This window comes from Bradyrhizobium sp. Ec3.3 (assembly GCF_000472925.1).
In the GTDB taxonomy this organism is placed as follows: Bacteria; Pseudomonadota; Alphaproteobacteria; order Rhizobiales; family Xanthobacteraceae; genus Bradyrhizobium.
The window spans coordinates 57,672-114,735 of sequence record NZ_AXAS01000025.1; the positions used below are offsets into that span (position 1 = coordinate 57,672).

General features: G+C 64.2%; 52 protein-coding genes (2 of these 52 only partly in view). 15 read left to right on the forward strand and 37 right to left on the reverse strand.

The annotated features are described in order from the left end of the window. From fliD to YUU_RS0124040, 3 genes are all read right to left on the reverse strand, one after another. On the reverse strand, positions 1-1,049 hold the 5' portion of the coding sequence (gene fliD / locus YUU_RS0124025) for a flagellar filament capping protein FliD (protein ID WP_027524693.1). It extends 652 nt beyond the left edge of the window; only the first 1,049 of its 1,701 coding nucleotides appear in the window; the start codon lies at positions 1,047-1,049; its stop codon lies beyond the left edge, outside the window. A 64-nt stretch (positions 1,050-1,113) separates the two neighbouring features. Continuing rightward, the gene (locus YUU_RS0124030; protein ID WP_027524694.1) at positions 1,114-1,938 is read right to left on the reverse strand and encodes a flagellin; all 825 of its coding nucleotides are present in this window, start codon (positions 1,936-1,938) and stop codon (positions 1,114-1,116) included. Between the two features lie 144 nt (positions 1,939-2,082). Next, entirely contained in the window at positions 2,083-2,778 is a 696-nt protein-coding gene (locus tag YUU_RS0124040; RefSeq protein ID WP_027524695.1) for an RNA polymerase sigma factor, read from the reverse strand. 514 nt (positions 2,779-3,292) lie between these two features. Here YUU_RS0124040 and YUU_RS51540 point away from each other — a divergent pair. The 3 genes from YUU_RS51540 to YUU_RS0124055 all read left to right on the forward strand — a co-directional run bounded on the left by YUU_RS51540 (position 3,293) and on the right by YUU_RS0124055 (position 7,646). Next, positions 3,293-5,725: a hypothetical protein gene (locus YUU_RS51540; protein WP_035663180.1), complete on the forward strand. Its 2,433-nt coding sequence runs from the start codon at positions 3,293-3,295 to the stop codon at positions 5,723-5,725. Positions 5,726-5,790: 65 nt separating this feature from the next. Continuing rightward, a complete protein-coding gene (locus tag YUU_RS0124050) occupies positions 5,791-7,101 on the forward strand; it encodes a hypothetical protein (RefSeq protein WP_027524696.1) in 1,311 nt (436 codons plus the stop codon). Between the two features lie 14 nt (positions 7,102-7,115). Next, entirely contained in the window at positions 7,116-7,646 is a 531-nt protein-coding gene (locus YUU_RS0124055) for a hypothetical protein (RefSeq protein ID WP_027524697.1), read from the forward strand. 2 nt (positions 7,647-7,648) lie between these two features. Here YUU_RS0124055 and YUU_RS0124060 read toward each other — a convergent pair whose 3' ends face one another. Genes YUU_RS0124060 through dctP form a run of 5 tightly spaced genes read right to left on the reverse strand, consistent with a single transcriptional unit; the run spans position 7,649 to position 13,007 of the window. Then, a complete protein-coding gene (locus YUU_RS0124060) occupies positions 7,649-8,899 on the reverse strand; it encodes an acetyl-CoA hydrolase/transferase family protein (protein ID WP_027524698.1) in 1,251 nt (416 codons plus the stop codon). Positions 8,900-8,902: 3 nt separating this feature from the next. Beyond that, positions 8,903-10,069, reverse strand: coding sequence for an acyl-CoA dehydrogenase family protein (locus YUU_RS0124065; RefSeq protein ID WP_027524699.1), 1,167 nt, complete (start codon positions 10,067-10,069; stop codon positions 8,903-8,905). A gap of 30 nt (positions 10,070-10,099) precedes the next feature. After that, entirely contained in the window at positions 10,100-11,389 is a 1,290-nt protein-coding gene (locus tag YUU_RS0124070; RefSeq protein ID WP_027524700.1) for a TRAP transporter large permease, read from the reverse strand. A gap of 11 nt (positions 11,390-11,400) precedes the next feature. Next, positions 11,401-11,955, reverse strand: coding sequence for a TRAP transporter small permease (locus YUU_RS0124075; protein WP_027524701.1), 555 nt, complete (start codon positions 11,953-11,955; stop codon positions 11,401-11,403). 29 nt (positions 11,956-11,984) lie between these two features. Then, entirely contained in the window at positions 11,985-13,007 is a 1,023-nt protein-coding gene (dctP, locus tag YUU_RS0124080; RefSeq protein WP_027524702.1) for a TRAP transporter substrate-binding protein DctP, read from the reverse strand. 216 nt (positions 13,008-13,223) lie between these two features. Between dctP and YUU_RS0124085 the strand changes: the two genes are divergently transcribed. From YUU_RS0124085 to YUU_RS0124095, 3 genes are read left to right on the forward strand one after another with little or no spacing between them, the layout of a single operon-like run. Further along, positions 13,224-13,676 (forward strand): MaoC family dehydratase, encoded by a 453-nt coding sequence (locus tag YUU_RS0124085; protein ID WP_027524703.1) that lies wholly within the window; start codon positions 13,224-13,226, stop codon positions 13,674-13,676. Next, positions 13,676-14,527 carry a CoA ester lyase gene (locus YUU_RS0124090; protein WP_027524704.1) on the forward strand — a complete coding sequence of 284 codons (852 nt, stop codon included), beginning with the start codon at positions 13,676-13,678 and terminating at the stop codon, positions 14,525-14,527. The genes YUU_RS0124085 and YUU_RS0124090 overlap by 1 nt, the downstream gene beginning before the upstream one ends. Positions 14,528-14,539: 12 nt before the next feature. Continuing rightward, entirely contained in the window at positions 14,540-15,280 is a 741-nt protein-coding gene (locus tag YUU_RS0124095; protein ID WP_027524705.1) for an IclR family transcriptional regulator, read from the forward strand. 3 nt (positions 15,281-15,283) lie between these two features. Here the strand turns inward: YUU_RS0124095 and YUU_RS61310 are convergent, their stop codons facing one another. Further along, positions 15,284-15,727 (reverse strand): hypothetical protein, encoded by a 444-nt coding sequence (locus tag YUU_RS61310; RefSeq protein WP_084801523.1) that lies wholly within the window; start codon positions 15,725-15,727, stop codon positions 15,284-15,286. 151 nt (positions 15,728-15,878) lie between these two features. Then, positions 15,879-16,679, reverse strand: a complete 801-nt coding sequence (locus YUU_RS0124100; protein WP_027524706.1) for a fumarylacetoacetate hydrolase family protein — start codon at positions 16,677-16,679, stop codon at positions 15,879-15,881. Positions 16,680-16,867: 188 nt separating this feature from the next. On the opposite strand from YUU_RS0124100, the gene YUU_RS0124105 reads away from it, so the two are divergent. Then, positions 16,868-17,767 carry a LysR substrate-binding domain-containing protein gene (locus tag YUU_RS0124105; protein WP_027524707.1) on the forward strand — a complete coding sequence of 300 codons (900 nt, stop codon included), beginning with the start codon at positions 16,868-16,870 and terminating at the stop codon, positions 17,765-17,767. Between the two features lie 9 nt (positions 17,768-17,776). On the opposite strand, the gene YUU_RS0124110 is transcribed toward YUU_RS0124105, so the two are convergent. The 8 genes from YUU_RS0124110 to YUU_RS0124145 all read right to left on the reverse strand — a co-directional run bounded on the left by YUU_RS0124110 (position 17,777) and on the right by YUU_RS0124145 (position 27,308). Continuing rightward, positions 17,777-19,267 carry an amidase gene (locus YUU_RS0124110; protein WP_027524708.1) on the reverse strand — a complete coding sequence of 497 codons (1,491 nt, stop codon included), beginning with the start codon at positions 19,265-19,267 and terminating at the stop codon, positions 17,777-17,779. A gap of 15 nt (positions 19,268-19,282) precedes the next feature. Next, a complete protein-coding gene (locus YUU_RS0124115; RefSeq protein WP_027524709.1) occupies positions 19,283-20,077 on the reverse strand; it encodes a xanthine dehydrogenase family protein subunit M in 795 nt (264 codons plus the stop codon). Between the two features lie 12 nt (positions 20,078-20,089). Further along, the gene (locus YUU_RS0124120) at positions 20,090-22,477 is read right to left on the reverse strand and encodes a xanthine dehydrogenase family protein molybdopterin-binding subunit (protein WP_027524710.1); all 2,388 of its coding nucleotides are present in this window, start codon (positions 22,475-22,477) and stop codon (positions 20,090-20,092) included. A gap of 2 nt (positions 22,478-22,479) precedes the next feature. Next, a complete protein-coding gene (locus tag YUU_RS0124125; RefSeq protein ID WP_035663197.1) occupies positions 22,480-22,968 on the reverse strand; it encodes a (2Fe-2S)-binding protein in 489 nt (162 codons plus the stop codon). A 29-nt stretch (positions 22,969-22,997) separates the two neighbouring features. After that, complete coding sequence (locus tag YUU_RS0124130; protein WP_027524712.1) at positions 22,998-24,104, reverse strand: ABC transporter ATP-binding protein; 1,107 nt, start codon at positions 24,102-24,104, stop codon at positions 22,998-23,000. A gap of 12 nt (positions 24,105-24,116) precedes the next feature. Continuing rightward, positions 24,117-25,007, reverse strand: a complete 891-nt coding sequence (locus YUU_RS0124135) for an ABC transporter permease (protein ID WP_027524713.1) — start codon at positions 25,005-25,007, stop codon at positions 24,117-24,119. After that, positions 25,004-25,882 (reverse strand): ABC transporter permease, encoded by an 879-nt coding sequence (locus YUU_RS0124140; RefSeq protein WP_027524714.1) that lies wholly within the window; start codon positions 25,880-25,882, stop codon positions 25,004-25,006. The genes YUU_RS0124135 and YUU_RS0124140 overlap by 4 nt, the downstream gene beginning before the upstream one ends. A gap of 76 nt (positions 25,883-25,958) precedes the next feature. Next, positions 25,959-27,308, reverse strand: a complete 1,350-nt coding sequence (locus YUU_RS0124145) for a PotD/PotF family extracellular solute-binding protein (protein WP_027524715.1) — start codon at positions 27,306-27,308, stop codon at positions 25,959-25,961. Between the two features lie 224 nt (positions 27,309-27,532). Here YUU_RS0124145 and YUU_RS51545 point away from each other — a divergent pair, with 224 nt between their 5' ends. Next, positions 27,533-29,056, forward strand: coding sequence for a hypothetical protein (locus YUU_RS51545; protein WP_035663184.1), 1,524 nt, complete (start codon positions 27,533-27,535; stop codon positions 29,054-29,056). 212 nt (positions 29,057-29,268) lie between these two features. Here YUU_RS51545 and YUU_RS0124155 read toward each other — a convergent pair whose 3' ends face one another. The 5 genes from YUU_RS0124155 to YUU_RS0124175 form a co-directional block, all read right to left on the reverse strand. Continuing rightward, a complete protein-coding gene (locus tag YUU_RS0124155) occupies positions 29,269-29,985 on the reverse strand; it encodes a GntR family transcriptional regulator (RefSeq protein WP_027524716.1) in 717 nt (238 codons plus the stop codon). Positions 29,986-30,002: 17 nt separating this feature from the next. Then, complete coding sequence (locus tag YUU_RS0124160) at positions 30,003-30,746, reverse strand: aspartate/glutamate racemase family protein (RefSeq protein ID WP_027524717.1); 744 nt, start codon at positions 30,744-30,746, stop codon at positions 30,003-30,005. A gap of 9 nt (positions 30,747-30,755) precedes the next feature. Next, a complete protein-coding gene (locus YUU_RS0124165) occupies positions 30,756-32,021 on the reverse strand; it encodes an FAD-binding oxidoreductase (RefSeq protein WP_027524718.1) in 1,266 nt (421 codons plus the stop codon). Beyond that, a complete protein-coding gene (locus tag YUU_RS0124170) occupies positions 32,021-33,685 on the reverse strand; it encodes a thiamine pyrophosphate-binding protein (protein WP_027524719.1) in 1,665 nt (554 codons plus the stop codon). The genes YUU_RS0124165 and YUU_RS0124170 overlap by 1 nt, the downstream gene beginning before the upstream one ends. Before the next feature lie 148 nt (positions 33,686-33,833). Further along, positions 33,834-34,751 carry an NAD(P)-dependent oxidoreductase gene (locus tag YUU_RS0124175; RefSeq protein WP_027524720.1) on the reverse strand — a complete coding sequence of 306 codons (918 nt, stop codon included), beginning with the start codon at positions 34,749-34,751 and terminating at the stop codon, positions 33,834-33,836. Positions 34,752-34,867: 116 nt separating this feature from the next. Between YUU_RS0124175 and YUU_RS0124180 the strand changes: the two genes are divergently transcribed. The 3 genes from YUU_RS0124180 (at position 34,868) to YUU_RS51550 (ending at position 37,623) form a co-directional block, all read left to right on the forward strand. After that, positions 34,868-35,704 carry a transporter substrate-binding domain-containing protein gene (locus YUU_RS0124180; RefSeq protein WP_027524721.1) on the forward strand — a complete coding sequence of 279 codons (837 nt, stop codon included), beginning with the start codon at positions 34,868-34,870 and terminating at the stop codon, positions 35,702-35,704. Positions 35,705-35,808: 104 nt separating this feature from the next. Next, positions 35,809-36,537: an aspartate/glutamate racemase family protein gene (locus YUU_RS0124185; RefSeq protein WP_027524722.1), complete on the forward strand. Its 729-nt coding sequence runs from the start codon at positions 35,809-35,811 to the stop codon at positions 36,535-36,537. A 135-nt stretch (positions 36,538-36,672) separates the two neighbouring features. Next, positions 36,673-37,623 (forward strand): alpha/beta hydrolase, encoded by a 951-nt coding sequence (locus YUU_RS51550; RefSeq protein WP_051389863.1) that lies wholly within the window; start codon positions 36,673-36,675, stop codon positions 37,621-37,623. An 89-nt stretch (positions 37,624-37,712) separates the two neighbouring features. Here the strand turns inward: YUU_RS51550 and YUU_RS0124195 are convergent, their stop codons facing one another. Both YUU_RS0124195 and YUU_RS0124200 read right to left on the reverse strand, forming a co-directional pair. Then, positions 37,713-38,141, reverse strand: coding sequence for a universal stress protein (locus YUU_RS0124195; RefSeq protein WP_027524723.1), 429 nt, complete (start codon positions 38,139-38,141; stop codon positions 37,713-37,715). Positions 38,142-38,605: 464 nt separating this feature from the next. Beyond that, positions 38,606-40,009, reverse strand: a complete 1,404-nt coding sequence (locus YUU_RS0124200; protein ID WP_245288077.1) for an MFS transporter — start codon at positions 40,007-40,009, stop codon at positions 38,606-38,608. A gap of 50 nt (positions 40,010-40,059) precedes the next feature. Between YUU_RS0124200 and YUU_RS0124205 the strand changes: the two genes are divergently transcribed. Then, positions 40,060-41,010, forward strand: coding sequence for a LysR substrate-binding domain-containing protein (locus YUU_RS0124205; protein ID WP_035663188.1), 951 nt, complete (start codon positions 40,060-40,062; stop codon positions 41,008-41,010). A 146-nt stretch (positions 41,011-41,156) separates the two neighbouring features. Here the strand turns inward: YUU_RS0124205 and YUU_RS51555 are convergent, their stop codons facing one another. After that, the gene (locus YUU_RS51555; RefSeq protein WP_051389865.1) at positions 41,157-42,719 is read right to left on the reverse strand and encodes a carboxylesterase/lipase family protein; all 1,563 of its coding nucleotides are present in this window, start codon (positions 42,717-42,719) and stop codon (positions 41,157-41,159) included. 18 nt (positions 42,720-42,737) lie between these two features. Beyond that, positions 42,738-44,078 carry an MFS transporter gene (locus YUU_RS0124215; protein ID WP_027524726.1) on the reverse strand — a complete coding sequence of 447 codons (1,341 nt, stop codon included), beginning with the start codon at positions 44,076-44,078 and terminating at the stop codon, positions 42,738-42,740. Between the two features lie 217 nt (positions 44,079-44,295). On the opposite strand from YUU_RS0124215, the gene YUU_RS0124220 reads away from it, so the two are divergent. Together YUU_RS0124220 and YUU_RS51560 are read left to right on the forward strand one after the other, a co-directional pair. Further along, positions 44,296-44,952 carry a TetR/AcrR family transcriptional regulator gene (locus YUU_RS0124220; RefSeq protein WP_027524727.1) on the forward strand — a complete coding sequence of 219 codons (657 nt, stop codon included), beginning with the start codon at positions 44,296-44,298 and terminating at the stop codon, positions 44,950-44,952. 334 nt (positions 44,953-45,286) lie between these two features. Then, a complete protein-coding gene (locus YUU_RS51560) occupies positions 45,287-45,874 on the forward strand; it encodes a hypothetical protein (protein WP_051389866.1) in 588 nt (195 codons plus the stop codon). A 382-nt stretch (positions 45,875-46,256) separates the two neighbouring features. Here YUU_RS51560 and YUU_RS0124230 read toward each other — a convergent pair whose 3' ends face one another. The 6 genes from YUU_RS0124230 to YUU_RS0124255 all read right to left on the reverse strand — a co-directional run bounded on the left by YUU_RS0124230 (position 46,257) and on the right by YUU_RS0124255 (position 52,202). Further along, a complete protein-coding gene (locus YUU_RS0124230) occupies positions 46,257-47,042 on the reverse strand; it encodes an ABC transporter permease (protein WP_027524728.1) in 786 nt (261 codons plus the stop codon). Beyond that, positions 47,039-47,851 (reverse strand): ABC transporter permease, encoded by an 813-nt coding sequence (locus YUU_RS0124235; protein WP_051389867.1) that lies wholly within the window; start codon positions 47,849-47,851, stop codon positions 47,039-47,041. The genes YUU_RS0124230 and YUU_RS0124235 overlap by 4 nt, the downstream gene beginning before the upstream one ends. A 109-nt stretch (positions 47,852-47,960) precedes the next feature. Then, on the reverse strand, positions 47,961-49,022 hold the full coding sequence (locus tag YUU_RS0124240) for an ABC transporter substrate-binding protein (protein WP_027524730.1): 1,062 nt from the start codon (positions 49,020-49,022) through the stop codon (positions 47,961-47,963). Between the two features lie 29 nt (positions 49,023-49,051). Beyond that, on the reverse strand, positions 49,052-50,359 hold the full coding sequence (locus YUU_RS0124245) for an FAD-binding oxidoreductase (RefSeq protein ID WP_027524731.1): 1,308 nt from the start codon (positions 50,357-50,359) through the stop codon (positions 49,052-49,054). Positions 50,360-50,373: 14 nt separating this feature from the next. Further along, positions 50,374-51,087 (reverse strand): HAD family hydrolase, encoded by a 714-nt coding sequence (locus tag YUU_RS0124250; protein ID WP_027524732.1) that lies wholly within the window; start codon positions 51,085-51,087, stop codon positions 50,374-50,376. Positions 51,088-51,122: 35 nt separating this feature from the next. Continuing rightward, the gene (locus YUU_RS0124255; protein ID WP_027524733.1) at positions 51,123-52,202 is read right to left on the reverse strand and encodes an ABC transporter ATP-binding protein; all 1,080 of its coding nucleotides are present in this window, start codon (positions 52,200-52,202) and stop codon (positions 51,123-51,125) included. 211 nt (positions 52,203-52,413) lie between these two features. On the opposite strand from YUU_RS0124255, the gene YUU_RS0124260 reads away from it, so the two are divergent. Next, a complete protein-coding gene (locus YUU_RS0124260; protein ID WP_027524734.1) occupies positions 52,414-53,352 on the forward strand; it encodes a LysR family transcriptional regulator in 939 nt (312 codons plus the stop codon). On the opposite strand, the gene uxuA is transcribed toward YUU_RS0124260, so the two are convergent. The 4 genes in view from uxuA to YUU_RS0124280 are tightly spaced (at most 15 nt apart) and all read right to left on the reverse strand, a layout consistent with a single transcriptional unit that may run on beyond the window. Next, positions 53,346-54,536, reverse strand: coding sequence for a mannonate dehydratase (gene uxuA, locus YUU_RS0124265; protein ID WP_084801524.1), 1,191 nt, complete (start codon positions 54,534-54,536; stop codon positions 53,346-53,348). The genes YUU_RS0124260 and uxuA overlap by 7 nt on opposite strands. A 15-nt stretch (positions 54,537-54,551) precedes the next feature. After that, a complete protein-coding gene (locus YUU_RS0124270) occupies positions 54,552-55,601 on the reverse strand; it encodes an L-idonate 5-dehydrogenase (RefSeq protein ID WP_027524736.1) in 1,050 nt (349 codons plus the stop codon). Then, positions 55,598-57,004 carry a TRAP transporter large permease gene (locus YUU_RS0124275; RefSeq protein WP_027524737.1) on the reverse strand — a complete coding sequence of 469 codons (1,407 nt, stop codon included), beginning with the start codon at positions 57,002-57,004 and terminating at the stop codon, positions 55,598-55,600. The genes YUU_RS0124270 and YUU_RS0124275 overlap by 4 nt, the downstream gene beginning before the upstream one ends. 4 nt (positions 57,005-57,008) lie before the next feature. Next, a protein-coding gene (locus YUU_RS0124280) for a TRAP transporter small permease (RefSeq protein WP_027524738.1) crosses the window boundary here: on the reverse strand, positions 57,009-57,064 show its 3' end. 523 nt of this gene lie beyond the right edge of the window; the window shows 56 of its 579 coding nt (coding positions 524-579); its start codon lies off the right edge, out of view — the gene reads right to left on this strand; it ends in the stop codon at positions 57,009-57,011.

Genomic DNA, 57,064 nt, shown 5'->3' on the forward strand with positions numbered 1-57,064 from the left:
CTCGTGATGTCGCGCATGGTGCCGTCGCCGAATAGCACGGCGCTGGACGAGGCAGTGCCGTCCGAGTTCGTCGCCTGCTGCGCGATGACAGCATCGCGATAGGCGTTGTAGTTCGTGACGAAGGTCTCGAGCGCCGATTCGATCTGGCTGGTGTCGGTCTCGATGCTGATGTTCAGCGTCGCCCCGCTCGGCGTGGCCTGTAGCAGGTTGAAGGTGACGCCGGTCAGCACATCGGTGATGTCATTGGTATCCCGGGTCATCGAGATGCCGTCGAGCGTGAACTCGGCCGCCTGCGCGGTCTGAAGCACGTCTGAGAACGATCCCGAGCTGTCGGTCACCCCCAACTCGTTCAGGATGTCGTCACCGGAGCTGCTGGAATAGCTGATATCTTCCGCGTCCTCGGTTCCCGTCAGCACCATCTCGTAGGAGCCGCTGGATACCTGGACGATCGAGGCCTGGACATTGGTCGTCGAGGTCTGGGCGTTGATGGCATCGACGATGTCCTGGAGCGACATCGTGCTGGTGACTGTGACGTCGGCGGTGCTGCCGCTGCCGAGCCCGAGCGAGAACGTTCCGGAATAGCCAAGCGCGTCCGTCTGGCTCGACTGCGCGGTGCCGACCACCTTTTGCGCGGTCGCGATCTGGCTGATCGTCAGCGTATGGTCACCGGTCGCCGCACCGTTGCTGACGCTCATGGAGAGCGCGGATGACGCGCTGACGTCGCCGGTGGAGCTGATGGTCGCCGAGCGCGTTGCAAACACGTTGGTCGCCAGCGAGTTCACGACGGACGTCGCAAGCGAAGCGAGCCCGGAATAGAGCGTCTTCAGATCCGTCTGAAGGGTCTGGTAGGCCGAGACCTTGGCCTCGTTGTTGGTGATCGTGGTCGAGATCGTGGTCGCGGCAGTGAGCTTGGCATTCACCGCAGCCGTGATCAGCGCGCTCCAGTCGAGGCTGGTCGACGTGGTCGTACCGGTCGTTGTCACCGATGAAGCGCTCGACGTCGTCGAGCTCGTCGACGTGCTGCTGGTGCTTGAACTGACACTGGTCACTGATATGCCCGACCTATCGCAGGAAGAGCCGGGCCGGCCTCATGCCGGCCCGGAAAGACGATCGTTAGCCGAGCAGCTTGAGCAGGTACTGCGGCATCTGGTTCGCGGCGGATTCGGCCGAGACCGCGGCCTGGGTCTTCACCTCGGCCGAGGACAGCGTGGCCTGCTCAGCCGCGATATCCACGTCCTTGATCGCCGAGTTCGCGGATTCGAGATTCTGGGTCTGGGTCGAGATCGAATCCGAGGAGAAGTTGAAGCGCGATTCCTGCGCACCGATCGAGGCGCGGGCGGCCGAGACCGTGTCGATCGCGGTGTCGAGCGCCGTCAACGCCGAGGTCGCGCCCGACTGGGTGCTGACGTCGAGCGAGGAGACGGCGAGCGAGGACGCCGTGAGACTCGCCAGCGTGATGGTGATGGTGTCCGATCCGGACGAGCCGACCAGGACCGAGACGCCCGACGAAAACACGCTGGTGCCGTCGAGCAGGCTCTGGCTGGAATAACGGGTGCCGGTCGAGATCGAATCGATTTCGCTCGTGAGCTGCGAGAATTCCGATTGGATGTAGGCGCGGCTGGAGTCGGTCGTGGTGCCCGAGGCCGACTCGGAGGCCAGCGACTTCATGCGGGCGAGAATGTCGGAGATGTTCGAGGCGCCGCCGTCGGCGGTCTGGAGGATCGCGGTCGCCTGCGAGGCGTTGGTCGCAGCCTGCTGCAGCGTGGTGACGTCCGAGGAGATGCGGGTCGAAATCGCAAGACCGGCGGCGTCGTCGGAGGCCGATGTGATGCGCGAGCCGCTAGACAGTTTCGAGAGCGCGCTGGTCTCTTGCGAGGAGTTGATGTTGAGGTAGCGGACTGCGGCGTTCGCAGCGGTATTGGTGGAAATCGCGGGCATTGCAGGCTCCTGTGCTGATGGGCATGACGTGCCGCATCGTGATTAAGCGACTGACGACGACGCGGGCGCAGCCCCGTCCGTTCGCTCAAACGGCGGAGCGCAAGGAGATCAGGCGAAAAAAATTTCGGATGCAGGATTTTATGGTTAGCAATCGGTAAACGCGGTGCGGATGTCGCGCTCGTGCCGCCGCAGCAGCTGACGGAGCTGCTGGCGGCCGCGCTTGAGAAGCGACTCCACCGCGGCGACCGTGGTGTCCATCACCTGGGCGATCTCGCCGTTGCTCATGTTCTCATGATACGACAGGATCACCGCGATGCGCTGCTGCTCGGGCAGCCGCTGCATCGCGACCTCCAGCATGTCGTTCAGCTCGTTGCGCTCGATGATGTCGGCCGCATCCGGCTGACCATCGGCGACTTCCGGCACCGTGTCGACGTTCTCCGTGCGCGGCTTGCGGCGCAGGTCGATGCAACGATTGGAGATGACGCGATAGAGCCAGGTCGAGAACTTGGCGCGGCCATGCTGCCAGCGTCCGCGATGGCTCCAGATCTTGAGCATGGTGTCCTGCACCACGTCCTCGGCATCCGCCGCGTTGCCGACGATGCGCAGCGCGATCGCATAGGCGCGGTCGATGTGACGTTCGACCAGCATGCGGAACGCCGCTTCGTCACCGGTTGCGAGGCGATCGAGCAGCTCGCTGTCTTCATCGAGGACGATCGCTGCGGCCGGCACGGTATCCGGCGCGAGCGGCGCCGACGGCATTACCGGCAAGGTCTCGTCGACCGGTACCGTCGTCGTGACTTCGGCCTCGGCGGGCGCCCAGACATCAAGCGCGTAACTCATCCCGCAATCTCCAACCCGCAATGCCGGCGGCGCATATTCCACACGGCTTCCAGGCGTTGAACGCGGAGACGAACCAATCCAGGCGGAGAATTTTTGTTATTTTTCAAGATCTTATCCGGAATCTTTTGCCGAGTGACCGGCAACAATTGCCGACGTTGCGCGTAACGCGCGCTACTGTCCAGCAATCATCGACATCGTCTCGCGTCATTTGCGGATCATTCATCCCGAACAGATGCAGCTTCAAAAACTCGAGGAGATACACGGCACTAAAACGAACACGCGCTCTGCGCGCGAGGCAGGCGGCGATCGATTGTGTCCAAGTGTGAATGAACGCGAGACAATTTTCTCACTCGGCAATTTTTGCCGAATCACCTTTTTCGAACCTAGCGGATTTTTTGAATCTGTCAGTCGCGACATGCGCGGTTTTGAATCGCGCGCGAACTTTTTTCGTCGCGAGCGCGCCTGACTTGCAACACAGCAGCGTTAATCGGTTCGATTGGCGGGGAATTGCAGCATGAAGATCGCGACGGCCGACGCGAAACGTCGGACGAGAATTGTTTCTGCTTGGTCGTTCGATGTTTTCGATACGTTTCTGATGCGCGCCTGCACGACGCCAGATGGCGTATTTGAAAGGACTTACGAGCTCTCCGGCATTTCAAGAATATGTCCGAACGTTTCCGCCAGTTTCGTTCAGCATCGCATCCAGGCCGAATCGCGCGCACGACGAACCGCGAAGGACAAACGTGGCGCGAGCGAGGTGCACATCGCCGAGGTCTATTCCTATTTTCCGTTCAAGCTGTTCGGGCTCGATCGCCGCAATCGCGATGGTCTTGTCGAGGCTGAGTTCGCCGCCGAGCTCGAGCTTTGTCGCGTCAATCCGGAAATGCTTCAGCAATATATCGACATGAAACGGGCCGGTCATCGCACCGGATTCATCTCGGACACCTATTGGGATTCCGCGCAGCTCGCCCGCCTGCTGCGCGCCTGCAGTCCCGACCTCACCTGGGACTTCCTCTACGCGTCCTGCGATCACGGCAGCAGCAAGAGCGAGTCTTTGTTTGCCAGATACATCACTGATCAGGGCGTCGATCCAGCCGCGTCCTTTCACGTCGGCGACAACGAGAGCGCCGACATAAGGGGCGCGCGGCGCCACGGCATCCGTCCCCGCTACTATCCGCAAGCCTCGGCGCAGCTAGCCTCGAAGCTCCAGCGCGAGACCGCGATGTTCGACTTGCTGTGCCAGGGCAAGCCATCGCGGCTCGACCACGGCGCGCGCACGCTGCGGAGAATGGTGGCAGCGCGGAGCGCAGAGAAATCACCGGCGTTCCAGTTGGGCCTGACCGTGCTCGGTCCGGTGATGACCGCGTTCGATGCTTTCGTCGCGGCGCGCTACGAGGCGCTGGCGCTGCCCGGCCGACGCGTGGCGCTCGGCTTCCTCGGCCGCGACGGATTCTTGTCCCACCGGATCTGGCGGGAACGCCACGGCGCAATGTCGGCCTATATCGAGATCAATCGCCGCGTCAGCCTGATCGGTTCGGCCGATTCAATGGAGCCGCTCTGCGACCTCCTCGGCAAGGTCATGAAGATCGACGCGCCGACACTGCGCGACATGATCAAGATCCTGCCGCCGAAGGTCGCCGCCTTCTTCGCGAAATATCCGGACGGGATCGCGCCCGGCGACGAGCTTGCCGAAGCGCTGCCGGACCTGATGGACGCCGGCGAGATCACTGAGCTTGCCGCCGGCTTGCGCGCCCGCCTGCTCGCTTATCTCCGCCACACCATCCCCGGATTCGACGATTGCACCGACCTCGTGCTCGCCGATCTCGGCTATTCCGGCAGCGTGCAGAAGGCACTGCGCCGCATCTTCGACCAGGAAGGCATCAGTATCCGCCTGCACGGCACCTACCTGATCTCGCTCGATGACGCCTTCGACGAGATCGCCGAGAGCGACACCGCGGAAGGCTTCGTCTCGGATCTCGTGGTGACGCCCCATGTCAAGCGCATGCTGATCCGCAATGTCGCGCTGCTCGAGCAGATCTGCTGCTCGGCCGAAGGCTCGGTACGCGACTATCAAGACGAGGCGGTCCTGCGCGAGATCAATCCGCGTCCGACCGAACAGATCGCGCTGGCCGCCGAGATCCAGTCGGGCGCGCTGGCCTTCGCGGCGAGCGCGGACAGGATCGCCTCCGAATATGACCTGCTGCCTTATGCTGCGCTCGATGTCGCCGCGAGCTGGAGTGCGGCGACGCTGGCGCGCCTGTTGCTACTGCCGGACGACGACGAGATCGCGCTGCTCGGCGGATTGAAGCACGACGTCAATCTGGGCACCCATGCGCTGGCGCCGCTGCTCGATGGCGGGTTCGTCCGTAACCAGCTCACCGCCCGCGGCCTTTCCGCCGCCTGCACCTCGGCAGCGCCGCCAATGTGGCTGGCCGCCAGCTTTGCCGGCCTGTCGCCGTCCTATTCCTATCTCTACACCCTGTTCGGCGCGAATCGCCTGCCGGCCGATGTGTTCGAGGAAGCCTCCTGCAGTGCACTACAGATCGGCCTGTTCCGGACCGACGGCAGTGCCTCGATGGAAACGGTGACCGTCCAGCGCACCGGACTTGGCGAGCTGCGCCTGCGCATCCCGCTATCGCGGGCGATGGCGGTCGCGACGATTGCCGTCCCGCTGGCAAGGCTGGCCCGCGAGGGACTCCTTCACGGCGTGACCGTCCAGAGCGGCGACAGCGTTCGCGATGCGGCCGAAAGCCAGGAGGTGACGGGGATCTCCGCCGACAGCCTGGTACATGCCGGGCTCCAGCGAAACGGCTCCTATTACTGCGCCGAGAACGACGATGGCTGCCTCTTGATCCCGGTCGGGCCGATGGCGGGGGACGTCGCGGTCTATTCGATCGCGCTCACCTCGCTCAGTCACGCCCGCATCCTCGCCACCGCGCTCGAATAATGCGCCTGATCGGGCCCCCTCGCCCGTTGAAGCCCAAGGCCGATACGAAATGAGGGGGCACGGAGTTGACGGACGGAACGCAGACAGATCTTGACGGCGTTTTGCGCGCGGCCGGCATCCGGCTCGGCGACGCACAGCGTCATCGCCTCGGCTGGCTGGTCGGCCGTCACGGCGCCCCGACGGTGCAGATGGCGCATGAAGGCCGCCGCGGCGGCGGGGTGGTCATTCTGACCGAGCCGCCGAGCGGCGCCGCGGCCGAGCTGTTCTACCGCGCCCTGACTCCGGGTTGCGCGGTCGTCATCCCGCTCAGCGAGAATCCGGGCTTCGACTTCCTCAAGTCAAAGCTGACCGAGTTCGGCACCGTCGGCCCGAGCGCCGAGGGTCCGCATGAAATGTGGTGGGGCGGGATCGGCTGGTCGCGGTTTCTCGCGGCCGCGGATGAATGCACGGTGCGGCCGCGCGTCATCTCCTACTACCCTTACGGCACCGACCCCGATGCGATCCGTGCCTTGCAGCGCTCGCTCGAGGCCTTCGAGCTCGACAGCCATATCGAGCCGATCGCAGCCGAGTTCGGCGAAGAGGTGCTTTGTTTCGAGAAGGCCGAGTTCATCGCGCGAATGTGGAGCCGCTACCGCGAACCGCTGCTGTTTATCGAAGCGGGCGCGGTGCTGCGCGAGGCGCCCCTGCTGCCGTCCTCGCTCGGCTGCGACGTCGCTCTCCACAAGTGGAACCGCTGGGAGATGTCGGCTCAAACTCTCTATCTCGGTCGCACGGCCCGAGCGGAGCAATTGCTGCAAGCCTGGCACCACCTTGCCGCCTCCCATCCCACGATCTGGGAAGGCTATCTGCTCGACCAGGCCTGGAGCCACGCCTCCTCGCATGGCCCGCTCGACACGGTTTGGCTCCCCCGCTCCTATCATGCGCTGACGGGTGACCTCGCCGCGAGCCGCGCGACCATCATCCATGCGCAGCCGACGACCACGACCGAGCTCGGGCCTGATCCCAGCTTCGCATCCCTCGTGCGCGCGGCCCGCCGCGCCGGCCGGACCGGCGCGCGCGACGCCTTCATGGTCATGACCTCTCAGGCTGCAGCCGACAACGGCGTGGCCGTGATTCTGCGCGATGTCGAGGCCAATGAGGCGCGCGCGATCGCCGCTACCGTCGAGGCGGTGACCGGCGCCTTTGCCCGCGACTGCGGCGGCTATGGACGGTTCGAGCTGTCGCTCTGCGGCTGGCGGGACGACGTCAACACGGCACGGGAAGCTGCGCGCCTCGCGCGCTATCGCGTCGTCGAGATCGCGCCGGGTCAGAAGATTAGCGGCGACTTCTTCGCCAGCGCCGCGGCGCAAGCCACGCGCTGCCACCTGATCCCCTGACGAGAGCTACTCCGATGCTGAAGACCATCATCCTGCTCACACAAACCGGCCAACAGCAGCTACCGCTTGCCGCGCTGCTCCGCGAGCACAACCCAAGCCTCTCCTTCTGCTCGGCGCTATCGGCGCGCGATCTGCTCGCGATCGCACCCGAAACCTTACGCGATGCGCGGCTCGTATCGTTTGCCAACGACACCGCGATATCGGAGAAATTCCTGCTCCAGCTCGGGTGCGGCGCCAACAAATTCTATGTCGCGCCCGTTCAATATCCGGGTCTGCCGACCGCGCCCGACGACGGCGATGATCCGCGGTGCTTCTCGGCGATCGCGCAATCGATGACGATCTGGCCGGACACCCGCCGCGTGGTCGGACTTGAAACCCTGACCGTTCCGGAAGATGCGTCGTTGATCGAACGCGAGCGGCAGACCTTCACCCGGCTCGCGCACCTTTTCTGGCGGATGGCCGGCATGATCGCGAATGAAGCGACCGAGCTGCCGGGGATCATCGAGAGCACCGAAAGCAAGCCGAGCTTTGCGCAGATGAACTGAGGCTAACGGCCTCGCTTCATCGGCTCCGCGGACAATGCATCGCGATGCTCCGGCGCCGCGATCGCGATCAGGCGGCGCGCGCGTTCGGCAAGATCGCAGCCGCGCAGCTCCGCCACGCCCCACTCGGTCACGATGGCGTCGACGTCGGCGCGCGGCGTCGTCACGGTCTCCACATCGGGCACGATGCGGCTCGTTCCATCCGAGGCGGTTGCGGGTAGCGCAATGATGGCCCTGCCGCCGGGCGAAGCGTTGGCGCCACGCACGAAGTCGAGCTGCCCGCCGATGGCGCCGACAGCCACGCCGTTCAAGCTCTCGGAATTGACCGAGCCGTCGAGACCGACCTGAAGCGCGGAATTGATCGCGACCAGCTGGCTAATCTGCGCCAGCACGCCCTGGTTATGCGTGTAGCAGGCCGGGCGCACCGCAACCGCCCTGTTCTCATGCACGAAGCGATAGAGCCGCGGCGTGCCGATCACCTGATTGGTGACGGTGATGCCCACATCCAGCCCCTTGCGCGCGTTGGTGACGGTGCCGCACTCGATCAGGTCGACGACAGCGTCGTTGATAAGGCCGGAATGAATGCCGAGGTCGCGTGCATGCGAGAGCGAGGACAGGATCGCGTCCGGAATCCTGCCGACCCCGAACTGCAAGGTGCTGCCGTCGGCGATCAGGCCTGCCGCATGCGCGGCGATGCGGCGCGACACATCATCAGGGGGCGCTGACGGCAATTCAACAGGCGAATGGTGGGCAACAATTCTCAGATGGATCGGCACGTCATCCGGCCATTCGGCGCCATGGGTCCAGGGCGCATCCGGATTGATTTCCGCAACGACCAGCCGTGCGCGGCGCGCGGCATCGATCACATAGTCGTTCGAAAGGCTGGCGCTGAGCCTGCCGTCGCTCGCTTGCGCGAGCTGCACCAGCACGACGTCCGCCCGGTGCCGTCCTGCAGCGAAATCAGCGCAGAAGGCGCTGTAGTTGCTCGGGATCACGGCAAGCCGGCCGGCCCTGGCGAGGCGTCGGGCGTTGCCGATCACGCCATAGCTGAGAAAAGAGATGTTCGCCGCGCATTCGGACGAAAACGTCTCGGAGAAGAGCGGGCCAACCAGAAGACGCAACGGCGGAAGATGATCCGCCTGTGCCACGAGCGCTTCGGTGAGCGTGCGCGGCTCGGCCGTCGCCTGCCCGCACACCACGAGATCGCCGTCCTGGATCAGGCCGGTGAAGTCGATCGTTGGCGCATTTCCGGACACGGCTTAGTACGACTTGGCGAGGCCGAGCACTTTCTCCGCGATGAAGCTGAGCGCGAGCTGCGGGCTGACCGGCGCAATCCGCGGGATCAGGATCTCGCGCAAATAGCGCTCGACGTGAAACTCCTTGGCATAGCCGAAGCCGCCATGCGTCATCACGGCCTGCTCGCACGCCGAAAAGCCGGCCTCGCCCGCGAGATATTTTGCGGCATTGGCGGCGGCGCCGCACGGCATGCCCTTGTCATATTGCCAGGCGGCCGACATCACCATCAGCCAGGCGGCTTCGAGCTCGACCCAGTTCACCGCGAGCGGATGCTGGATGCCCTGGTTCTTGCCGATCGGGCGGTTGAACACGACACGCGTCTTGGCATATTCGGTGGCGCGCGACAGCGCGAGCTTTCCGAGGCCCACCGCTTCGGCCGCAATGAGGATACGTTCGGGATTCATGCCTTCGAGAATGTACTCGAAGCCACGGCCCTCCTCGCCGATCCGATCCTCCATCGGGATCTCGAAATCCTCGAAGAAGAGCTCGTTGGAATCGACGATCTTGCGGCCCATCTTCTCGATCTCGTGGACCTTGATCCGCTTGCGGTCGAAATCCGTGTAGAACAGACTGAGGCCATGAGTGGGCGAGCGCACGTCCTCAAGGGGCGTCGTGCGCGCGAGCAGCAGGATCTTGTGCGCGACCTGCGCGGTCGAGATCCAGACCTTCTGGCCGTTGACGATGTAGCGGTCATTCTTGGCGACCGCGCGCGTCTTGAGCTGCGTGGTATTGAGGCCAGTGTTGGGCTCGGTTACCGCGAAACAGGCCTTCTCGCGACCCTCCACCATCGGTGGCAGCATGCGCTTGCGCTGCTCTTCAGTGCCGAACACGACAACGGGATTGAGGCCGAACACGTTGATATGCACGGCGGAGGCGCCGGACATGCCGGCGCCGGATTCCGCGATGGTTCGCATCATGATCGCGGCCTCGGTGATACCGAGCCCGGAGCCGCCATACTCCTCCGGAACGCAGATGCCGAGCCAGCCGGCGTCGGCCAGCGCCTTGTGGAAATCGTGCGGGAAGCCGCCCTCACGGTCCTTGTTCAGCCAGTAGGCGTCGTCAAAGCCTTCGCAGATCTTTGCGATGGCGTCGCGGATGGCTTCCTGCTGATCACTGAGCGCGAAATCCATGATGGTCTCCTTTGCCGGAGGCTCGTAAGCTTAGCGCCCCATCTGCGAGGGCAGCCAGAGGATGATACTCGGGAACGCCACCAGGATCGCGATCGCGACCAGGTGCGCGATGAAATGCGGGAAGGTGCCGTGGAACACCTCCGCCACCGGCCGCTTGGCGTAGCGGGCGACGATGAAGCAATTGAGCCCGACCGGCGGGGTGATCATGCCGACCTCGGCGGTGACGATCTTGATGACGCCGAACCAGATCGGATCGAAGCCGAGCGTTTTGATCAGCGGCAGTACGATCGGCACCGTCAGTACCAAGATCGCGATCTGGTCCATGAAGGAGCCGAGCACGATATAGCCGCAGAGGATCAGCGTGATGATCACCCAACGCGAAGTCGGCAGCGAGCCGATCCAGGCGACGAGGTCCTGCGTCACATGTGTCAACGTGAAGAAGTAGCCGAAGATCGAGGCGCCCACCAGGATCATGATGATCATGCAGGTGCCATGACAGGCCCGCAGCAGCGTCCTGTAGAGCGAGTACGGCGAGATCTTGCCCTTGACGATCGCAAGCAGGAAGGCACCGAATGCACCGAAGGCCGAGGCTTCCGTCGGCGTCGCGACGCCGAGATAGATCGTGCCGGTCACGATCGAGAACAGCACCACCATCGGCGAGACCTGCCAGAGCAGAGCGAACTTGTCGCGCCACGGCACCGATTTTGCGCCCGGCGCGCGCGACGGGTCCTGCCAGACCAGAAAATAGATCGTGGCCATGATGGTGATGGTGACGAGGATCGCCGGAATGATGCCGCTGATCAGCAGCTTGCCGATGTTCACTTCCGCAAGCAGGCCGAAGATCACGAGTGCGACGCTGGTCGGCAGCAGCATGGATAGGGTACCGGAGATCGCGACCACGCCTGCCGCCATCTTCGGCTCATAGCCCTGGCGGATCATCGCCGGCAGGCTGGTCGAGGACAGCGTCGCGGCGGATGCTGTCGACGTGCCGCAGATCGCGCCGAAGCCGGCGCCCGCGAGCGCCGTTGCCATGCCGAGCCCGCCGGGGATGCGGCCGACCCAGGCCGAGGCCGTCTTGAACAGATCGTCCGCGACGCCCGACAGCAGCACGAGATCGGCCATCAGCAGGAACATCGGGATGGTGATCAGCTCGTAGGACGAGACGGTCGAGAGCGGTGCCGTTTGCAGGATGCCCGACAGCGTCGCAAAGCCGCCGACCATCACGAGCCCCACCGAACCGGAAAAGGCCATTGCAAAGCCGACGGGCGTGCCGAGCGCGAGCAGGCAGAACAGAAGTCCGAGAACGATGAGAGGTGTCATGGACGCTGCCGCTACTCGAAGGATCTCGCTTCGCCGATCCCGGTCACCGGTGGCAAAGGATAGAGGTCGCGCCCGCTGATGAGGCTCAGCACATTGCCGATGAGCTGCAGCATCAGTCGCAGCACCAGCACGCCGCAGCCGAACGGCACCAGCGCTGCCGAGATCCAGGTCGGCCAGGGAATAGCGCCCGCGAGCACGTCATGCTGCTCGTAATTCTCAAGGGCCCGCTCGAAGCCGACCTTGCAAATTAGGACGAAGACGAACAAACCCGCCAGCGCGGTGATGATCTCCGACAGCCGCCGTCCCGCCGGCGAGAAACGCGACAACAAAATATCGACGCCGACATGGGCATGCTCGCGCAAGCCGTCCGACAGCGTGAGGAAGAACACACCGGCGAGGAGATAGAGCCCGATCAGGTCGTAGGTGAAGGAGAACGGCCGGTTCATGACGTAGCGCATGAACACGTCGGTCACGACAAGCACCATGATCACGAACAGGAATACCACCGCGATCACCGTCAGCGCGCGCTCCAGCGCGGAAAGCGCATTGCCGAGCTTCTCGATCACGTCCGGCGTCCCCTTTGTCCCTGCCTGCGCTACTTCGTGCTGCCTGCGGCGAGTAAAGCCTCGAATTCCTTCAGCGCGGCCGAGGCCTGCTTGCCGCGGCTGTCGAGACCGGACGCCCATTCCTGGCCGACGCCCTTGAGCTTGTCCTTGATCTCGGCGCGGGTTGCCTCCGGCAGCGGCTCAAAGCTGACGCCGCTCTCGGTAAGGTGCTGCTTCGTCGTGTCCTGCTCCTTGTCGACGTCGGCGCAGGCCTTCGGCTCGATCGCCTCGGAGGCCTGGTCCATCGCCTTCTTCACGTCCTCGGGCAGCTTGTCCCAGACTGACTGGTTGATGGAATAGGCGACGATGAAGCTGCCGAAGCTGACGCCTTCGGTGGCGTGCTTGACGAGCTTGTCGAGACCGTAGGCGACGACGCTTTCCATCGGGAACAAAAGGCCGTCCATCGTGCCGCGCGACAGCGATTCATAGGCATCGGGCGCGGCCATGCGCACCGGCACGGCGCCAAGCGCGCGCAGCGTCAGATCCTGCGCGCCGCCGGTGGTGCGCAGCTTCAGGCCCTGCATGTCCTTCGGCGTCTCGACCTTCGCCTTGGCGGTCCACACCTGATAGGGCGGCAACACCACCTCGAACAGCAGCTTGATCTTGTTGGGTGCATATTCCTGCTTGGCGAGCAGGCCTTCGCGCGCGGTCTTCCAGTAGGCGAGCGTGCCCTGGCAGCTCGTCTGGAACGCGCCCGGCAATTGCGCGACCTCCGACAGCGGCATCTTATCCGAGACGTAGGACGGCCCGATGTAGCCGATGTCGACGACGCCGGATTGCGTCAGGCGTAGCATGTCGGCAGCTTTGCCGATCTGCTGGTTCGGATAATAGGTGAAGGTGACCGCGCCGTTGGTCCGCTTGGTGACGTCGTCCATCCACGGCTTCAGCATCAGGCGGACGAGGTAATGGCCGGCGGGAAAGGAGTCGGCGACCTTCAGCTCCAGCGCCCGAGCCGGGCCGGTCACGATCGGCAGCCCCAGAGCCGCGAGAGCCCACACCAGCTTCCTGTTCATTCGTTTCTCCCTGACGCGAGGTAACGCCGGCGCCGCAGCTCAAGCGGCTGGCCCCTCGCACCGATTTCTTGCTTGAGCCAAACGTACATATATGTGAATTTATCTGTCAAGGTTATGAACAATGCATGGGGCTATGCGTGGTTGGGGCCGGAAAGGCTGGGATTTCGCCCCCGGCGTTCCCGCATCTGAACCATCGGCTTGGAACGGAGAGACAGGATGGCCGGGCTTTACTTCGAGGATTTTTCGGTAGGCCAGGAGTTCAGGCACCCGCTGACGCGCACGGTCACCGAGATGGACAACACGTTGTTCAGCCTGCTGACGCTCAACCCGCAGCCCCTGCACATCGATGCGCACTTTTCCGCGCAGACCGAGTTCGGCCAGCGCATCTTCAACAGCCTCTACACGCTCGGCATCATGATCGGCATGACGGTCTATGACACGACACTCGGCACCACCGTCGCCAATCTCGGCATGACCGACGTGACCTTCCCGAAACCGGTGTTCCATGGCGACACGCTGCGGGCGACGACGAAGGTGCTGTCGGTGCGCGAATCCAAATCGCGCCCGAAGGCAGGCATCGTCGAATTCGAGCACCATGCCTACAACCAGAACGACGAGATTGTCGGCAAATGCCGCCGCATGGCGATGATGCACAAGAGGCCGGTCTGATGCGCTCCATGCTGTTCGTGCCGGGCGACTCCCCGCGCAAATTCGAGAAGGCGAGCGAAGGCAAGGCCGACGCCCTGATCATTGATCTCGAAGACTCCGTCGTCACCGAGAAGAAGGACGAGGCGCGCAAGCTCACGCTTGCGATGCTGAAGGGCCGTCGCGGCCCACACCAGCTCTATGTCCGCGTCAACGCGCTCGACACCGGCATGACGCTCGCCGATCTCGCCGCAGTCATGCCGGGCGCGCCCGACGGCATCGTGCTGCCGAAATCGCGCGGCGGCGACGACGTCCGGCAGGTCGCACTCTGGCTCGACGCGTTCGAGGCAGCTGCCGGCATCGCGGTGGGCGCGACCCGCATCGTCTGCGTCGCTACCGAAACCGCCGGATCGATCTTCGGCCTCGGCACCTACAAGGATTGTTCCCCTCGCCTCGCCGGCTTGATGTGGGGCGCCGAAGATCTCTCCGCTTCGCTTGGCGCCACGGAGAAAGCGAGCGGCGGCGTGTTCCACAGCCCCTATCGCCTGGCACGCGATCTCTGCCTGATGGCCGCGGCCGCAGCTGAGGTCGCGCCGATCGATACTGTCTATACCGATATCGACAACCTCGCCGGCCTCGAGCAGGAGACGCGCGCCGCCCGGCGCGATGGATTTTCCGCAAAGGCGCTGATCCACCCAAAACATGTCGATATCGTCAACGCCGCCTTCGCGCCGACCGACGCGGAGCGTACCTGGGCGGAAAAGGTGATCGCAGCCTTCGCCGACAATCCCAATTCCGGCACGCTGCGCCTCGACGGCATGATGATCGACAAGCCGCATCTTCGCGCCGCGAAGAAGATCCTCGGCCTGCCTTAGGACCTGATCCCAATGATCGTTCGCCAAGCCGCCAACGTCCTGGAGATCATGGAATTCTTCGCGCAGGCGAGGAAGCCGGCAACGCTCGCGGAGATCGCCGATCATTTCGGCTGGCCACGCTCGTCGACCTTCAACCTGCTCGCAACGCTGTCGGAGAAGGGTTATCTCTACGAGCCGCGGCGCCGTGGCGGCTACTACCCGACGCCGCGCTGGCTGACGCTGGCGCGGATGGTGTCGGAGGTCGAGCCGCTGCCGCCATGGGTGCATGCGCTGATCTCGGAGCTTTCGGCGGAGACGGGTGAGACCGCGTCCATCGTTGCGCCATCGGGGGTCATGGCCGTTTTCATCGACGTCGTGGAATCGCAGGCGCCGATCCGCTACTTCGCGACAGTCGGCCATCGCATTCCCATTCATGCCAGCGCAAGCGGCCGCGCGCTGCTGCTGCAATATTCCAAGGAAGAGCGCGACCAGCTCTATCGCAAGATCGAGTTCAGGCAGTATGGCATGTCGACGCCGATCAGCATCGAGGCAGTCGAGGCGGAGCTCCGCAATTCGATTGCCCGCGGCTACTGCCAGAGCTTTGGCGACTACAGCCGCGACCTCGCAGGCGCCGCAATCCCGCTGCCGATCGGCGATCGGCGGCTCTCCGTCGTCGTCGCCGGACCAGAATTTCGCATCGGCCCCAAGGTGTCCGATGTTGCGTCGCTGATCGCAAGGACGGTCGATCGGCTGCGGCCGAAGACGGCGGCCTGAACTTTACTCGAATGCTTGAACGGGCGGCGCCGTGGTCGGCGCCGGCGCAGCCGGAGCTGCCTGAGCCGGCGGACTGTTAGCCGGCCCCATTTGAGCGACACGGCCGTTGGCTTCCATCGCCCTACTGCTGGTGGGACCCGGGGCGGCTGAGGCGGGCGTCGGCGCCACTGGAGCGGGCCCTGGAGGCGCCGAGTTCGGGACGCGATTCGCTTCTCTGCGTGGCCTCTGACGGCTCGTCGCCGACCGAGAACCGCGCAAGCCCCATGAGCGCGCGATGGAAGGGCCGGCGGCGTAGCCAACAAAGGCACCGGCTACAGCACCGACCGGCCCCAGCACGATAGCGCCGGAGACGGCTCCAAGAGCAGCATCACCGGCGCGCTCCTGCGCAACGGCACCTGCCGGAACCAATACCAGCATCACGACTGCGGCCATCAAAGATCTATTCATCGAAGCGCCTCCCTCACAGGAAGTTCACTCTTACGAAAATATGGCAGCAGGACGTTTGTTTATCGCCCAACACAGGGCAATCGGCCGATGGAACTCCGGCAGTCAGGAAACTACCGCCGGGATAGTTGTCCCGACGGAAGCAGCTCAACTCTTAGACGATCTTGATCGACATATCCGGCAAGCCTTCGAGCTTGCACAGGAGCACGTCGCCCTTCACGACCGGTCCGACATTCTCAGGCGTACCGGAATAGATGATGTCGCCGGCCTTGAGCTCGAAGGCTTCCGAGAGCTTCGCGATCTGCTCGGCTACGCTCCAGATCATCTTGCTCAGATCCGAGTTCTGCCGCACGGTCCCGTTCACCGCCAGCGAAATTGCGCCCTTCTCGAAATGGCCGGTCTTGCTCGCCGCATGGATCGGGCCGATCACCGCGGCATGGTCGAAGCTCTTGCCGATCTCCCACGGCTTCTTCTCCGCGGCCATGCCGTTCTGAAGATCGCGCCGCGTCATGTCGAGGCCGAGCGCGTAGCCATAGACGTGATCGAGCGCCTTCTCCGGCGGGATGTTGCTGCCGCCGGATTTCAGCGCGGCAACGAGTTCGACCTCGTGATGATAGTTCTTTGTCAGCGACGGATAGGGATGCTCGGCGATCTCGCCGACCGCGACGTTCTGGATCGCGTCCGTCGGCTTCTGGAAGAAGAACGGAGGCTCGCGGTTCGGGTCGGAGCCGCGCTCGATTGCATGCGCGGCATAGTTGCGGCCGATGCAGTAGATGCGGCGGACCTGGAACACGCTGGTCTCGCCGACGATCGGAATGGCGGTCATCGGCACCGGGAAGATCGGCTTCGGTCCAGCCTGCGCGGAGGCCGGCGCCGCTTCGGCCATGGTGGCCGCCGTTGCCGCGGCAGCGGTCGCAAGCAGGTCGCGTCGGGAGGGGGAGGAGGTCTTTTTCATGTTTTATGCTCCTGTGGGGCAGCTCTGCTGCCCGTCCGGCTGATAATGGATGTGGCCGGTCGCGGCAATGTCCGTCGGTGTCGTCCTATTTGCCGAGTGCGAAGGGGTGCTGCGGCGCATCTCCCGCCCCGATTTGCCTTCCCCTCTAGCATGGAACTTGCATAAATTCTGGGCGATATGGACATCGCATGAACCTCATCAGTCTCGATATCCGCATGCTCCGGTCGCTGATCTCGGTCGTCGAGACCGGTAGCATCACCGAGACCGCGCGCCGGCTCGGCCGCACCCAGCCGGCGATCACCCTGCAATTGCAGCGGCTGGAGGAGCTGACCGGCAAGCAGCTGTTCGAGCATGGCGGCCGAAGGCTGACGCTGACCGAGGACGGCACGACGGTGCTGACCTACGCAAAATCCATCCTGCGATTGCATGACGAGCTGATCTCGCAGCTGGCGTCGCAGGAGATCGAAGGCCAGGTCGTGCTCGGCACGCCCGATCTCTACGCCGCCTTCATGCTGCCCTCGATCCTCAGCGTGTTCCGAAAGTCCTTTCCGCGCATCCAGGTCGAGCTCAATTGCGCGCTGTCGACGCCGCTCGTCGGTCTCGTCAAGCGCGGCGACGTCGACATCGCGCTCGTCACCCGCATGAACGATTTCACCGGCGGCCAGGTGGTGCGGCGCGAGCAGCTCGTCTGGATGACCGGCGAGCAATCTGCCGCGCATCAGGAGCGGCCCATCCCGCTGGCGTTGCTGCCGCCCGGCAACATCTATCGCGACTATGCGATCGACACGCTCGAGCGCGCGAACCTGCGCTGGCGCATCGCCTGCGTCAGCGAAAGCGTCGGCGGCTTGCAGGCGGCCGCTTTCGCCGGCATGGCGGTGACGGTGCTCGGCCGCAGCGCGCTGGTGCCGGCGATGCGGGAGATCGGCCCGAACGAGGGATTGCCGCCGCTGCCGAAGGTCGAGCTGCTGCTCTACAAGTCGAGCGGCGCCACCTCGAAGGCGGCCACCGCGCTGCACGACTATCTCGCGCACTACCTGCGCCTCGACGAAGAGCTCAGCGGCCGCGGCGTTCCGATCGAGCTGTCCTGATCTTCTCGCTCACGCCTTCGCTCGCGCACGACCTTGCTCGCGCAGCGCCAGCGGCGGCCAGAACTTTGACCATGGCTGCGCCTGTTCGAACGCGGCGGCGATGCGGAAGATCGTCGGTTCGTCGAGCCAGTGCGCCACGATCTGCAGACCGATCGGCATGCCGTCGCGATCGAAGCCGCAGGGCAGCGTCGCCGCCGGAAGCCCTGCAAGATTGATCGGCCAGGTGAACGGCGACCAGCCGAGATGCGGATCAACCGCAACGCCGTCGATCCGATCGACACCGAGCTGGCCGGCCTCGAACGCCGTCACCGCGACCGTCGGCGTCACCAGCGCGTCGACCCGTTCGAACAGTTTCAGGAACGCGGTGCGCGCCTGGCCGCGGCGATAGCCGGCCTCGATGTAGTCGGTGCCGCTATAGTGGCGGCCGGCGCTGACGACGTCGCGGTAGTCGGTTTCGGAGCCTGCAAGATCGGCCGATGTTTTGCTTGCAACCGCTGCCGCCTGCTCGGTGAAGGCGATCGGCTTCAGCGTGTGCTCCAGGATGCCCGGGTCCAGGCCGGGACCGTCCATGCTGATCCGTCCGCCGCAGGATTCCAGGATGGCGAGTGCCTTGTTGAAGGCGGTGCGGACGTCCGGGCTGACTGCGGCGTAGCCGAGATCGACGCTGGCGCCGATGCGCACGCCGTTCAACGGAACGGCTCTGGTATCGAAGCGGCGTGGCGACACCGGAAGGCTCGCCGGGTCGCGCAAATCGTAACCGGCGATGATCTCCAGCACGAGCGCGCCATCCGCGACCGTGCGCGTGATCGGTCCGGTATGCGCGAGCGAGGCCCAGGACGGCGGCGAGAATCCGGGCGAGCGCGGCACCAGGCCAAAGGTCGGCTTGAGCCCGAACACGCCACAGAACGACGAGGGCACCCGGATCGAGCCGACGCCGTCGGTGCCGATCGCGATCGGACCACAGCCGGCGGCAATCGCTGCCGCGGCGCCGCCGCTCGATCCACCGCTGGTACGATCGAGATTCCAGGGATTTCGCGTGGTGCCGGTGACGGGACTGTCGGCGGTGAGCTTGTAGCCCGACTCGCATGTCGTCGTCTTGCAGGTGATGATCGCGCCGGATGCTTTCAGCGCCGACACCACGGCGGCATCGACGTCGGGCACGAACGCCTTGTTCAGCGGCGAGCCGCCATAGGCGGGAACGCCGGCGACGAACACCAGATCCTTGATGGTGACCGGGATGCCGGCGAACGGGCCCTTGGCTTCACCGTTGCGCATCTCCTTCGTGAGGCGATTGGCGTCCGCTCTCGCCTGCTCGTACATCGGTGTCACCACCGCGTTGCAGGAGGCATTCGTTGCCTCCAGCGCCGCGATGGTCTCATCGACGACGTCGCGCGGGGTGAATGCCTTGCGCTTGTAGCCGGCGAGGATCTCGGTTGCGGAGAGCGCGCCGAGGCCAGTCGGCGCCGGCAAGGAGGCCGTTGGGCCGGAACCATCAGTCATCATCAAACCCAAAACTTATCCGAGCGCCGCGTCGACGGCGCGCTTGGCCATCACCGTGACGAGATGCGCACGGTAGTCAGCCTCGGCGTGAATGTCGGAGGTGAGACCATCGGTATCGATCTTGATCGCCGCGATCGCGGACGGATCGAAATTTTGCGACAGCGCTTGCTCCATCGGCGGAACGCGGAACACGCCGGGTCCGGCGCCGGTCACGGCGACGCGCACCCCATCGGCGAATTTTGCGACGAACACGCCGACCAGCGCATAGCGCGAGGCCGGCGCCTTGAATTTAGCGTAACCGGCCTTGAGCGGCAGGGGAAAGCGAATCGCGGTGATGATCTCGCCGGACTGAAGCGCGGTCTCGAACAGGCCGAGGAAGAACTTGTCGGCCAAAATCTCGCGCGCGCTGGTGACGATGGTCGCGCCGAGCCCGAGCACGCCCGCCGGATAGTCCGCCGCCGGGTCGTTGTTCGCGACCGAGCCGCCGATGGTGCCGCGGCTGCGCACCGCGGGATCACCGATCATCGAGGCCAGCGCCGCAAGCGCGGGGATCTTGGCTTGCACCAGCTTCGATGCCGCGACCTCCGCATGCGGCGTCATCGCACCGATCGTGATCGCGGCGCCGTCGCTGATGCCCTTGAGGCCCGGCAGCTTGGAAAGATCGATCAGCGCCGCAGGATTGGCCAGCCGCTGCTTCAGCGTCGGGATCAGCGTCATGCCGCCGGCGACGAGCTTGCTGTCCTCGATCGAGGTCAAAAGCTTCGCGGCGTCGGGAATCTGGTCCGGCTGGTGATACGCAAACGGTTTCATTGCTTGTCCTCCCTATTCCGCAGCGACCGGCAGCGACGCGTTTTGCAGCAGGCGCCAGATCCGGTTCGGCGTTGCTGGCATGTCGACATGGGTGACGCCGAGATGGGACAACGCATCGACCACGGCATTGATGACGGCCGCCGGCGAGCCGATGGTGCCGACCTCGCCGCAGCCCTTCACGCCCATCGGCGTGTGCGTGCACAGCGTCGAATGGGTCGCAACCTTCATCATCGGCAGATGATCGGCGCGCGGCATGCAGTAGTCCATCAGCGAGCCCGACAGGAGCTGGCCGGAGCCGTCGTCATAGACGGCGTTCTCGTAGAGCGCCTGCCCCACGCCCTGCACGATGCCGCCGTGCAACTGCCCCTCGACGATCATCGGATTGATGACGGTGCCGACGTCGTCGACCGCGGTGTAGTTGACGAGCGTGACGGTCCCCGTCTCCGGATCGACCTCGACTTCCGCGATGTGACAGCCGCCGGGATAGGTGAAGTTCACGGGATCGTAATAGGCCTGCTCCTCCAACCCCGGCTCCAGCACCTCGAGCGGATAGTCATGCGGCACGTAAGCGGCGCCCGCGATCTCCTCGAACGTCTTGGTGCGGTCCGTGCCGGCCACCGAGAACTTGCCGGCCTCGAACTGGATATCGACTTCGGCAGCCTCGAGCAGATGGGCCGCGATCTTCTTGCCCTTCACGATCACCTTGTCTGCGGCCTTCGACAGCGCGGCGCCGCCGACGACGAGGGAGCGCGAGCCATAGGTGCCCATGCCGAACTGCACGCGATCGGTATCGCCGAACACGATGTCGACATTCTCGAACGGCACCCCCAACTTGTCCGAGACGATCTGCGCGAACGTCGTCTCGTGGCCCTGGCCGTGATTGTGGGTGCCGATCATGACCGTCACCTGGCCGGTCGGATGCACGCGCACCGTCGCGCTCTCATAGAGGCCGCCGCGCGCGCCCAGCCGGCCGGCGAAGCGCGACGGCGCGAGGCCGCAGGCCTCGACATAGGTCGAGTAGCCGAGCCCGCGGAACTTGCCTTTACGCTGCGAGGCCGCCTTGCGCGCGCCAAAATTCTTGACGTCGGCCGCGACCAGCGCGCCGTCGAGACATCCCATCGGATCGCCGGAATCGTACTGCACCAGCACGGGCGTCTGATAGGGATAGGCCTCCTTCGGGATCATGTTGCGGCGGCGGATCTCGACGCGGTCGATCCCCATCTCGGCGGCCGCGACGTCGACGATGCGCTCAAGCACGAAGGTTGCCTCGGGGCGGCCTGCGCCGCGATAGGCATCGACCGGCACGGTGTTGGTGAACACCACCTTCACGTTGCAGTAGATCGCGGGCATGGTGTAGACGCCGCTCAGCAACGGACCATAGAGATTGGTCGGGATATTCGGCCCGAAGGTCGAGAGATAGCCGCCCATATTGGCGAGCGTCTTGACGCGGAAGGCCAGAAACTTGCCGGTCTCGTCCAGCGCCAGCTCGGCCTCGGTGACATGGTCGCGGCCGTGGCGGTCCGAGACGTAGCCTTCCGAGCGGCTCGCAACCCATTTGATCGGCCGCATCACGCGTCTGGCGGCCCAGGTGATCACGGCCTCCTCGCCATAGTGGAACTGTTTGACGCCAAAGCCGCCACCGACGTCGGGCGCCACCACGCGCAGCTTGTGCTGCGGGATCTTCAGCACCAGCGCGCCCATCAGGAAGCGCACGACGTGCGGAAACTGGCTGGTGCTCCACAGCGTGTAACGGTCGGTGCCGGGCTCGTATTCGGCGATCGCCGCGCGCGGCTCCATCGGATTGCCGATCAGGCGGTTGTTGACCAGGCTGAGCTTTGCGACATGCGCAGCTTTGCGGAACGCGGTCTCGACCGCGCCCTTGTCGCCAAGCTCCCAATCGCAGCAGACGTTGTTCGGCACGTCGTCGAACAATTGCGGCGCGCCCGGGTGAACCGCATCGAGCACGCCGACGACCGAGGGCAGCACCTCGTAGTCGATCGCTAGCAGCTCCGCCGCCGAATTGGCCTGCTCCACCGTTTCCGCGACGACGAACGCCACCATGTCGCCGACGAAGCGCACCTTGCCTTGCGCCAGCATCGGAAACGGCGGCTCCTTCATCGGCACGCCCTTGGCATCCGTGATGCCCCAGCCGCAGGGCAGTGAGCCCAAACCGTCGGCCGCGACGTCGTCGCCGGTCAGCACCGCGACGATGCCTGGCGCGCCGAGTGCCGCGCTCTTGTCGATGTCGCGCAGGATCGCATGTCCATGCGGCGAGCGGACGAACACGCCGGCCGCCATGCCGGGGCGCTTGATGTCGGAGACATAGTTGCCGCGGCCGGTGAGGAAGCGCTGGTCCTCTTTCCGCTTCGGTGCCGCGCCGATGCCGATCACATTGCCCATGATCACTCTCCCTTGGCCGCAGCATGCATGGCGGCTGCACCGGATATCACCGACAGGACGATGTTCTGGTAACCGGTGCAGCGGCAGATATTGCCTTCGAGACCGTGACGGACCTCCGCCTCGGTCAGCGACGGCTTGTCCTTGGCGAGAGCAACCGCCGTCATCACCATGCCCGGCGTGCAGAAGCCGCATTGCAGGCCGTGGTTCTCGCGAAAGGCCTCCTGCATCGGATGCAGCCGGTTCGAACCCGGCGCACCCTGCAAGCCTTCGATGGTGAGAAGCGTCGCGCCGTCGAGCGCGGGTGCGAGCAACGTGCAGCTCTTCACCGGCAGGCCGTTGAGATGCACGACGCAGGCGCCGCACTGGCTGGTGTCGCAGCCGATATGGGTGCCCGTCAGGTTGAGCTGCTCGCGCAGCAGTTCGGCGACGAGCGTTGCCGGTTCGACCTCGACCGTTGTCGGCCGGCCATTGAGTGTGAAGGATATCTGCACGATCAAAACTCCCTGTGCGCGACGGGCTTTCAAGCGAGTGGACGGGCGCGGTCGGTGGCCCAGGTGGCCAACACGACATCGCCGACATTGAGGGGATCTGCGAAGAACGTCTTTTCCGGCACGTAGGCCACGAACTCGTCGTCGGGGACAGTGTCGAGCATAACCTTGACGAAGTAACCCTGGTATTCGATCGCGAGCACGCGGCTCGGCAGCGAGGTCGAGCAGCCTGCGGGGAGTGTTTGTCCGGGCCGAACGAGAGTGACATCGTCACGGCGCACCGCGATATCGACCGTGTCGCCGACGCTGATCTTGGCCCGCGCCTGCAGCGGCACCTCGATGCCATCGGGCGCGGCCTGCGCCAGCACGAAGCTCGCACCGTTCACCTTCTCGACCCGGCCCGACAGCACGTTCTGCCCGCCCATGAACTCCGCGACGTAGCGGTCGTGCGGATGGGCGTAGGCGTCGCGCGCCGGCCCCGCCTGCTTGATCCGGCCCTGCTCCATCACCACCACGAGATCGGCGAGCGCGATCGCCTCGAGCTGGGTGTGGGTGACGTGGATAAAGGTGATGCCGAGTTCCTGCTGCATCCGCCGCAGCTCCTGACGCATCTGCACGCGGAGCTGCTCGTCCAGCGCGGACAGCGGCTCGTCGAGCAGCAGCACCCGCGGCTCGGTGATCGCAGCGCGCGCCAGCGCGACGCGTTGCTGCTGGCCGCCGGAGAGCTGGGCCGGCAGGCGATCGGCAAAGCTCGTCAGCCGCACCTTCTCGATCATCGCATCCGCTGCGCGCAGGCGATCTATCTTGGACATGCCGCGGACACGCAGCGCGAAGGCGATATTCTCGCGCACGGTCAGATGCGGAAACAGCGCGTAGGACTGGAACATCATCGCCGTGCGCCGCTGCACCGGCGCGAGGCCAACGACGTTCTGGCCGCCGATCACGATCTCGCCCGCCGTGGGGTCCTCATGGCCCGCGATCATGCGCAAAATCGTGGTCTTTCCGCAGCCCGACGGGCCGATGAAGCAGCAATAGGCGCCGTCGGCGATCTTCAAGTTGACGCCGTCGACCACATTGGTCAGGCCGTCGAAACTCTTGCAGACGCCCGCCAGTTCGATATCGCCGCGTTCGATCGCCATTCCAAAAAACCTCTAGTCTTTCGCCCCTCGGCCGCGCTTCTTCTGGATCAGCACGATGGTACCGAGGCTCGCACCGATCACGATGAAGGAGATGATGGTTGTCACCGTGCCGAGCGCATAGAGCGAGGGCGAGGTGACGTTCAGCGTCATGCTCCAGATCTCCAGCGGCAACGTATTGAGCGAGCCGGCGGTCTGGAGGCTGCGGGCGAATTCGTCGTAGGACAGCGTGAAGCCGAACAGCGCCACTGCGACGATGCCCGGCGCCAGGACAGGCACGATCACCAGCCAAATGGTCTGCCAGCGGCTTGCGCCGAGATCGTAGGCCGCTTCGTCCCATGCACGGTCGTAGCGCGACATCACCGCGAACATCACCAGCACGCCAAACGGTAGCGTCCACGAAAGCTGCGCGCCGAGCGCGGAGGTGTACCAGCTCGCGTTGAGGCCGAACGCCTGGAACAGAAGCCCTGTGCCAAGCCCGAGCACGAGACCTGGCGCGACCAGGCTGCCGATCATCATGTAGAAGACGACGGCGTCGCCTGCAAAGCGCCGGCGAAAGCCGAGCCCCGCGAGGAAGGAGATCACCACCGTGATGATGGTGACAATGACGGCGAGCCTGATCGAGCGGTCGAACGAGCCCTTGACGTCCCCGGTCCGCACCTGGGTGAAGAGATCGACGAACCAGTGCAGCGAATGGCCCTTCATGGGGAAGACAAGTCCGCCGCGGATGTCTTGGAACGACAGGATGTAGATGCAGATCATCGGGCCGTAGAGCGCGAGAACGTAAAGGGCAAACAGGCTCGCCAGCACATAGAAGGTCCAGGGACGCTCACCCCGGCTCGGCGCAATCGCCTTGGTCGTCGCGGGCGCGACTGCGCCTTGCATGTTGGCAAGCACCGCGCTCATCGCGTGATCTCCTGGCGGATGTCCACGGTGCGCAGGATCAGCGACACGATCGCGACCAGCACAAGCGTCAGCAGCACGGCGCTCGCCGCCGCGGTCGGATATTGCAGAACGCCGACGTCCTCGTAGAACGCGCTCACCACCGAGGCCGAGCCGCCGCCGGACATCACCTTCACCACGAAGAAGTCGCCCATCACGATCGAGACCACGAAGATGGTACCGAGCGCGATGCCGCTCTTGGACATCGGCACCACGATCAGGCGCATGATGTCGAAACGGCTGGCGCCCGCGTCGATCGCCGCTTCAATCAGCTTCTTGTCGATCCGCGCCATGGAGTTGAAGATCGGCACGATCATGAAGATCGTAAGCTGGTGGACATAGGCAATGACCACCGCGAGGTCGGAGAACAGCAGCACTTCGAGCGGCTGATGGACCGCGCCGGTTGCGAGCAGCGCCTGGTTGATCAGCCCCTCCTTGCCGAGCAGCGGAATCCAGGAAATCATACGGATGATGTTGGAGGTCCAGAACGGCACGGTGCAGAGCAGGAACAGGCCGATCGCCAGAAGCTGGTTACGGACGTGGAAAACCAGGAAATAGGCGACGAAGAAGCCGATGATCAGGGTGAAGATCCAGGTCAGCACCGTGAACTTGATGGTCGCCAGATACAGCTTCAGCGTCAGCGCCGAGTGCAGCACCTCGACGTAGTTCGAGAACGTGAAGCCCGGGGTCAGCCCGCCAAAGCCGTCGGTGGCAAAGAAGCTCGCCGCCAGCACCACCAGGATCGGCGCCACGAAGAACGGAACGAGCACCAGCACCAGCGGCGACACGTAGAGCCAGCCGGCAAGATTGGCGCGTGATGGGGTCTGACTGGACTGCATGTCGGCGAATGCCTTCGGTCCTTGCTACCGGCGCGTCGCCGCGCCGGCTCTCGCTCACCTCAGGGAAAAGCAGGATTTACGCCACCTTGAAGTCGTTCCAGCGCTTGTTCATGTATGCGGCTTCGTCCATCAGCGTGTTCCAGCAGGAGATGTTCTTGACGCGGTCGAGGAACGAGCCGCCGTCGCGCTTGGTACCGGACTTTTCCATCGGCACGCCGTAGGGATCGTTGATCACCTCGGGCGCGGGCTGGCCCTCGTACCAGAATGCCCATTCCGCCGGCGTCAAACACTTCTTCGCGGTCGACGGCACCGGGCTGTAGTAGCCGTAACGCGCGACGAAGCCGCCCTGCCAGCCCGAGAGATACCAGTTGAGGTATTCGTAGGCCGCTTCAAGCTTCTTGCCTGAGAGGTGCTTCATCAGCCCCATGCCGTTGCACCAGCCGCGATAGCCTTCCTTGCCGTTCTTGACGTTGACCGGCGCGTAGACGCAAGGGATCTCCTTCACGCGTACCGCGGCGACCGCCGGCGACCACATCGACTGGATGATCACCTCGCCCGCCGCCATCAGCTGCACCGACTGGTCGAAGGTGGTCCAGGTCGCGCGGAACTGGCCGTCCTTCTTCAGCTCGATCAGCTTGTTGCAGGTGAAGTCGATTTCCTCCTTGGTCATATTGCCCTTGTTGCCGTATTTGATCAGGCCCGCGCTCTCGAAGCAGAGCGCGGCGTCCATGATGCCGATCGCGGGCACGTCGAGAATCGCGGCCTTGCCCTTGAATTTCGGATCGATCAGGTCCTTCCACTCGGTGACCTCGTGGCCGACGAGGTCGGGCCGGTAGCCGATGGAGTCGGCGTTGTAGACCTGCGGCAGGAACGTTGCCCACTCGGTCACGCCGTCGTTCAGATCGGTGGCGTCTGGCTTGGCGATGTACATGGCCTCATAGGGCGAAATTCCCTGGCGTGGGATCTTGTGACCGTCGATCTCGCCCTTGGTGAAGATCGGCAGGATATTGTCGAACTCCTTGATCTTCTTCACCTCGATGCCCTGGATGACGCCACGCTTGGCGGCGAGCTTGGCCTGCCAGCCCTCGAGATCGGCGATATCGACCGTATTTGGCTGGCTTATGAAGCGGTTGATGGCGGCCGAGGTATCGAGGTTCTGCATCGTCACCTTGAAGCCGAGATCCTTGGCCGCCTGGTCGCCGATCGCCTTCACCACCGAATAGGAGACGCCGACGTGGCGGAGCTCGATGTCCTTGATCTCCTGCGCCCAGATGGTCGGGAAACCGCGGATCGCGTCCGAACCTGCGGCCGCGCCCGCGACCGCTGCGGCACCCTTCAACAGCGTGCGCCGGCTCAGCTTTTTCGATTCCCCGCTCCTGGTTCCGGCCTGGTCGGCGCCGGAATTCCCCTTGTTCCTGTCAAGCATGGCAACCCTCGTTGGTTACGATGAACTCTCTCACCGATCGTCCGTGATCGGCGCGGATGTGATCAGTTGCGCGTGAAGCTATTGACCGGATTTCGCGAAGTAAAATTGGAAGTAAAAATTCGCGATATAAACGGGACTAATGTTTTGCGCCGATGCATGTGGATTTGGCAGCGCGCATAAGAAGGCGCCAGAGCGTGTATACAAAGCGGCGGACCCGACGGAGCATGCGGCCTCGCACGACGCGCGCGATCTGTGTTGCGCTGTTGGTCGCGATCGCATGTCGTCCGGTTTGCGCGAGCGAGTTGTCATTCTCGCCTGCGAACATGAAGGCGATCGGCACGATCGACGTGCGATTTCAATCGTACAATGTCGAGATGGTGGAGGTAACGGGCGGGCGCTTCTGGAAGCCGTATCCACGCAGCTTGCGAGCGAACGTGCAGATCTCGCGAGATCGCTACAGCTACAGGCCCCCGATCGACCTCGCCAACATGCGACTGCGCATGCTTGCGGTAGCTCTGGGCCCGGCCTATATGCGCGTCAGCGGCACCTGGGCGAATGCGACGTTCTTTGCCGACACCGACAACGCGCCGGCCGCACCTGCGGGTTTCAACTCCGTGCTGAGCCGCGCGCAGTGGCGCGGTGTCGTCGACTTTGCACGCGCGGTAGATGCGCAGATCGTGACGTCGTTTGCCATCAGTGCGGGCAGCCGCAATGCGGATGGCCGTTGGACGTCCGGTCAGGCGCAACAGCTTCTCTCTTTCACGCAGTCACTCGGCAGCCGCATAGCAGCCGCCGAGTTCATGAACGAGCCGACGCTCGCGGCGACGAACGGCGCACCGCCGGGCTATGACGCAAAGGCCTATGGCCGCGACTTCGCGATATTCCATTCGTGGATGCGCCAGCATGCCCCTGACACGCTGATCGTTGGCCCCGGCTCCGTCGGCGACTCGTCCTCGCCATCGGCCGATGGCATCCGGACGCGCGATCTGCTCGAGGCTTCCGGACGAGGTCTCGATCGCCTCTCCTATCATCACTACAACACGCTCTCGCCGCGCTGTGGCGTCCACGATGATCCGGCGCAGGCGCTATCGGCGGATTGGCTCGCGCGCACCGATCGCGCGCTTTCGGTCTATCGCGGCTTGCGCGACGAATTCGCACCTGGCACGCCGATCTGGCTGACGGAGACGGCCGATGCCGCCTGCGGCGGCAATCGCTGGGACGCGACCTTCCTCGACACGTTCCGCTATCTCGACCAGCTCGGGCGACTCGCGATGGCAGGCGTTCAGGTGGTAATGCACAACACGCTGGCCGCGAGCGACTACGGCCTGCTCGACGAGACGACGTTTCGCCCACGGCCGAACTACTGGGGCGCGTTGCTGTGGCATCGGCTGATGGGAACGACCGTGCTCGACGCCGGTGCTGGCAGCGCGCCCGACCTTCACTTGTATGCGCATTGCCATCCCAGGACGAAGGGCGCCGTGTCCATCCTTGCGATCAACACGTCGCGAAGCGAGTCGCGAAGTCTGAAGATGCCGATCGCGTCGGAGCGCTACACGCTGGATGCGAGACCGCTGCAAAGCCCGACCGTGTGGTTGAACGGAAGGACACTCGAACTCGACGCCAACCACAGGCTTCCACTGCTCGAAGCGCGCTCGATGCCGGCCGGGACGATTACCCTGGCACCGAAAACCATCACCTTCCTGGTGATCCCGGACGCCGCCAACCCAGCCTGCCGGTTACACGCGTGAAGTGCGAGTTGATCGGACGTAAGGTCGCCTGTCGCTCCGTCATCGCGAGGAGCGAAGCGACGAAGCAATCCAGAATCGTCCCGCGGAAAGATTCTGGATTGCTTCGCTGCGCTCGCAATGACGAGTTTGTGGAGAGAGCGCGCACAATACCCCCTGAGGTCATCCCGGCCTAGTGCGCAATTGCGCACCGTGGCCGGGACCCCATAACCCGGTCAGCGTTGTCCAAGCATGTTCGCCGCCGGCATGTAGATCTGCGCGTAGCCTTCCTTGATCGCCGAGGTGATGCGATCAAGGCGCCGGTCGATGTGCTTTTCCAGCACGGAAACGCATGTCGCTTCGTCGCGCGCCTTGAGGCCCTCGACGACGGCGCGGTGTTCGGCCTGCGTGTTGGAGCGGTTGACGCGGTCCATGTCGATCCAGCGCACGAAGCGAATGCGGGCGTTGACGTTGCGCAGTACGCGCAGCATCTCGGCGTTATCAGACATCGCCATCAGCCGCTCGTGAAAGGTCTCATCCAGCTCGACCAGCTCGACCGACGAACGCTCGCCGGGATCGGGTCCCGTGGCTTCGAGGAATATGAGCAACGCGTCGATGTCCTCATCCCTGGCGCGCTTGATGGCGAGGCGGACCGAGGCGACCTCGATCGACTTGCGCAGTTCGTAGAGATCGAAGATCTCGTGCGCATCGAGCTCGCGGCAGAAGAAGCCCTTGCCGGGCGTGAAGCGCAGAAACCCCTCGGTGTTCAGGCGATTGAGCGCTTCACGCAGCGGCGTGCGGCTGACGCCGAGGCGCTTGGCCAGCTCACCCTCGTTGAGCCGCTCGCCCGGCTTGAACTCGTAGCTGATGGCCATCGCCTTGAGCTGTTCATAGACGCGATCGACGATGCTGTCCGAGGCGAGTTCCAGGTGCTTGTTCATGGGCTTGTTCATGGGCAGCTTCTCGAGCTCTAACCAAACCGGCGCGGCCGCAGTCCGGCATGAAACCAATTGATCATGGAATAAATATCATAAACAGGCAGGCCCACCTCCGCCTGCAATGCGGCAGCGTAAGGCGGCATATTGGTGCATTCAAGCACGATGGCACCGACATCCGGATGCTTTGCGACGAGCGCCTTGCCGGCCTCGACCACGTCACGCTCGGCCTCAGCGATATCCATGTCGTCCTTCTCGGCCTTGATCAGGACGCGGAAGAACTCCTTGCCGTTCTCGGTGCCGACCAGCGGCGTGTCGAGCGGCACGCCGGCACCTTCCAGATGAGCCGGCGACAGGGTCGAACCCGACACCGTGACGAGGCCGACGCGCTTGCCGGGCGGCAAGGTTGCCTGCACCCACGGCACCTGCATCAACGATGATGTCGCCACCGGCACGCCGACGGCGGCGGCAAGCTCCTTCTGAAACAGCGCGAGGAAGCCGCAATTGGTGGTGATGGCTTCGGCGCCAAGCCGCACCAGCTCCTTCGCCGCGTCGATGAAGTCCGGCAGCAGCCCGGCCGCGCCCTTCAGCACGACCTTCTCCGGGCTCGCTCCGCTCACCACGCGATAGAGCACCGGGAACGGCCAGGTGGTGCCGTTGCCCATGTCGCCGGGGATGCGGGGAAAGCGCGCTTCCAGCATCAAAATGCCGAGCGGCGCGCCATAGAGCGCCTTGCCGCCACGGGCGATACGGGAGGAGGAATTTTGCGGATAGGTCATGATGCGATCTCAGAGGAAGCGGCTGGGTGCGAACGGTTCAAGCGGAATCTCCGGCGTCTTGCCGCTGACAAGCTGCGCGACGAGGCGGCCGGTGCGCGCGGAGCCGACGAGGCCGATATGGCCATGGCCGAACGCGTAGACGATATCGCGCGAGGCGCGGGCATAGCCGATGCACGGGCGGCCGTCCGGCATGCTCGGGCGGTGGCCGAACCACATCTTGATGCGCGAGGCCGGAATGTCCTTCGGCAGCTTGGGAAACATGCTGAAGAGATTGTCGCGCAAAATCTCGGCGCGCTTCCAGTTCGGCTCGGCGTCGAGCCCCGCAATCTCGACCGTGCCGGCGGCGCGAAGACCTTTGTTGGTCCAGTTCACGACCATCTTGGCGTCGGAGGCCATCATCGAGCTGCGTGGCCCCGTCTCCGGATGCTCGATCATGACGTGATAGCCGCGCTCGGTCTCGAGCGGCAGCGGATCACCAACGGACTGCGTCAGCAGCTTCGAGCGCGCGCCTGCGGCAACCACGGCGGCATCGCAAGGAATTTCGCCGGTCTCGGTGAAGACGGCAACGAGCTTGCCACCGTCGAGCTTGAGGCCTGTCGCCTTGGCGCGCACAAGCTTCGCACCGCTGGCGAGCGCATGATTGGCAAGCGCCGCGACGTAAGCGCCGGGATCGCGACAGCGTCCGGCCTCCTCGACCACGACACCGAAGGTGTAGCGCGGATCAAGCTCAGGCTCACGCTGGCGCATCTCGTCCGCGGAGAGCTCCAGCCATTCGACGCCGACGCGCTTGCGGATGCGCCAGCCGAGGTCGCCGTCGAAATTGCCGCGCGCGGGGAAGACGTGCATCACTCCGTTGCGCTCGATCAGCTCGGAAACGCCGGCTTCTTCCGCGAGCTTCTTGTGCAGGAGCGGCGCGTCCTTCAGGAGATCGCGCAGCGCGACAGCCGTTTTCTCGACGCGCGCCTCTGTCCGGCCGGACAGCAGGTATTTGATCAGCCAGGGCAAGGCCTTCGGCAAGTACGACCAGCGTATCGCGAGCGGACCGAGCGGGTCCAGCAGATAGCCCGGCACCTTCCTCCAGACGCCGGGCTCGGCCGGCGGGATCACCGAATGCGACGACAGCCAGCCGGCATTACCATAGCTTGCCGCCTGCTCGCCACCGGGCTCGCCTGGATCGATCAGCGTCACGCGATGGCCCTCGCGCAGCGCCTCGATGGCACTGATCACGCCGACCGCGCCGGCGCCGATGATGGCAATTTGGCGGCCTTCCGGCATCAGCGCGACTTCTCCTGCGGCACAAAGTCCTTGCCCACCGTCATCGCGCGCGGATCGATCAGGCAATGCAGGATCGACGGCTTGCCCGACGCCAACGCGCGCTCGAAGGCCGGCGCAAACTCTTCCGTGCGCTCGACCCGCTCGCCATGGCCGCCGAACGCCTTTGCGTACATCGCAAAGTCCGGGTTCTTGAGCTGCGTGCCGACCACGCGGCCGGGATAGTCGCGCTCCTGGTGCATGCGGATGGTGCCGTATTGCGCATTGTCGATCACGACGACGATCAGGGCCGCGTCATACTGCACGGCGGTCGCGAACTCCTGGCCGTTCATCAGGAAGCAGCCGTCACCGGCAAACGCGACGACGACGCGGCCCGGATATTGCCGCTTGGCAAGCACGCCCGCCGGCACGCCGTAGCCCATCGAGCCCGACGTCGGTGCGAGCTGCGCGGCGAAGGCGTGGAAGCGGTGATGGCGATGCAGCCAACCGGCATAGTTGCCGGCGCCGTTGCAGACGATCGCATCCTTCGGCAGCCGATCGCGCAGCCAGGTCATGACTTGTCCATACTGGAACGAGCCCGGCAGCTCGCGCGCGGTCTCGGTCCAGGCAAGATAATCCGCATGCGCCTTGGCTGCTTCGCCTTTCCAGGCCGGCGCCGCCGCAGGCTTCAGCGTCTCGACGGCGGCTGCGAACGCAGCAGGCGTGGCCTGGATCGCGAGCGTCGGCTGATAGACGCGCCCGAGCTCTTCCGAGCCCGGATGGACGTGGATCAGCTTCTGGCTCGGTACAGGGATGTCGAACAGCGTGTAGGATGATGATGGCATTTCCGACATGCGGCCACCGATCAACAGAATGACATCCGCGCCGGTGATGCGTGCCTTCAGGCCAGGGCTCGGCCCGATGCCGAGATCGCCGGCATAGTGCGAATGATCGGCGTCGATCAGCGATGCCCGGCGGAACGAGGTCGCGACTGGCAGATCGAACCGCTCCGCGAAGCGCGCGATGCCCTTGGCTGCTTCTGCGGTCCAGCCGGAGCCACCGAGAACGACGAGCGGGGATTTTGCGCCGGCAAGCATCGCAGTCAGACGTTCGAGATCGGCCGGCGCCGGCCAGCTCACGGCCGGCTCGACGCGCGGCGCATCGGCAACCGCCGCCGTCTCGGTCAGCATGTTCTCGGGCAGCGCGATCACGACGGGACCGGGGCGGCCCTGCATCGCGACGCGGAACGCGCGCGCGACGAGCTCGGGAATCCGATCGGGACGATCGATCTCGACCGCCCACTTCGCCATGGTGCCGAACACCGCCTTGTAGTCGAGCTCCTGGAACGCCTCGCGCTCGCGCATGCCGGTGTCAACCTGGCCGACGAACAGGATCATCGGAGTGGAATCCTGCATCGCGATGTGGACGCCGTGGCTGGCATTGGTCGCGCCCGGACCACGGGTGACGAAGCAGACGCCTGGCCGTCCCGTGAGCTTGCCGTAGGCTTCCGCCATCATCGCGGCGCCGCCTTCGGCGCGACAGATCATCACGTCGATCGGGCTGTCATGCAGCGCATCCAGCGCGGCGAGATAGCTCTCGCCCGGCACGCAGGTGACGCGCTCGACGCCTTGCGCGACCAGCTGGTCGATCAGGATCTGGCCCCCGGTGCGGGCGTTACGAATGGTCATGACAGCTCCCTAAAAGGCTTTGGCGATGCGCTTGAGCGCGTCGCGCAAGTTTGTTCCGAGGTGGCGTAGGACAGGCGGACAGAGCACGCAAGATCGAAGGGCTTCCCGTATCCTGCGCGGGCATCATGCCCGTCCCCGAAGTTTGCAACTACCGGCCGCTCGCGATGATGCGGCGGCAATGATCCAGCGCCGCACCGATCAGATTGTCGCTCGCCTCCGGCGTGCGGAATGCCGAATGCGCCGACAGCGTCACGTTCGCAAGCTTGGTCAGCGGATGGCCTGCCGGCAGCGGCTCGACGGTGAAGACGTCGAGGCCGGCATGCCCGATGTGGCCTGAGCGCAGCGCCTCGATCATGGCGTCTTCATCGACGACGGCGCCGCGCGCCGTGTTGATGAGGATGCTGCCTGGACGCATCATCGCGATGCGCTCGCGGGAGAGGAAGTTTTTGGTCTCGTCATTGAGCAGCAGATGCAGCGAGATGACGTGGCTCTCCGCCAGCAGCTTTTCCAGCGGAACGAAGCCGACGCCCGGATGCGTCTTCGGCGTCCGGTTCCAGGCGATCACCTTCATGCCGCAGCCGAGCGCCATGCGCGCGGCTTCCGCCGCGATGCCGCCAAAACCGATCAGGCCGAGCGTCTTGCCGGTGAGTTGGAGGGCGTCGCGGCGCAGCCAGTTGCCCTCGCGCATGCCGCGATCCATCTCGCCAAAACCTTTTGCGGAGGCCCACATCAGCGCGATCGCACATTCGGCGACCGCGGTGTCGCCATAGCCCTTGATGGTGTGGACAGCGATGCCGTGCTGGCCAAGCTCGTCCGGATTCATGTAGCTGCGCGCGCCGGTGCCGAGGAAGACGACGTGCTTCAGAGCCGCGCACTTCGCGGCAACTGCCGTCGGCACCGCAGTGTGGTCGACGATCATGATCTCCACGCCGTCCAGGAGGCGTGGCAGGTCGTCGGGCGAGATTGCCGGGTTGCGGTTGATGCCGACCGGGAGGCTGTCCGCACGCAGCAGCTTTTCGGTGACGGCGGCAAGCGTGTCGTTGGCATCGACGAACAGGGCACGCATGGGACTGATCTTTCCTCTTCCGGACTAAAAATACCGTATTGCATTTTAATCTGAATACAGAAATAGTCCAGAAGCCGGGTTGGATGTTCAAGGGGTAACTGCCCAGGAGAACTGCCATGAATCGCAGGGACGCACTCACCACCGTCGCCCTCGCCGGCGCTGCGATGGCCGCAGCCACCTCGGCCAAGGCTGACACCGCACCAGGCTCCACTCTCGACCGGATCAAGAAGAGTGGCGTGTTGCGGATCGCGGTCATCGCCGGCCAGGATCCCTATTTCCACAAGGACCTCACCACCAATCAATGGTCGGGCGCCTGCATCGACATGGCGAATGACATCGCCGGCAAGCTCGGTGCCAAAGTCGAGACGCTGGAGTCCACCTGGGGCAACCAGATCCTCGACCTCCAGGCCGAGAAGATCGACCTCGCCTTTGCCGTGAACCCGACGCCCGAGCGCGCGCTGGTCATCGACTTCTCTTCGCCCATCCTGGTGCACTCCTTCACCGTCATCACCAAGAAGGGTTTTGCCAAGCCGCAGACCTGGGCCGAGATCAACAAGCCAGAGGTCAAGATCGCCGTCGACATCGGCTCGACGCATGAGACGATCGCGCGGCGCTATTGCCCGAAGGCGACGATCCTCGGCTTCAAGGAACGCAACGAGGCGATCCTCGCCGTGTCCACCGGACGGGCGGACTGCAACATATCGCTCGCCGTGCTTTCGGTCGCGACCTTGAAGAAGAATCCGACGCTCGGCGAGCTCGCGGTGCCGCGGCCGCTGCTCACGCTGCCAACCAATCTCGGCATCCGCGCCGAAGGCGATCGGCGCTACAAGGATTTCCTCAGCGCCTGGGCCGACTACAACCGCGCACTCGGCCAGACCCGCGAGTGGCTGCTCAAGGCTTTTGAAACCGTCGGCCTCAGCGCCGAGGACATCCCCGGCGAAATTCAATTCTGATCGCCACCTATGCGTGTCCGGGAGTTCGCGGCGCTCGAGCCGCAGTCGCTCCATGCCGGCTCGACCTCTCGTCATGAGGTCCGGTTTTTCGGAGGAGAAGAACCATGAAGCTGCGTGGCGGCTACACGAACTACGGCGAGACGATCGGCATTCTGATGCTCGACACCCGCTTCCCGCGTCCACGCGGCGACATCGGCAACGCGCTCTCCTATGATTTTCCGGTGCGCTACAAGATCGTGCGCGGCGCCCATGCCACCAGGATCATGCGCGACCATCCCGACCCGACGCTGATCGAGCCGTTCATCGCAGCCGCTCGCGAGCTGGAGGCAGAAGGCGTGAAGGCGATCACGACGAGTTGCGGCTTTCTTGCGCCATTCCAGAAACAAATCACCGCCGCGGTGAACATTCCGGTCTTCACGTCGAGCCTGATCCAGGCGCCTCTGATCCACGCCATGCTGCCACCCGGCAAGGTCATCGGCCTCTTCACCGAGCGCGGTCATCACATGAACGAGGGGCATTTCCGCGGCGTCGGCTGGTCGCAGGACGAGATTTCCGTTCAAGTCCAGGGCATGAAGGCTGACGCGCAGTTCCCCGCAACCTACATTCTGGGCCGGGAGGAATTGGACACCGATGTGCTGCGGGCCGAGATGATCGAGATGACGGAAGCCTTCATGGCGTCCTGCAAGAATCCCGGCGCAATTCTGTTCGAATGCACCAACATGTGTCCGTTCTCGAAGGACGTCGCCGAGGTGTCGGGCCTTCCGGTGTTCGACATCAACACGCTGATCCATTTCTTCTACCGTGCCGCCAATCCGGTCGCTTTCCTGCGCTAGGCCTCGACCGCTCCCGAACTCATCACCTGTCAGCGCGCTGAACATCATGTTCAGCCTGCGGAATCTCTTGGTCATTGACAGCAAAAGCCGGCATCGCCGACGTTCGCTGCACAAATATTCCCAAGGGAGGATCTCATGATCACGCGGCATCCGCGCGTCATCGTCGGCGCAGCCGTAGCGGCAGCGCTCGCTCATTTTGCTATCGTCAGCCCGGCCGGGGCCGAGGAGAAGACGATCAAGGGCGGCGTGCCGATCAACCTCGCTACCTTGCAGCCAGGCGTCACCTATACCGACATCCCGAACGGCTTTGCGCGGCCCCATCTGATGATGGACATCATCAAGCCGGTCAGCGACAAGCCGGTGCCGGCGATCGTCTTCGTCTCCGGCAATGGCTGGCGCAGCATCGACCGCGCGGCGCTGGTCCCGCAACTCTCCCCGATCGCCAAGGCCGGGTACCTCGTCGCCGCGATCGACTACCGCATCATCGGCGAAGCGAACTTCCCGAAGCCGCTCGAAGACGTGAAGACCGCGATCCGCTTCCTGCGCGCCAATGCCAAGACCTACAACATCGATCCCGATCATATCGCCGTCTGGGGCAATTCCGCCGGCGGCCATCTGTCGGCGATGGCGGCGACCACCGGCGAGATGAAGGAGTATGACAGCGACCGCTGGGCCGGCCAGTCCAGCGCCGTGCAGGCGGCGGTGATCTTCTACGGCCCGATGGACCTCTCCCATCGCATGGACGCCAGCGCCGTCAACGGCAGCCCGGGTATGTCGGTGGAGAGCGCCTTCCTCGGCTTCGACGCCAAGGATCCCGCCAACGCCGAAAAGGTGAAGAAGGCCAATCCGATCGCGCAGATCTCCGACATGACGCCGCCGATGCTGATCGTGCACGGCACCAAGGACATCGTCGTTCCCATCAGCGAGAGCGAGGACCTTTACGCGGCGCTGACGGCGACCAAACGTCCCGTCACCTTCGTCCGGGTCGAAGGCTCCGGCCACAGCTTTGGCCAGATCAGCAGCAATCCGGAGGTGATGGCCGAAGTGCTCGCCTTCTTCGACCGCACGCTGAAGGGCAAGCCCTGAGCTCACTCGGGGAAAGCCGTCGATGTCAGCTTCCGGCGACCAAGCGAAAATCGGGCGGGCTTATTTGACTGACCGAGCCGTCTGCACACTCACTGACAAACGAGTACGGGGATTCTCGCCTGCGTCAGCACCTTGTTTGTCACGCTGCCGATGAGAAGCATGGAAAGCCCGCTGCGCCCATGCGATGACATGACGATGAGATCGCAGCCCTTGTCCTCGGCTGCTGCGATGATGGCTTGATGGGGGTGTCCGCTCTCCACCTGAATCGTCTCGCAGGAAACACCAGCCGCCTTGGCCGCATTTGCCGCGCGATCCAACACGCTCCTGGCCTGTTCCTTGCGCAGCTCGGCATATGTTGCGACGGCTTCAAGGAACCGCCCCGTCAATTCGGAAAACGGTTCCACGACGAAGATCACGGATACCTTGGCTCCAAGGGATTTCGCCAGCGCCAGCCCATGCGCCACCCCATGTTCCGCTAGCTCCGACCCATCCGTCGGAATGAGAATATGCCGGTACATGCATCACCTCCCGATTGTCCGGACTTATCCCTGCCCTCCGAAGGTTGAGCCCGCGTTCCAGATACCGTCTTGAGATAAATCAATCTTTTTGCGCGACGCCGACGGCTGAACGGCCGGCCACCTTCCTCGGAGTGCAACGAATTGCGGTCAGCCAAGTTGATGATGGTTGGAAGTTGCGGATTGGAGCAACGTCATGTCTATGGCCAGAATTCCTGCAGCGGTTCTCGTGATTGGTGCGATATCACTCGGCGCACCTGCGATGGCTGCCCCGATCACTCCTTTGTCTTCGAGCGCCAAGCCGGTGGTGCAGGAGAGTGACGTCGTCCAAGTGCGCTGGCACTGGGGCCATTGGCACGGCGGAAGCTATCGGTGCACGCCCTACTGTCGTTGGGGCGGCTAGTGTGAACCAGGTGGATACGGCCGCGAACCGCTAGGCCACATACGACATTGCTCCCGTCATTGCCCTACAGTGGCAGCGGCTTCGAAGGAAGCAGCGTGACGGCCGAGAGGGTTCCCAATCCACAGACCATGGCCGCGCCCGCGAAGAGCAACATGTAGGCGTCGGCCCGATCCGCAGTACTGAGCAAGGCACCCAGTGCGGCAATGCCGATGGCAAAGCTCGCTTGTCGCACGACGACGGTGGCAGCCGACGCCATGCCCGCCTGCTCGATTGGTGCCAACGCGACCACGGCGCCGGATAGCTGAGGATGGGCCAGGGCGGCTCCAGTGCCGCTCAGGAACATTGCTGCCACGACCAACCATGATGGCGGCGGATCGTTTGAAATCAGCGCTGCAATGAAGGTCGCGCTCCCCGTGGTCATGAGGGAAAGGGCCAATACGAAATGCCGTCGCCATCCAAGCGCGGTGACGCTCCGGCCGCCGACCGGTGGCAACAACAACATTGGAAGGGTTGCCGCGAGCATGACTATTCCGCCTGCATCGTCACTTAGGCCGAAAGCGGTGGCGAGAAACGGCGGCAGGTAGACGAGCAAAGCCCAATACCCAATCGAGACCGATGTGAGGAGCAGTGCTATCCCCGCCATCGCCCTGTTCAAGAACACAGCCGGATCGAAGATGGGTTGGGCGCGCCTACGTTGCTGGAGGACGAAGGCACCGAGCAGCAAAATGGCAAAGCCAGACCCCGACCAAAACGCCATCGGCGAAGATCGACCATGCAGCAGAGACTCGATCAGCATGAAGAGGGCGCCGGTGAGGATGGCCATTCCGGAAACGTCGACGGGGCGCGGCAAAGCTTCACGCGCGTCGTTCACGACACGCGGGACACTCCATGCGACAAGGGCGCACGCAGGAATGTTTGCCAGGAATATCCATCGCCATCCGAACCAGGACGCGACGATGCCGCCGAGCGTTGGCCCCAATGCCATCGCTATTCCGGACATGACGCCAAGCCAGGAAAAGGCACGTGTCCGCGACACCGCCTGCGGATATGTCGTGGCGATCAGAGCGATGCCACCAGTGATCACGAAGGCGGCCCCAACACCCTGGGCCGCGCGTGCAAGCGACAGCGACAGGCCATCCCATGCCAGGGCGCACATCAGAGATGCCGCAGCGAATACGAGGTTGCCGCGCAGCATCGCCTTGCGACGGCCGTATCGGTCGGACAGCGCTCCGGCGACCAAGAGCGAGCCTGTGAACGCAAGGCTGTAGGCATCCATGAGCCACGCATAGCCGGCGATTCCGAGCTCCAGTTCGCGCGAAATTGCCGGTAAGGCGACGACGACCGCTGTGACGTCGAAATTGCTCAAGAAACCGGCCAAGCCCAAAGCAAGCGCCGGCCACATGGAAATCGGCTGCGCAGTTTCCATCGATCTGGCTTGTGGTTGGCTCGGCGACATCTCGACATTCATCTCGATCAAGAGTGATGGCCGAGAAAGCATGATCACCCGTTCACATCATCATGAATCTGGTTCATAGTTACAGGATGCGAACTCTTCCTCCCTTTGACGGCCTCGTCGCCTTTGAAGCGGCCGCGCGCCATCGCAGCATGACGCTCGCAGCCGGCGAGCTCCGTCTCACACAGAGTGCGATCAGTCATCGCCTGAAAAAGCTCGAAGCTTTTGTCGGCGCGCCGTTGTTCAATCGCACTGGCACCGGGCTGGCGCCGACGCCAGCCGGCATCTCGTTGCTGGAGAATATTGTTAGACTGCTGGATGACATGGCGAGTCTCCGGGCTCGATTCAGAGCTGCGGCTCGGCCGGCGAACCTGAAAATCGGTGTCGGAGCAGCGCTGTCGCACTATTGGCTGGCGCGTCGATTGCCAGGATTCGCGGCGTCGAACCCGGACATTGGGCTCGAACTCGTCGTCCTTGAAAGCGAAGCGCAGATGCGTGCCGCAGATGTTGACGTTCTCATCCTGTGGCTGCCCAAATCCACAGCGCGATCCAACTCCACGCAGCGCTTGCTCTTCAATGAGCGGGTCTTTCCGGTTGCAGCGCCGCGCCTTGTTCGACGAGCTCGACCGCTGTCGAACCCGCTCAAGTTTGCCGGCCTGCCGATCATCCACAAGGGACCATTTGGCCGGAACGACGGTGCCGAGTGGTCATGGCCGGTGTGGTTTGAGAGGCTCGGGATAAAAACGCAGGTGCCAGAGGGCATGCGCTTCAGCTCTCTGAGTTTGGCGCTCGCTGCGGCGATCGAGGGCGCGGGCGTTGTCCTTGCGCGCTCCTTGCTCGTTCAGGACGCAATGGCTGAGCGCAGGCTGTGCCGTTTGCTGCCGCCGAAGTGGGACATGCCGTCCAGCAAGACACATATTATCCGCTGGCAGGCCGTCTTGACCGGCGACAAGCGCGTGAATCGGTTTGCCAACTGGATTGCCAACGAGGCGGATCGCACGTCAACGGACACCTAGAGCATGATCCGGACCCGAAGGGCCGCGTTAGCGCAAAAGGTGGAGCGGTTTTCCCTCGCGACAAACGCGGAACGCGGTTTGCGCGGAGATCATGTTCAACCAACAACCTATAGCGCGATGGCGATTCATCCCATACTCATCGCGCTTTAGGACATTGTCGTGTGGCCCGCTTGGCCGCACGAATGGTCACGCTCTGGCTGGCCGTGAACTTTCCGCTTGGCTGTCTGCGGTACTACAAATTGCGCCAGCAGCTCCGCCCACAGGCGGAAGCGCTTGCCTTCGTTGAGGCTACCAATATGGAAGGGACGGTCGAAGATGGCGAGAGGTTCCTTGCCGAGCTCGAAGCGCGGCCAGGCGTCGGCCGTATCAGGTGAACCGGTCGCGACGAAGCGCAGCATGCTGGCCTGGAGGCGCATGGCAACTTCAATATCGCCAGGTGTCATCGGGCCGCCCTTGCGCCGAAGGATGGGGCGATGGATGAAGTAAGGCAGGTGCGCCCAGACGCAGGCATTGTCCGCGCCGTGCGTCGGCCCTTGCGACAGGAAAGGCTCCAGCGCCGGACGATGATCGAACCGGTTCAGCCAAACGGCACCGCCGGCCGCACTCTGATGGCGTGCAATCGCGGCTAGCGGCCGATGCCAGAAGGCATCCGACAGCAGCGCCTCGTAGGGATCCTCATCCGCACGCGCGGTCGCACTATAGCAGGCGAGCAGGCGCTCGAAGCCGGCGTCGCCGAAGGACGCGCGGATGTGCCGCTCGGTGACGCGGATCATCGCGGCAGGCGGCGTGCTCTTCAGGAACATCACCATCTCGTCGCGGCAGGAGCCGAGCCAAAGCGGTACGTCGCGGAGTGCGCCGCCGGCAATGGCGTCGATCGGATCGCGGGGGATCACCACACCGTCCAGCACCGGGCCGAACACGGTGCCGGATTCCGTTTCATCCGCCAGCCTGCGACCGACGCTTTCCACCGCCGCGAAGAGCTGCGGCAGCGGCACGGCCGCGATGGCGCTCGCATCGTTTTCCAGCCTGAGCTCCGCAATCACGCGCCGCGCCACCTCATCGGCATGCGCGGGGTTCATGATGCCGCGGCCCGGCGCGCTGAAGGCGATGGCGCGCGCGAACTTGTGCTTCGCCTGAGGCAGGGTTGCCAGCGCGATCACCATGGACGCGCCCGCCGATTGGCCGAACAGCGTCAGCGCATCGGGATCGCCGCCGAAACCCGCGATGTTGGCGCGCACCCAGTCGAGCGCGGTGAGCGCATCCGACATCGCAAGATTGTTGGCCTCCGCCAGCCTACCGCCGAGGCGATGCAGTTGCAGGAAGCCGAGCGGCCCGAGCCGGTAGTTGATGGTGACGATGACGGCCGGCCCCTGCGCGGCGAGGAAGCTGCCGTCATAGTCGGCGCCGCCGCCGGTGACGAAGGCGCCGCCATGAACGAAGAACAGCACCGGCAATGGCCGATCGACCGCGGCCGGTGCAAAGATGTTCAGGGTGAGGCAGGCGGGCTCATTCGCCTGATCGAGATGGCCGGGCTGCGGCGCGTAGGCGCCGTGGGCCGTGCAGGCGATCGGCTCGGACCACGCGCGCGGCGGCACCGCTCTCGCAAAGCGCCGTGCGGTCGCATAGGGCACGCCCTTGAAGGCGCGCACGCCCTTCTGCTCGAGGCCGCGGACCGGCCCGTTCGTGGTCGAAACTGTCTGCGTCAACATGCGAACGTCGCCTCTGCTCTAACCGCGCCGCCGACCGAGATCGGCGATGTCGACCGTATGCGTCTCGCGCGCCGTCGCGGCGGCCGCGGCCGAGATCACGCAACAGGCGGCGACGAAGATCGCGACCGGAATCCAGCCGTTCGGCCCCTCGCCGACCAGGCTCGCGCTCACCAGCGGCGTGAAACCGGCGGCGAGGAAGCCGAGTTGCGTCCCGATCGCGGTGCCGGAATAACGCACGCGCGCCTCGAACATTTCTGCATAGAAGGACGGCCAGATCGCGTTCGGCGCGGCATAGACGACGCCCGAGAGGATCGTCGCGGCGGCGAAGATCGCGATCGCGTTGCCCGAGGTAATCAACATGAAGTACGGGAACAGCAGCACCGCGCAGCCGAGCACGCCGCCGATGAACACCGGCTTGCGGCCGATCCTGTCGGCGAGCAGCGCCCAGAGCGGCTGGGTGATCAGCGCCGTGACGTTGCCGAGCACGCCGGCCCACAGCATGGTCGGGCGCGCCACGCCGAACTTGCTGGTGGCGTAGCCGAGCGCGAACACGGCGGTCATGGTGCTGACGGTTGCGATCAGCGCGCAGACGATGACGCGCAGTACGTCCGGCCAGTAGTCGCGCAGCAGCGCGACCACGGGGAAGCGCGCGACCTGCGCCCTGTCCTTGATCTCTTCGAAGACCGGCGTCTCCGGCATCGTCCGCCGCACGAGATAAGCGACCAGCAGCACCAGTGCCGAGAGCAGGAACGGAATGCGCCAGCCCCAGCTCAGAAGCTGATCCTCCGGCAGGCTCGAAACCGGGATGAACACCAGCGTCGCCAGGATCGCGCCCGCCTGCGTACCGCTCAACGTCCAGCTCGTGAAGAAGGCGCGGTTGGAGTTGGCGGAATGCTCGAGCGTCAGCGAGTTCGCCCCGCTCTGCTCGCCGGCGGCCGACAGGCCCTGCAGCAGCCGCAGCAGCGTCAGAATGATCGGTGCGGCATTGCCGATCGCCTTCGCATCCGGCAACAAGCCGATCGCGAGCGTCGAGCCGCCCATCAGCACGAGCGTGAACAAGAGCACCGTCTTCCGCCCGATACGGTCGCCGAAATGGCCAAGGATGACGGCGCCTACGGGGCGCGCGATATAGCCGATGCCGAAGGAGAGCAGCGCGAGCAGCGTCGCGGTCGCGGGATCGACATTGGCGAAGAACACTTTTGGAAAGATCAGCGCGGCCGCAGTACCGTAGATGAAGAAGTCGTAGTATTCGAGCATGCTGCCGACGAAGCTGACGAGCGCCGCGCGCTTCGGCAGCTTGTTCTGCGCGGCTTCCGTTGTGACGGGCGCGTGCAGCGATGCGGTTGACGTCAACGTCATGAAAATTCCTCCCCGTGTGATGCGCGGCAGATCCCGCGTCCGTTGGCGGCGACCTTCTTGGCTGCCCCGTGCTTTGCGGTGACTTGCCGTCACTCGCTTTCGCTCATAATGTACGAACTAGTACGTTTAGGCAAGGTTGCATCGAAGCCGTGCCTGGGGTTACGAAATTTGCCTTCACCTTCAAGGTGATCCATAGAAAATGGCGGGAGAAACCGTGATGCTGAAGCGCATGCCCCCTGCCCACAAGCGCACCAACGACCCCGAGCGCACCAAGCGTGACATCATCGAAGTGGCGACGCAGGAATTCGCCTCAGAGGGCTACTCCGGCGCGCGGGTCGACGCGATCGCAGCGCGCACCCGCACCTCCAAGCGGATGATCTACTACTATTTCGGCGGCAAGGAGCAGCTCTATCTCGCGGTGCTGGCGGAGGCCTATCGCAACATCCGCGCGCTGGAGGACCAGCTCGACATCGAGCGCTGCGACGCGCGCGAGGGCCTGCGGCGGCTGATCGAGGCGACGTTCGACCACGACGAGCGCAATCCGAATTTCATCCGCCTCGTCAGCATCGAAAACATCCACCACGGCAAGCACCTGAAGCAGAATCCGCAACTGCGCCAGCTCAACGCCAGCGTGATCACGACGCTCGACCGGATCCTCGCGCGCGGCCGCAAGGAAGGCGTCTTCCGCAACGACGTCGACGCCGTCGACCTGCATCTTGCCATCAGCTCCTACTGCTTCTTCCGCGTCGCCAACCGCCACACCTTCGGCGCCCTGTTCGACCGCGATCTGAGCGAGCCCAAGGTGCTGGCGAAGAGCCGGACGCAGATCGTGGAGATGATTTTGGCCTGGTTGGGGGCAAAGAGCACCGGGTAGCGGCCGGGCCGTCCGTTTGGACGGCTTGCGTCGGGGCCGGAAGAGCTTCCACATCCCAGCTGTCATTCCCGCGAAAGCGGGGAATCCAGGGCGCGTCAAAACCGACAGCAGCTCAGCTCTTGATATTAGCCCACCTGCTTAGCCAGTGACGATGCGATTCCATCCGCCGACATAGGGCAGAGTTGTTGTCACTTGCGAAGTCTGAACCAAGATCAAGTCGATGAAGACAAACCTTGATCGAGATTGCATTGAGGTTCGCTCCTCTCGTCTCTCGATGCATCCCGCTGGACATTTTACATCACTATGGAGGCAACCCCATTGAAGGAGGTAAGCCATGAACAAGCTCTATGCTCTCGCCTCGGTTGGGTTCTGCGTAGCTTCGGCAGCCCTGATTACGTCGGCATCGTCTCTTCCGACGGAGGAAGTACCGAAGACCGAACCAGAGTATATCGCCAAGGCGAAGACCGCGGCCCCGCCGTCGGTGGTGAATAACGCCACGATCACCATGCCGCAGCCGGATGGGTCTTCTAAGACCGTCCAGACCGGATCGAACGGTTTCACGTGCTTTATCGACAAGTACGGAACGCCCGAATGCGATGACCAGAACGCCATGGAATGGCGGAAAGCTCTGCAAGCCAATCAGGCTCCGCCGAATAAGATTGGCCTAATTTTCATGCTTGCCGGTGACACCGGCACGAGCAATCACGATTTCACCGAACGGCACACGCACCAGCATTGGGTCCAGACCGGGCCGCACGTGATGATCGTCGGCGGCGCAGCACACGAGATGCTCAGTCCTTATCCACGCGATCTGGATGTCAAAGACGCGACGCAGCCCTTCGTCATGTTCCCTGGCAAGCCCAACGAACACCTCATGATCCCGGTGCACCCGCAAGAGCTTACCACGGGCAGCGCGCGGTGACGTGAGTGAACGCCGCCGTGCCTTGAGACCAGCGGCACGGCGGCGAGCGTCGACTAAAACCGCTTGCATCTCGCGGGGCGTCCACAGATGAGTACACGCCCTGTACGCCGCGGCCTCCCCGTAGGAATACTGGATCGCCGCTCCAGTGTGTAATTGCGCACCAGGAGGGCGATGACACCGAGAATATGGTGAGCGCCCTTCACAAGTTCATCATTGCAAGCGCAGCGGAGCAATCGAGTCCGCGCTGATGCGCCTGTTTCGCTGATTTACTCGACGTGCCAATGCCTTACGCGGCGCAAGGCATCCCCGCCGGCGAATCGCCGTTCTACTTTGCATGGGGTTGTTTTCGATAGTTTGGTGGGAAGGGTCCCGATGAGCGGCCTCATCCGCTCTTCCGCTGCCGGGCGCTCGCCAGTAGGACCAGCATGAAGGACGCCGCCGTCATCAGCGTCGAGATCGCGGCAATGGTCGGATCGATCTCGTCGCGGAGCGCGGTGAACATGCGCTTGGTCAGCGGCTGGTACTGGCCGCCCGAGATGAACAGCGCGATGATGGTCTCGTCCATCGCCGAGATGAAGGCGAAGATCGCGCCCGCCACCACGCTCGACTTGATCTGCGGTAGCGTCACCGCGAAGAAGCTGCGCAACCGATTCATGCCGAGGCTGCGCGCGACCATCTCCTGCGCGGGATCGAAGCTTTGCAGGCCCGCCAGCACGGAGATGACGACGTAAGGCAGGCCCAGCATCACGTTGGCGAGCACGAGGCCCGGCAGGGTCGCGACCAGGCCGACGCGGGCATAGATGAAGAAGATGCCGACCGCAGTGATGATGATCGGCACCACGAGCGGCAAGAGCAGCGCCATGTGGATCACGCGCATAACGCGCAGTTTCGATTGGCTGATCGCGTAGGCCGCGGCGACGCCGAGCGGCGTCGCGATCACGACCGTGAAGGCCGCGACGATCAGCGTCACCTGCGTCGCCTGCATCCAGGCCGGATTTGAGAAATATTGCTGATACCAGCGCAACGACAGCGAAGGCGGCGGGAAAGTCAGGAAGCGCGCGCTGGAGAACGAGATCGGCACGATGATCAACACCGGCAGGATCAGATAGATCAGCACCAGCGCGGTAGCCGCGATCAAGACGATCCGGGCGGGCGAAATTGTTCTCATTTCTGCCCCAACACGCGATCGAGCGAGATGAAGCGGCTGACGACGAAGAAGATCAGGAGGACGCTGAGGAGGAGGACCACGGCGACCGCGCTCGCCGCCCCGAACTGGTTGTAGAGCTCGACATTGCGGCTCACCAGCATCGACACCATCACCGTGCGCCCGCCGCCGAGCAGCTCCGGCGTGATATAGAAACCGAGGCACAGCACGAAGACCATGGTCGAGCCGGCGAGCACGCCGGGCAGCGACAGCGGCAGGAAGACGCGAAAGAAGGTGAACGCCGGACTGCCACCAAGGCTCGCACCGGCCTGCATCAAATCGTTGGGGATCTTCTGCATGGTGGCGTAGAGCGGCAGCACCATGAAAGGCAAGAGGATGTGCACGGTCGCGACCACCGTGCCAAAAGTGTTGTGGACGAGCGCGAGCGGCTCGCCGATCACGTCGAGGTAGCGCAGGAACTGGTTGATCACGCCGGTGCGCTGGAGAAGCGCGAGCCACGCATAGGCACGCACCAGCACGCTGGTCCAGAACGGCAGCACGACTAGCGCCAGGATGACGACACTCCACGCCTTGGACACCGCGTTCGCGGCATAGGCCACGGGATAGCCGAGGACGAGCGCAAGCACCGTCACCAGAAGGCTGATCTCGAAGGTCAGCGCGAAGCTGCGCCAGTAGATGTCCTCGCTCAGAATGCGGCGATAGTGCTCGAGCGTGAAGCCGTCGTGATAGATCGACTGCCACGCGAGCCAGCCGACCGGCAGTACGATCAGAAGGAGGATGACAAGCAGCGCCGGCGACACCAATGCCAGCATCAGGCCGTCCTCACGGCGCTGATGCCTGAGCGAAGGATCTGGTTTTGATGTCGTCAACGCTGCCTCGCTGGTTGATCGGTCCGGTTCGGCAGCCGCCGAACCGGTTGGCTCACTTCTGCATGAACGCGGCCCAGCGCTTCTCGGCCGCCTCGCCTGCCGGCGACGACCACCAGGCATAGGACATCAGCGCTTGCTTCGCCGCGTTCGCGGGCTCGCTCGGCAATTGCGCGGCGCGCTCCGGCTTGATCACGCCGGTATCGAACGCCTTCGGGTTGCCCGGGCCGTAGTCGATGTTCAGCGGCAAATTGGCCTGATGCACGGGATCGACAGCCTCATTGAGGAACTTTACCGCCGTCTCGAGATTCGGCGCGCCCTTGAGGATGCAGAGCGAGGTGCTCTGCAAAATGCCCTGGTTGTAGGTGAAGGCGACCTTGGCGCCTTCCTTGGCGACCGCGCTGACTCGGCCGTTCCAGGCCATCTCCATGTCGACCTCGCCGTCGTTGAGGAGCTGCGCCGACTGCGCCCCCGAGGTCCACCACACCGTGATGCTGGGCTTGATCTCCTCCAGCTTCTTGAAGGCGCGGTCGACATCGAGCGGATAGAGCTTGTCGGGCGCCACGCCGTCGGCCATCAGCGCAGCCTCAAGCGTTGCAATGGGATGGTTGCGCAGCGCTCGGCGGCCAGGAAATTTCTTGACGTCCCAGAAATCGGCCCAGCTATTGGGCGCATCCTTCGGGAACGTCTTCTGGCTGAAGGCGAGCACGCTGGAGTAGAACTCGTAGGATACCGAATAGGGGTTGCGATAGGCCTCAGGCATCGCAGCGGCGTTCGGGATCTTCGAGAAATCGAGCTTCTCGATCAGCCCCTGCTCGCCGCCGCGCAGGCAATAGCCGGTCGGCGTGTCGACCACGTCCCAGATCGGCTTGCCGCTGCCGACCTGCGTCTTGATCGCGGGCCAGGCATCGGGAATGGAATCCTGGTTGATGGTGATGCCGAGCTTCTTGGCGGAGGGATCGAGGATCGCCACCGTCTGCGCCTGCTGATAGGCGCCGCCCTGCGAGACGAAGGTGATCTGCTCGGCGGCATCAGCCGTCGTGCACGTAAGTCCAAACGCGCCGAGCGACGCGCCCAACAGCGCATGTCCAAACATGAAGCCCAGTTTCGTCGTCATCCTCGCCTCCTCTGTCGTCAACAAGAAACTCACTGTCCGATCGCGTCCAGGAACTGGTACCAACCGGCAACCATGCGCACGGCGGGTTCTCGGAACGAATAGAACGGAATGATCTTGAGGCGGCTCGCATCGAGCAGCCCGACATCAGGCTTTTCGCCGCGGACGAAGGCCGCGAGATAGCGGCCCATCAGGCTCGACATCGCGACGCCAGCCCCGTTGTAGCCCATGGCGAACAGCCTGCGCTCGTCGAGCCGGCCGATATGCGGCACCGAGTCCAGCGTCATGCCGACGAGGCCCGACCATTTGAACGCGAGCCGCACGTCCGCAAGATCAGGGAAGATGCCGACCATCGCCTTGCGCAGCGCGTCGAAGGCGGATTCCGAATCCTGCTTGCCGAAGGCTCCGCGGCCGCCGAAGATCACGCGATTGTCGACCATGCGGAACCAGCGCATCATGCGCTTGGTCTCGGTGTAGGTGCGGCCCGTCGGCATCAGGCGTCCCGCGAGATTGCGCGGCAGCTGGTCGGTTGCGATGATCGCGCTGCGGAACGGGATCAGCGTGTGCTGCAAGTGCCGCGTCGCATCCGTCAGATCGGAATAGCTGTTGGTGGCGATGATCGCCTGCTTTGCGCGCACCACGCCTTGCGGCGTCTCGGCGACGACGCCGCCTTGCTCACGTCGCAGCTTGAGGACCGGCGTGTCCTGGAAGACGGCGACGCCGCGGCGCGCCACACCGTCGGCGAGGCCGCGCACATAGTTGAGCGGATGGATGCCGCCGGAGCCGGGATTGAGCACGCCGCCGACGAAGATGTCCGAGCCGGTCTCATCGCGCACGCCCCTGGCGTCGAGGATGCGGACCTCCGCATCGCCCATCTCGCGCTTCATCCAGTCGGCCTCATTGATCGCGGCCTTCAACGTCGTCTCGTTGTGCGCGGCCTTGACCTGGCCGGTCCGCGTCAACGCCGCGCTGGTGATGCCGAATTCAGCAACCAGCTCCTCGACGATGTCGGCTGATTCATGCGCGATCTCGTACATTCGCTTGGCCATGGCGCGGCCATGCGCGGCGTCGATCTCGCGGAACGACAGGCGAAACTTTGCGGTGATCACCCCGCCATTGCGCCCGCTCGCGCCCCAGCCGGGGCGGTTCGCCTCCAGCACGACCGGCGACAGACCGCTCTTGGCAATGTGGTGCGCCGCGGACAGGCCGGTGTAGCCCGCGCCGATGATCACCACATCCGCCTGATGCTCGCCTGACAGGACCGGAAACTCGCGAGCAGGCTCCGCCGTGCTCGCCCAGAGCGAGTTGACGGATGGCTGCGCGGTCCAATACCCTGTCATGCGTCCGCTCATGCTCACACTGCGCCGATGGCGGCGTCGGCAAAGGCCTTCATGGTTGGGAAATGGAAGTCGGGCTTGGTCAGCGTCGGCACCTCCGGCGTTCCGCCGAAGCCGGCGAGCCCCTGGCGCCGCTCGATCCAGCACACCTTGTAGCCAAGTTTCCGCGCGATCCCGATGTCGTGGTATTGGCTCTGCGCGACGTGCAGGATGTCCGACTGCTTGTAGCCGAACGCCGACTGACGGCCTTTATTGTAGGCGAAGAATTCCGGATTTGGCTTTGCAACACCAGTCTCGTCGGCGCAGACGGTGTCGTCGAAGGGATTGCCGAGCGCATGCGCGTAGCAGGACAGCGCGACGCGATCGGCATTGGTCATCGCGACCAGGCGGAATTTCGTGCGCAGGCGCTTCAAGGCCTCGACTGAATCCGCGAACGGAGCCCAGCGCAGCACCGCGAGCTGGAACACGTCGCAGGATGCATCGTCGGCCGGCAGGCCCAGTTCCTTGGCGAGGTAGCGATAGACGTGGAACATCACCTCGCTCGAGCGTTCGGGATGCGCATCGCGGCCGCGCTTGTAGGAGGCGAAGATCTTGTCGTCGCTGAGCTCGGCCGGCGTCTTGCCCGAGATCCTGCGCACCGCCGATAGCACGCCGGCCTCGAAATCGATCAAGGTGCCGACGACGTCGAAGGTGAGGACCTTGAAATTGTTGAACGGGGCTTGGGATGACATTGGGCTTCTTCTCTTTGGTTGGAACGAGGTGGGATCTAGTCCACCCTCGGCACGACGATGGTGTCCTCGGGGTGGAGGGTGACGATGAGATTGCCGCCGACCGGCGGAATGCGGCGATAGGCCTCGTGATAGGTCGGCTGGCGCAGGCTGAGCGCAGAGCCGTCGGCAAGGCTGAGGAAGATACGCAGGCTCTCACCCTGGTAGACGATGTCGGTGACGGTACCGGTCAGCCGGTTGCAGGCCCCATCGCCCGCGCCATCGTCGATCAGAAGCTTCTCGCTGTGCACGGCGAGCATCAGCGCATCGCCCGGTGGGATAGCTCGGGCACTGCGCAGCACGGAATTGCCGAGCGCGACGCTGCATGAATCAATGCGGCGGACGGGCAAGAGCGTGGCTTCGCCGATAAAGCTCGCGACGAAGGAATCCGCTGGATGGTCGTGCAGGCGCGCGGGCTCGTCGATCTGTATCAGCTTGCCGTCCTTCATCACGGCGACGCGGTCGCTCATGGTCAGCGCCTCGCGCTGGTCATGGGTGACGTAGATGATGGTGGCGCCGATGCGCTTATGCAGCGTCCGCAGCTCGATCTGCATGGATTCGCGGAGCTGCTTGTCGAGCGCTGAGAGCGGCTCGTCCATCAGGATCAGTTGCGGCTCGAAAATCATGGCGCGCGCCAGCGCCACGCGCTGGCGCTGGCCGCCAGAGAGCTGCGCAATGCCGCGATGCTCATAGCCGGACAGCCCCACCATGGCGAGTGCGGCGCGCACCCTGTCGGGCCAGGTCGATTTCGGCAGGCGGCGGGCGCGCAAGGGAAAGGCGACGTTCTCGCCGACACTCATATGCGGGAACAGCGCGTAGTTCTGGAAGACGACGCCGATCTCGCGCTTGTGCGGCGGCATGTAGGTGACGTCGCGGCCGCCGAAATGGATCGAGCCGGAGGAAGGCAGGATGAAGCCGCCGAGGATGCCGAGCAGCGTGGTCTTGCCGGAACCGGACGGGCCGAGCAGCGAGACGAACTCCCCGGCGCCGACATTGAGTGACACGTCATCGAGGGCGCGAACCGCGCCGTAAGCCTTGCTTGCGGACCTGATCTCGACGCTTTCCGCTCGTTTGTCCAACGATCGATCCTCGTCACACCCTAGGCGGCGCGCCTCACTGCACGCCATAAGCTTGTTTTATAGACTGGCCGTAGGATCAGCTTGCGATTGCAGCTTCATGAGCACGCAATCTTCTCTCCCAAGCCTTGTCTTTAGCCTGTCATGCCAATGACACCAGAGTTGGCAAAACTCGGCAATTGCCAAATTCTTACCGGCCGCATAACATCAAGTTATGCCCGAGCTCCGCCGAATGCTGCCCTCCTCAAACGCCCTGTTCGTCTTCGACGCAGCGGCGCGCAACGGCAGCTTCACTGCTGCGGCGGCGGAGTTGAACGTCACGCAGCCTGCGGTGAGCCGGATGCTCGGCCAGTTCGAGGAGCATCTCGGCGTTCGCCTGTTCGACCGCAAGGCGGGGCGCGCGGTGCTCACCGAGGAAGGCGAACTGCTGTATCGCCGCGTGCTCGAGGGCTTTCGCAGCATCGAGACCGGGCTGATCGAGATCGAGCGACGGCGCAAGGGTACCGAGACGGTCACCCTCTCCGTCTCTTCCGCCTTCACCACGCATTGGCTGATGCCGCGCATCGACAAGCTGCAGCGGCATTTTCCTCAAGTCGACCTTCGCTTCCAGCTCATCTCGGGGGCGCTGCGCGGGCCCGTCGAGAATGTCGATCTCGGCATGCGCTTTCGCGACAGCGAGGAGCCTTACTCCGGCGGCACGCTGGTCATGAAAGAAGTCATGTTGCCGGTGTGCAGCCCCACTTACATCAGCGAGGTGGAGCCTGCGGAAGGCAATACCGTCATTCGTCTCGCCGAGACGCCGGGCGATTGGGCGGCGGATTATCCAAAGTTTCTCACGAAGCGCCGTGGTCCATCCAAGGCGCTGAGCTTCACCGATTATGCCGTCGTGGTGCAGGCCGCGCTGCTCGGCCAGGGCATCGCGCTCGGCTGGCTGACCGTCACCTCGCACTGGCTGCTCACCGGCGCCCTGGTCCCCGCGTCCGACGCGCTCACCACCACGCGCCGCATTTGCGAATTCCTGCCGCCGCGCAACCGACCGATGCGGCCCCTTGCCGCCGAAATCCGCGACTGGATCATCGGCCAGATGCGCAGCGAGATCGCGGCGATCGATCAGCTGTATCCCAAGCTCGATCTGATGACCGCCTGCTATTGATGCGTGATCGCGCGGATCGCTCCGCGCAGCTCGGCGAGGCCGCGCAGGCGGCCGATCGCAGTGTAGCCGGGATTGGTGCGCTTGGTCGCGGCGAGATCATCGAGCATGCGATGGCCGTGGTCGGGGCGAAAGACGATCTGCTTGTCCGGCGCGCGCCGCGCGTTCTCCTTCAGGAGTGCCTTGAGCACGGCGACCATGTCGACGTCGCCATCGAGATGATCGGACTCGTAGAAGGACAGGCCGTCGGCCTCGCGTTTGGTCGCACGCAGATGCGCGAATGCGATGCGCGGGCCGAAGCGCTCCGCCATCGCCGGCAGGTCGTTGTCGGCGCGCACGCCGAGCGAGCCCGTGCACAGGCAGATGCCGTTGGCCTTTGACGGCACGGCATCGAACAGCGCCTGATAATCGTCAGCCGTGGAGGCGACGCGCGGCAGGCCGAACAACGGACGCGGCGGATCGTCGGGGTGCAGCGTCAGCGACACGCCGAGCTGTTCCGCCACCGGCGCAACGCGGGCGAGGAATTCGGCGAGATGCTGGCGCAGGATCTCGGGCGTGATGTCGCGGTACTGCTCGAGCCGGTCGCGGAATTGCGGGATGGTCATCGGCTCGGTGGTCGAACCGGGCAGCGCGCTGGCGATGGCCGTGATGAGATAATCGATGTCCGCCTGGCTCATCTTTTCGAAGAGCTTTTTCGCACGCGCCTGCGCTTCGGGCGAATATTCCTGAGGTGCCGCTGGCCGCTTCAGGATGTGCAGCTCGAATGCTGCAAAGCGATCCTGATCGAAGCGCATGGCGCGGGCGCCGTTCGGCATTTCCCATTCGAGATCGGTGCGGCACCAGTCGACCACCGGCATGAAGTTGTAGCAGATGATCTTGATGCCGGAGGCGGCGACCGCTTCCAGGCTCGCGATCCACGCCTCGATGGAGCGGGTTGCCTTAGCCCCAAGCCGCTTGACGTCGTCGGGGATCGGGATGGATTCCACGACCGACCAGGTCAGTTGCGTGCGGCCGGGCTGGCCCTTTTCGATGAAATTCTTGCGCTCCTCGACGCCTTTGCGCGTCCATGCCTCGCCGATCGGCACCTGATGCAGTGCGGAGACGATGTCCGTCGCGCCGGCCTGCCTGACATCATCGAGCGACACGGGATCATCGGGCCCGTACCAGCGCCATCCCTGCAGCATCATGACATTCCTCCCGGCTCAGTTCGCGGTCAGCACGACCTTGACGCTCTGCGAGCGGTCGAGCGCCAGCCTGAGCGCATCGGGCGCCGTCGACAAGGGGCGCTCGGCCGTGACCAGCGACAGCACATCGACGCTGCCATTGGAAATCAGTTCCACCGCGGTTGCGAATTCGAAACCGAAGCGGAACGAGCCGCGCAGGTCAATCTCCTTGGCCATCACGGCATTTGCCGGCGTCGGAATCTGGCCGCCCGGCAGGTTGCCGATCTGCACCACCGTGCCACCACGACGCACGATGCCAATGGCGCTGGCAAGGCCCGCAGCCGTGCCCGAAACCTCGAACGCGACGTCATAGGGACGCACAGCGGCCTGCGCCCTCAGGCCTTCCTCGCCGCCCGAGACGTTCTCGACGTGGGATGCGCCGAGCCGGGTTGCGAAGGCAAGCGGCGCGGGCGCGATGTCGGCGACCGTGACGTCCGCCATGCCGGCGCGGCGCGCCGCGAGCATGGTGAGCAGTCCGATCGGCCCGGCACCGAAGATGATACCGCGTTTGCCCTTGACGTCACCGGCGCGCGCGACGGCGTGGAGGCAGACCGCGAGCGGCTCGGCGAGCGCCGCGGCCTGATAGGAGACGTGATCCGGGATCCTCACGCACTGTGCCGGGATCGCATCGAAGTAATTGGCAAAGCCGCCCTGCATGTGCGGAGTTTTCGACGCCGAGCCCATGAAGAAGATATTTTCGCAGAGGTTCGGCCGGCCCTCGCGGCAGGCGACGCAATGGCCGCACCAGCGCGACGGATTGACGGCGACACGGTCGCCGACCTTCAGGTTCGGCGCGGCTCCGGCGATCTCCACGACCTCGCCGGAGATCTCATGTCCCAGCACCAGCGGCGACTTCACGACGAAATCGCCGGTGCGGGCGTGGCGGAAGTAGTGCATGTCCGAACCGCAGATGCCACCGGCACCGAAGCGGATGCGCACCATGCCTTCGCCAAGCTTCTCGAGCGGGTGCTCGATCATGCGCAGGTCTTCGGGTCCGAACAGGGTTGCAGCGAGAGCGACTGAGGTCATTTGGAGAGTCCCATATATTTAGGCAGCCAGAGCGTCAGCTCCGGAATGTAGGTGATGGCGATGAGCGCCAGGATCAGCGGCACCAGCCAGGGCAGGATCGCCATGGTGGTGCGTTCCACGGAGAGTTTTGCCACCCGCGCAAGCACGAACAGCACCATGCCGAGCGGCGGATGCAACAGGCCGATCATCAAGTTCAGCGTCATGATCAGGCCGAAATGGATCGGATCGATGCCGAGCTTGAGCACAATCGGCAGCAGGATCGGCACCAGGATGGTGATCGCCGCGATGGTATCGATGAAGCAGCCGACGAACAGGATCAGGATGTTGGCCAGCAGCAGAAACACCCATTTGTTGTGGGTGACGCTGAGCATCCAGTCGGAGAGCGTCTGCGCCGCCTGCGACACCGTCAACAACCAGGCAAATATCGAGGCTGCTGTGACGATGAACAGCACCGAGGCCGTTGTCTCGATGGTGTCGAAGGTCGCCTTCGCCACCGTCTTGAACGTCATGGTGCGATAGCGCACCATGCCAAGGAACAGCGACCAGATCACCGCCGCGACGGCTGCTTCCGTGGGCGTGAACCAGCCGAGCGTCATGCCGCCGATCAGGATCACTGGCGCCATCAGCGCCATCACCGCCGAGAAGTCGAAGTACCAGTCGATCGCGAGCAGCGCACCGAGGCCGATGACGACGGCCATGTTGGTCGAGACGCCGGCGAGCGTCATCAGCCAGATCGCGAGCGGGAAGCTGAAGACGATGATGACTTCGAGACCGGCCGAGCCAAGCTGCGGCCAGGAAAATGGCGTGTCGCTGCCCCAGCGATTCCTGTGGGCGAAATAGGCGACCGTCGCCATCATGAACAGCGTCATGACGACACCCGGGATCACGCCTCCGAGAAACAGCGCGCCGATCGAGACGTTGGCCATCATGCCGTAGATCACGAAAGGCAGCGACGGCGGAATGATCGGACCAAGCGTGGCGGACGCGGCCGTGACACCGACTGAGAATTCGGTGGTATAGCCGTGGTCCTTCATCGCCTTGATCTCGATGGTACCGAGACCGGCGGCGTCCGCGATCGCGGTGCCGGACATGCCGGAGAAGATCACCGAGCCGATGATGTTGACGTGTCCGAGGCCGCCGCGCATCCAGCCGACCAGCGCGACCGCGAATTTGTAGATGCGTCCCGTTACGCCGGCGATGTTCATGAGATTGCCGGCAAGGATGAAGAAGGGCACGGCGAGCAGCGGAAAGCTCTCGACGCCCGCGATCATGCGCTGCGCCAGCGTGACGTCGGGCGTCACGCCGCTGACCAGGATATAGAGTAGCGAGGACACCGCCATGGCGAGCGCCACGGGCAGTCCAAGCAGCATCAGGATGAGAAAGCCCCCAAGCAGTAGCAGCATGGCATCACCCTTCCGTTCCGTCGTAGGCGCCGGGGCGTTCGAGGATCGAATAGCCCTGCC

Coding starts and splice junctions, on each gene's coding strand:
- YUU_RS0124065 (WP_027524699.1), bottom strand. CDS start 10,069: ATGGATTTCGCGCTCAGTGATCAGCAGGAAGCCATCCGCGACGCCATC.
- uxuA (WP_084801524.1), bottom strand. CDS start 54,536: ATGATGCTGCAGGGATGGCGCTGGTACGGGCCCGATGATCCCGTGTCG.
- YUU_RS0124245 (WP_027524731.1), bottom strand. CDS start 50,359: ATGACAGGGTATTGGACCGCGCAGCCATCCGTCAACTCGCTCTGGGCG.
- YUU_RS0124105 (WP_027524707.1), top strand. CDS start 16,868: ATGAACCTCATCAGTCTCGATATCCGCATGCTCCGGTCGCTGATCTCG.
- YUU_RS51540 (WP_035663180.1), top strand. CDS start 3,293: ATGAAGATCGCGACGGCCGACGCGAAACGTCGGACGAGAATTGTTTCT.
- YUU_RS0124250 (WP_027524732.1), bottom strand. CDS start 51,087: ATGTCATCCCAAGCCCCGTTCAACAATTTCAAGGTCCTCACCTTCGAC.
- YUU_RS0124240 (WP_027524730.1), bottom strand. CDS start 49,022: ATGACGACGAAACTGGGCTTCATGTTTGGACATGCGCTGTTGGGCGCG.
- YUU_RS0124130 (WP_027524712.1), bottom strand. CDS start 24,104: ATGGCGATCGAACGCGGCGATATCGAACTGGCGGGCGTCTGCAAGAGT.
- YUU_RS0124270 (WP_027524736.1), bottom strand. CDS start 55,601: ATGACCTCAGTCGCTCTCGCTGCAACCCTGTTCGGACCCGAAGACCTG.
- YUU_RS51550 (WP_051389863.1), top strand. CDS start 36,673: ATGATCACGCGGCATCCGCGCGTCATCGTCGGCGCAGCCGTAGCGGCA.
- YUU_RS51545 (WP_035663184.1), top strand. CDS start 27,533: ATGCGGCCTCGCACGACGCGCGCGATCTGTGTTGCGCTGTTGGTCGCG.
- YUU_RS0124135 (WP_027524713.1), bottom strand. CDS start 25,007: ATGAGCGCGGTGCTTGCCAACATGCAAGGCGCAGTCGCGCCCGCGACG.
- YUU_RS61310 (WP_084801523.1), bottom strand. CDS start 15,727: ATGAATAGATCTTTGATGGCCGCAGTCGTGATGCTGGTATTGGTTCCG.
- YUU_RS0124040 (WP_027524695.1), bottom strand. CDS start 2,778: ATGAGTTACGCGCTTGATGTCTGGGCGCCCGCCGAGGCCGAAGTCACG.
- YUU_RS0124200 (WP_245288077.1), bottom strand. CDS start 40,009: ATGAATGTCGAGATGTCGCCGAGCCAACCACAAGCCAGATCGATGGAA.
- YUU_RS0124230 (WP_027524728.1), bottom strand. CDS start 47,042: ATGAGAACAATTTCGCCCGCCCGGATCGTCTTGATCGCGGCTACCGCG.
- YUU_RS0124220 (WP_027524727.1), top strand. CDS start 44,296: ATGCTGAAGCGCATGCCCCCTGCCCACAAGCGCACCAACGACCCCGAG.
- YUU_RS0124180 (WP_027524721.1), top strand. CDS start 34,868: ATGAATCGCAGGGACGCACTCACCACCGTCGCCCTCGCCGGCGCTGCG.
- YUU_RS0124140 (WP_027524714.1), bottom strand. CDS start 25,882: ATGCAGTCCAGTCAGACCCCATCACGCGCCAATCTTGCCGGCTGGCTC.
- YUU_RS0124145 (WP_027524715.1), bottom strand. CDS start 27,308: ATGCTTGACAGGAACAAGGGGAATTCCGGCGCCGACCAGGCCGGAACC.
- YUU_RS0124155 (WP_027524716.1), bottom strand. CDS start 29,985: ATGAACAAGCCCATGAACAAGCACCTGGAACTCGCCTCGGACAGCATC.
- YUU_RS0124195 (WP_027524723.1), bottom strand. CDS start 38,141: ATGTACCGGCATATTCTCATTCCGACGGATGGGTCGGAGCTAGCGGAA.
- YUU_RS0124160 (WP_027524717.1), bottom strand. CDS start 30,746: ATGACCTATCCGCAAAATTCCTCCTCCCGTATCGCCCGTGGCGGCAAG.
- YUU_RS0124120 (WP_027524710.1), bottom strand. CDS start 22,477: ATGGGCAATGTGATCGGCATCGGCGCGGCACCGAAGCGGAAAGAGGAC.
- YUU_RS0124260 (WP_027524734.1), top strand. CDS start 52,414: ATGCCCGAGCTCCGCCGAATGCTGCCCTCCTCAAACGCCCTGTTCGTC.
- YUU_RS0124055 (WP_027524697.1), top strand. CDS start 7,116: ATGCTGAAGACCATCATCCTGCTCACACAAACCGGCCAACAGCAGCTA.
- YUU_RS0124185 (WP_027524722.1), top strand. CDS start 35,809: ATGAAGCTGCGTGGCGGCTACACGAACTACGGCGAGACGATCGGCATT.
- YUU_RS0124090 (WP_027524704.1), top strand. CDS start 13,676: ATGCGCTCCATGCTGTTCGTGCCGGGCGACTCCCCGCGCAAATTCGAG.
- YUU_RS0124070 (WP_027524700.1), bottom strand. CDS start 11,389: ATGACACCTCTCATCGTTCTCGGACTTCTGTTCTGCCTGCTCGCGCTC.
- YUU_RS0124085 (WP_027524703.1), top strand. CDS start 13,224: ATGGCCGGGCTTTACTTCGAGGATTTTTCGGTAGGCCAGGAGTTCAGG.
- YUU_RS0124215 (WP_027524726.1), bottom strand. CDS start 44,078: ATGACGTTGACGTCAACCGCATCGCTGCACGCGCCCGTCACAACGGAA.
- YUU_RS0124110 (WP_027524708.1), bottom strand. CDS start 19,267: ATGACTGATGGTTCCGGCCCAACGGCCTCCTTGCCGGCGCCGACTGGC.
- YUU_RS0124170 (WP_027524719.1), bottom strand. CDS start 33,685: ATGACCATTCGTAACGCCCGCACCGGGGGCCAGATCCTGATCGACCAG.
- YUU_RS0124115 (WP_027524709.1), bottom strand. CDS start 20,077: ATGAAACCGTTTGCGTATCACCAGCCGGACCAGATTCCCGACGCCGCG.
- YUU_RS51560 (WP_051389866.1), top strand. CDS start 45,287: ATGAACAAGCTCTATGCTCTCGCCTCGGTTGGGTTCTGCGTAGCTTCG.
- YUU_RS0124275 (WP_027524737.1), bottom strand. CDS start 57,004: ATGCTGCTACTGCTTGGGGGCTTTCTCATCCTGATGCTGCTTGGACTG.
- YUU_RS0124095 (WP_027524705.1), top strand. CDS start 14,540: ATGATCGTTCGCCAAGCCGCCAACGTCCTGGAGATCATGGAATTCTTC.
- YUU_RS0124100 (WP_027524706.1), bottom strand. CDS start 16,679: ATGAAAAAGACCTCCTCCCCCTCCCGACGCGACCTGCTTGCGACCGCT.
- YUU_RS0124175 (WP_027524720.1), bottom strand. CDS start 34,751: ATGCGTGCCCTGTTCGTCGATGCCAACGACACGCTTGCCGCCGTCACC.
- YUU_RS0124165 (WP_027524718.1), bottom strand. CDS start 32,021: ATGCCGGAAGGCCGCCAAATTGCCATCATCGGCGCCGGCGCGGTCGGC.
- YUU_RS51555 (WP_051389865.1), bottom strand. CDS start 42,719: ATGTTGACGCAGACAGTTTCGACCACGAACGGGCCGGTCCGCGGCCTC.
- YUU_RS0124030 (WP_027524694.1), bottom strand. CDS start 1,938: ATGCCCGCGATTTCCACCAATACCGCTGCGAACGCCGCAGTCCGCTAC.
- YUU_RS0124205 (WP_035663188.1), top strand. CDS start 40,060: ATGAATCTGGTTCATAGTTACAGGATGCGAACTCTTCCTCCCTTTGAC.
- dctP (WP_027524702.1), bottom strand. CDS start 13,007: ATGAACAGGAAGCTGGTGTGGGCTCTCGCGGCTCTGGGGCTGCCGATC.
- YUU_RS0124235 (WP_051389867.1), bottom strand. CDS start 47,851: ATGCTGGCATTGGTGTCGCCGGCGCTGCTTGTCATCCTCCTTCTGATC.